This is a genomic window from Variovorax rhizosphaerae (genome assembly GCF_037889975.1).
In the GTDB taxonomy this organism is placed as follows: Bacteria; Pseudomonadota; Gammaproteobacteria; order Burkholderiales; family Burkholderiaceae_C; genus Variovorax; species Variovorax rhizosphaerae.
The window spans coordinates 170,843-227,162 of the sequence record NZ_JBBKZT010000010.1 but is presented as its reverse complement, the minus strand read 5'-3'; the positions used below and the strand labels follow the sequence as shown (position 1 = coordinate 227,162).

General features: G+C 67.5%; 53 protein-coding genes (2 of these 53 cut by a window edge). 30 read left to right on the top strand and 23 right to left on the bottom strand.

The window, feature by feature from the left end; translation table 11 throughout:
* Window positions 1–235 carry the 5' portion of a hypothetical protein gene (locus WKW82_RS22340; protein ID WP_340344536.1) on the bottom strand. 212 nt of this gene lie to the left of the window's left edge, so only the first 235 of its 447 coding nucleotides appear in the window; it begins with the start codon at window positions 233–235; its stop codon lies beyond the left edge, outside the window.
* Between the two features lie 146 nt (window positions 236–381).
* On the opposite strand from WKW82_RS22340, the gene WKW82_RS22335 reads away from it, so the two are divergent.
* The 4 genes from WKW82_RS22335 (at window position 382) to WKW82_RS22320 (ending at window position 5,583) form a co-directional block, all read left to right on the top strand.
* Complete coding sequence (locus tag WKW82_RS22335) at window positions 382–1,575, top strand: ATP-binding protein (protein ID WP_340344535.1); 1,194 nt, start codon at window positions 382–384, stop codon at window positions 1,573–1,575.
* Window positions 1,576–1,895: 320 nt separating this feature from the next.
* Complete coding sequence (locus tag WKW82_RS22330) at window positions 1,896–2,831, top strand: LysR family transcriptional regulator (RefSeq protein WP_340344534.1); 936 nt, start codon at window positions 1,896–1,898, stop codon at window positions 2,829–2,831.
* A gap of 193 nt (window positions 2,832–3,024) precedes the next feature.
* Window positions 3,025–3,477: a DUF2214 family protein gene (locus WKW82_RS22325; protein ID WP_340344533.1), complete on the top strand. Its 453-nt coding sequence runs from the start codon at window positions 3,025–3,027 to the stop codon at window positions 3,475–3,477.
* A gap of 66 nt (window positions 3,478–3,543) precedes the next feature.
* Entirely contained in the window at window positions 3,544–5,583 is a 2,040-nt protein-coding gene (locus tag WKW82_RS22320; RefSeq protein WP_340344532.1) for a fused MFS/spermidine synthase, read from the top strand.
* 286 nt (window positions 5,584–5,869) lie between these two features.
* On the opposite strand, the gene WKW82_RS22315 is transcribed toward WKW82_RS22320, so the two are convergent.
* Window positions 5,870–6,202, bottom strand: a complete 333-nt coding sequence (locus WKW82_RS22315; RefSeq protein WP_340344531.1) for a hypothetical protein — start codon at window positions 6,200–6,202, stop codon at window positions 5,870–5,872.
* Between the two features lie 139 nt (window positions 6,203–6,341).
* Between WKW82_RS22315 and argS the strand changes: the two genes are divergently transcribed.
* The 6 genes from argS to rpoN all read left to right on the top strand — a co-directional run bounded on the left by argS (window position 6,342) and on the right by rpoN (window position 12,896).
* Window positions 6,342–8,039, top strand: coding sequence for an arginine--tRNA ligase (gene argS, locus WKW82_RS22310; protein ID WP_340344530.1), 1,698 nt, complete (start codon window positions 6,342–6,344; stop codon window positions 8,037–8,039).
* 5 nt (window positions 8,040–8,044) lie between these two features.
* Window positions 8,045–8,752, top strand: a complete 708-nt coding sequence (locus WKW82_RS22305) for an SPOR domain-containing protein (RefSeq protein WP_340344529.1) — start codon at window positions 8,045–8,047, stop codon at window positions 8,750–8,752.
* Window positions 8,753–8,982: 230 nt separating this feature from the next.
* On the top strand, window positions 8,983–9,630 hold the full coding sequence (locus WKW82_RS22300; protein ID WP_340344528.1) for a thiol:disulfide interchange protein DsbA/DsbL: 648 nt from the start codon (window positions 8,983–8,985) through the stop codon (window positions 9,628–9,630).
* Between the two features lie 116 nt (window positions 9,631–9,746).
* On the top strand, window positions 9,747–10,454 hold the full coding sequence (gene lptA, locus WKW82_RS22295) for a lipopolysaccharide transport periplasmic protein LptA (protein ID WP_422823550.1): 708 nt from the start codon (window positions 9,747–9,749) through the stop codon (window positions 10,452–10,454).
* Window positions 10,455–10,471: 17 nt separating this feature from the next.
* A complete protein-coding gene (gene lptB, locus WKW82_RS22290; RefSeq protein WP_422823553.1) occupies window positions 10,472–11,293 on the top strand; it encodes an LPS export ABC transporter ATP-binding protein in 822 nt (273 codons plus the stop codon).
* A 10-nt stretch (window positions 11,294–11,303) separates the two neighbouring features.
* Window positions 11,304–12,896, top strand: coding sequence for an RNA polymerase factor sigma-54 (gene rpoN, locus WKW82_RS22285; RefSeq protein ID WP_340344526.1), 1,593 nt, complete (start codon window positions 11,304–11,306; stop codon window positions 12,894–12,896).
* 212 nt (window positions 12,897–13,108) lie between these two features.
* On the opposite strand, the gene WKW82_RS22280 is transcribed toward rpoN, so the two are convergent.
* Window positions 13,109–14,878: an ATP-binding response regulator gene (locus WKW82_RS22280; protein WP_340344525.1), complete on the bottom strand. Its 1,770-nt coding sequence runs from the start codon at window positions 14,876–14,878 to the stop codon at window positions 13,109–13,111.
* A gap of 175 nt (window positions 14,879–15,053) precedes the next feature.
* Between WKW82_RS22280 and WKW82_RS22275 the strand changes: the two genes are divergently transcribed.
* Window positions 15,054–16,280 (top strand): THUMP domain-containing class I SAM-dependent RNA methyltransferase, encoded by a 1,227-nt coding sequence (locus tag WKW82_RS22275; RefSeq protein ID WP_340344524.1) that lies wholly within the window; start codon window positions 15,054–15,056, stop codon window positions 16,278–16,280.
* A gap of 226 nt (window positions 16,281–16,506) precedes the next feature.
* On the top strand, window positions 16,507–16,899 hold the full coding sequence (locus tag WKW82_RS22270) for a putative toxin-antitoxin system toxin component, PIN family (RefSeq protein ID WP_340344523.1): 393 nt from the start codon (window positions 16,507–16,509) through the stop codon (window positions 16,897–16,899).
* A 27-nt stretch (window positions 16,900–16,926) separates the two neighbouring features.
* Here WKW82_RS22270 and WKW82_RS22265 read toward each other — a convergent pair whose 3' ends face one another.
* Both WKW82_RS22265 and WKW82_RS22260 read right to left on the bottom strand, forming a co-directional pair.
* The gene (locus tag WKW82_RS22265) at window positions 16,927–17,865 is read right to left on the bottom strand and encodes a BUD32 family EKC/KEOPS complex subunit (RefSeq protein WP_340344522.1); all 939 of its coding nucleotides are present in this window, start codon (window positions 17,863–17,865) and stop codon (window positions 16,927–16,929) included.
* Window positions 17,866–17,885: 20 nt separating this feature from the next.
* Complete coding sequence (locus tag WKW82_RS22260; protein ID WP_340344521.1) at window positions 17,886–19,562, bottom strand: FMN-binding glutamate synthase family protein; 1,677 nt, start codon at window positions 19,560–19,562, stop codon at window positions 17,886–17,888.
* A 69-nt stretch (window positions 19,563–19,631) separates the two neighbouring features.
* Here WKW82_RS22260 and WKW82_RS22255 point away from each other — a divergent pair, with 69 nt between their 5' ends.
* Together WKW82_RS22255 and WKW82_RS22250 are read left to right on the top strand one after the other, a co-directional pair.
* Window positions 19,632–20,414 carry a UPF0149 family protein gene (locus WKW82_RS22255; protein WP_340344520.1) on the top strand — a complete coding sequence of 261 codons (783 nt, stop codon included), beginning with the start codon at window positions 19,632–19,634 and terminating at the stop codon, window positions 20,412–20,414.
* A gap of 68 nt (window positions 20,415–20,482) precedes the next feature.
* A complete protein-coding gene (locus tag WKW82_RS22250) occupies window positions 20,483–20,905 on the top strand; it encodes a gamma-glutamylcyclotransferase family protein (protein WP_340344519.1) in 423 nt (140 codons plus the stop codon).
* 53 nt (window positions 20,906–20,958) lie between these two features.
* Here the strand turns inward: WKW82_RS22250 and WKW82_RS22245 are convergent, their stop codons facing one another.
* The 9 genes from WKW82_RS22245 to apaG form a co-directional block, all read right to left on the bottom strand.
* Window positions 20,959–21,312, bottom strand: a complete 354-nt coding sequence (locus tag WKW82_RS22245) for a DUF4870 domain-containing protein (protein ID WP_340344518.1) — start codon at window positions 21,310–21,312, stop codon at window positions 20,959–20,961.
* 231 nt (window positions 21,313–21,543) lie between these two features.
* Entirely contained in the window at window positions 21,544–21,852 is a 309-nt protein-coding gene (locus tag WKW82_RS22240) for a GNAT family N-acetyltransferase (protein WP_340344517.1), read from the bottom strand.
* A 29-nt stretch (window positions 21,853–21,881) separates the two neighbouring features.
* Complete coding sequence (locus tag WKW82_RS22235) at window positions 21,882–22,370, bottom strand: nuclear transport factor 2 family protein (protein ID WP_340344516.1); 489 nt, start codon at window positions 22,368–22,370, stop codon at window positions 21,882–21,884.
* Window positions 22,371–22,390: 20 nt separating this feature from the next.
* Entirely contained in the window at window positions 22,391–22,882 is a 492-nt protein-coding gene (locus WKW82_RS22230; protein WP_340344515.1) for a CinA family protein, read from the bottom strand.
* Window positions 22,876–23,439, bottom strand: a complete 564-nt coding sequence (locus WKW82_RS22225) for a phosphatidylglycerophosphatase A family protein (protein WP_340344514.1) — start codon at window positions 23,437–23,439, stop codon at window positions 22,876–22,878. Before WKW82_RS22225 ends, WKW82_RS22230 begins: the two co-directional genes overlap by 7 nt.
* A 42-nt stretch (window positions 23,440–23,481) precedes the next feature.
* The gene (thiL, locus tag WKW82_RS22220) at window positions 23,482–24,456 is read right to left on the bottom strand and encodes a thiamine-phosphate kinase (protein ID WP_340344513.1); all 975 of its coding nucleotides are present in this window, start codon (window positions 24,454–24,456) and stop codon (window positions 23,482–23,484) included.
* Between the two features lie 16 nt (window positions 24,457–24,472).
* Window positions 24,473–25,594 carry a YbdK family carboxylate-amine ligase gene (locus WKW82_RS22215; protein WP_340344630.1) on the bottom strand — a complete coding sequence of 374 codons (1,122 nt, stop codon included), beginning with the start codon at window positions 25,592–25,594 and terminating at the stop codon, window positions 24,473–24,475.
* 157 nt (window positions 25,595–25,751) lie between these two features.
* Complete coding sequence (locus WKW82_RS22210; RefSeq protein WP_422823548.1) at window positions 25,752–27,017, bottom strand: cation:proton antiporter; 1,266 nt, start codon at window positions 27,015–27,017, stop codon at window positions 25,752–25,754.
* A 78-nt stretch (window positions 27,018–27,095) separates the two neighbouring features.
* Window positions 27,096–27,491 carry a Co2+/Mg2+ efflux protein ApaG gene (gene apaG / locus WKW82_RS22205; protein WP_340344512.1) on the bottom strand — a complete coding sequence of 132 codons (396 nt, stop codon included), beginning with the start codon at window positions 27,489–27,491 and terminating at the stop codon, window positions 27,096–27,098.
* 222 nt (window positions 27,492–27,713) lie between these two features.
* Between apaG and rpe the strand changes: the two genes are divergently transcribed.
* On the top strand, window positions 27,714–28,400 hold the full coding sequence (gene rpe, locus WKW82_RS22200) for a ribulose-phosphate 3-epimerase (protein ID WP_340344511.1): 687 nt from the start codon (window positions 27,714–27,716) through the stop codon (window positions 28,398–28,400).
* 21 nt (window positions 28,401–28,421) lie between these two features.
* Window positions 28,422–28,667, top strand: a complete 246-nt coding sequence (locus tag WKW82_RS22195; protein ID WP_340344510.1) for a toxin-antitoxin system HicB family antitoxin — start codon at window positions 28,422–28,424, stop codon at window positions 28,665–28,667.
* Window position 28,668: 1 nt separating this feature from the next.
* Here the strand turns inward: WKW82_RS22195 and WKW82_RS22190 are convergent, their stop codons facing one another.
* Entirely contained in the window at window positions 28,669–29,628 is a 960-nt protein-coding gene (locus WKW82_RS22190; RefSeq protein WP_340344509.1) for a LysR family transcriptional regulator, read from the bottom strand.
* Window positions 29,629–29,753: 125 nt separating this feature from the next.
* Here WKW82_RS22190 and WKW82_RS22185 point away from each other — a divergent pair, with 125 nt between their 5' ends.
* From WKW82_RS22185 to WKW82_RS22175, 3 genes are all read left to right on the top strand, one after another.
* Window positions 29,754–30,629 (top strand): oxidoreductase, encoded by an 876-nt coding sequence (locus tag WKW82_RS22185; RefSeq protein WP_340344508.1) that lies wholly within the window; start codon window positions 29,754–29,756, stop codon window positions 30,627–30,629.
* A 106-nt stretch (window positions 30,630–30,735) separates the two neighbouring features.
* A complete protein-coding gene (locus WKW82_RS22180; RefSeq protein ID WP_340344507.1) occupies window positions 30,736–31,746 on the top strand; it encodes a tripartite tricarboxylate transporter substrate binding protein in 1,011 nt (336 codons plus the stop codon).
* A complete protein-coding gene (locus WKW82_RS22175) occupies window positions 31,743–32,453 on the top strand; it encodes a nitroreductase (protein ID WP_340344506.1) in 711 nt (236 codons plus the stop codon). The genes WKW82_RS22180 and WKW82_RS22175 overlap by 4 nt, the downstream gene beginning before the upstream one ends.
* A 141-nt stretch (window positions 32,454–32,594) precedes the next feature.
* Here WKW82_RS22175 and WKW82_RS22170 read toward each other — a convergent pair whose 3' ends face one another.
* Window positions 32,595–33,815, bottom strand: a complete 1,221-nt coding sequence (locus WKW82_RS22170) for a CaiB/BaiF CoA transferase family protein (RefSeq protein WP_340344505.1) — start codon at window positions 33,813–33,815, stop codon at window positions 32,595–32,597.
* Entirely contained in the window at window positions 33,812–34,267 is a 456-nt protein-coding gene (locus tag WKW82_RS22165) for a PaaI family thioesterase (protein WP_340344504.1), read from the bottom strand. The genes WKW82_RS22170 and WKW82_RS22165 overlap by 4 nt, the downstream gene beginning before the upstream one ends.
* 240 nt (window positions 34,268–34,507) lie before the next feature.
* Here WKW82_RS22165 and WKW82_RS22160 point away from each other — a divergent pair, with 240 nt between their 5' ends.
* The 4 genes from WKW82_RS22160 to WKW82_RS22145 all read left to right on the top strand — a co-directional run bounded on the left by WKW82_RS22160 (window position 34,508) and on the right by WKW82_RS22145 (window position 37,645).
* Complete coding sequence (locus WKW82_RS22160; protein ID WP_340344503.1) at window positions 34,508–34,864, top strand: Zn-ribbon domain-containing OB-fold protein; 357 nt, start codon at window positions 34,508–34,510, stop codon at window positions 34,862–34,864.
* Entirely contained in the window at window positions 34,861–36,009 is a 1,149-nt protein-coding gene (locus tag WKW82_RS22155; RefSeq protein WP_340344502.1) for a thiolase family protein, read from the top strand. The genes WKW82_RS22160 and WKW82_RS22155 overlap by 4 nt, the downstream gene beginning before the upstream one ends.
* A 1-nt stretch (window position 36,010) precedes the next feature.
* Complete coding sequence (locus tag WKW82_RS22150; RefSeq protein ID WP_340344501.1) at window positions 36,011–36,769, top strand: SDR family NAD(P)-dependent oxidoreductase; 759 nt, start codon at window positions 36,011–36,013, stop codon at window positions 36,767–36,769.
* Between the two features lie 69 nt (window positions 36,770–36,838).
* Entirely contained in the window at window positions 36,839–37,645 is an 807-nt protein-coding gene (locus WKW82_RS22145) for an enoyl-CoA hydratase/isomerase family protein (RefSeq protein WP_340344500.1), read from the top strand.
* A gap of 30 nt (window positions 37,646–37,675) precedes the next feature.
* On the opposite strand, the gene WKW82_RS22140 is transcribed toward WKW82_RS22145, so the two are convergent.
* The 4 genes from WKW82_RS22140 to WKW82_RS22125 form a co-directional block, all read right to left on the bottom strand.
* On the bottom strand, window positions 37,676–38,176 hold the full coding sequence (locus WKW82_RS22140; RefSeq protein ID WP_340344499.1) for a hypothetical protein: 501 nt from the start codon (window positions 38,174–38,176) through the stop codon (window positions 37,676–37,678).
* 167 nt (window positions 38,177–38,343) lie between these two features.
* The gene (locus tag WKW82_RS22135; RefSeq protein ID WP_340344498.1) at window positions 38,344–38,544 is read right to left on the bottom strand and encodes a hypothetical protein; all 201 of its coding nucleotides are present in this window, start codon (window positions 38,542–38,544) and stop codon (window positions 38,344–38,346) included.
* Between the two features lie 172 nt (window positions 38,545–38,716).
* Window positions 38,717–39,637, bottom strand: coding sequence for a transcriptional regulator GcvA (gene gcvA / locus WKW82_RS22130; RefSeq protein WP_340344497.1), 921 nt, complete (start codon window positions 39,635–39,637; stop codon window positions 38,717–38,719).
* 128 nt (window positions 39,638–39,765) lie between these two features.
* Entirely contained in the window at window positions 39,766–40,002 is a 237-nt protein-coding gene (locus WKW82_RS22125; protein ID WP_340344496.1) for a hypothetical protein, read from the bottom strand.
* 90 nt (window positions 40,003–40,092) lie between these two features.
* Here WKW82_RS22125 and WKW82_RS22120 point away from each other — a divergent pair, with 90 nt between their 5' ends.
* The gene (locus WKW82_RS22120; RefSeq protein ID WP_340344495.1) at window positions 40,093–41,073 is read left to right on the top strand and encodes a succinylglutamate desuccinylase/aspartoacylase family protein; all 981 of its coding nucleotides are present in this window, start codon (window positions 40,093–40,095) and stop codon (window positions 41,071–41,073) included.
* A 28-nt stretch (window positions 41,074–41,101) separates the two neighbouring features.
* Window positions 41,102–42,136 (top strand): hypothetical protein, encoded by a 1,035-nt coding sequence (locus WKW82_RS22115; RefSeq protein WP_340344494.1) that lies wholly within the window; start codon window positions 41,102–41,104, stop codon window positions 42,134–42,136.
* A gap of 175 nt (window positions 42,137–42,311) precedes the next feature.
* On the opposite strand, the gene WKW82_RS22110 is transcribed toward WKW82_RS22115, so the two are convergent.
* A complete protein-coding gene (locus tag WKW82_RS22110) occupies window positions 42,312–43,142 on the bottom strand; it encodes a transglutaminase-like domain-containing protein (RefSeq protein WP_340344493.1) in 831 nt (276 codons plus the stop codon).
* A 323-nt stretch (window positions 43,143–43,465) separates the two neighbouring features.
* Between WKW82_RS22110 and WKW82_RS22105 the strand changes: the two genes are divergently transcribed.
* From WKW82_RS22105 to WKW82_RS22085, 5 genes are all read left to right on the top strand, one after another.
* Window positions 43,466–43,627, top strand: a complete 162-nt coding sequence (locus WKW82_RS22105; protein ID WP_340344492.1) for a hypothetical protein — start codon at window positions 43,466–43,468, stop codon at window positions 43,625–43,627.
* 60 nt (window positions 43,628–43,687) lie between these two features.
* Window positions 43,688–45,880, top strand: a complete 2,193-nt coding sequence (katE, locus tag WKW82_RS22100) for a catalase HPII (RefSeq protein ID WP_340344491.1) — start codon at window positions 43,688–43,690, stop codon at window positions 45,878–45,880.
* Window positions 45,881–46,151: 271 nt separating this feature from the next.
* Window positions 46,152–48,239, top strand: a complete 2,088-nt coding sequence (locus tag WKW82_RS22095) for a CHAT domain-containing protein (protein WP_340344490.1) — start codon at window positions 46,152–46,154, stop codon at window positions 48,237–48,239.
* A 2-nt stretch (window positions 48,240–48,241) separates the two neighbouring features.
* Window positions 48,242–50,119 carry a ShlB/FhaC/HecB family hemolysin secretion/activation protein gene (locus WKW82_RS22090; protein WP_340344489.1) on the top strand — a complete coding sequence of 626 codons (1,878 nt, stop codon included), beginning with the start codon at window positions 48,242–48,244 and terminating at the stop codon, window positions 50,117–50,119.
* 36 nt (window positions 50,120–50,155) lie between these two features.
* Window positions 50,156–55,648 (top strand): beta strand repeat-containing protein, encoded by a 5,493-nt coding sequence (locus tag WKW82_RS22085; RefSeq protein WP_340344488.1) that lies wholly within the window; start codon window positions 50,156–50,158, stop codon window positions 55,646–55,648.
* A 221-nt stretch (window positions 55,649–55,869) separates the two neighbouring features.
* Here WKW82_RS22085 and WKW82_RS22080 read toward each other — a convergent pair whose 3' ends face one another.
* Window positions 55,870–56,320, bottom strand: partial view of a hypothetical protein gene (locus WKW82_RS22080; RefSeq protein ID WP_340344487.1) — the 3' portion only. It continues 338 nt past the right edge of the window; only the last 451 of its 789 coding nucleotides appear in the window; the start codon falls outside the window, past its right edge — the gene reads right to left on this strand; its stop codon occupies window positions 55,870–55,872.

The window sequence follows — 56,320 nt, the reverse complement described above, 5'->3', positions numbered from 1 at the left end:
CCAGCCAGTCCCGCCAGTCCCGCCAGTCCCGCCAGTCCCGCCAGTCCCGGCGTTGCACCGCCAAGTGGTCTCGGTGGACCCGGCCAAGCCAGTCCAGCCGGAGCAACCGGTGGGCCCGGTGCACCCGGTGCAGGGAGTGCGCCTGCCAGCGCACCAGCCGGGCCGGCCGGCGTGGCGCCGGCACGCGGTCATGGGCCGCCGTCGATCGTGGCGCCACCAGGGCCTTCATCGCCATCTGCACGCTCCACGCCACCAGGCGGCGCAGGCAGTCCGCGCGGCGCGCCTTCACCGTCCGGCCCGGCCGTGTCGCAGGCCGCGCGGCCGCCGTCCATCCCGTCCGGGTCTGTGGCCACGGGTCGGGTCGAGCGCACCCCCACGACCATGGCACAAGAGCCGCCCGCCGCCACTGCCCGCGTGCCCGCCGCCACGCCAGCGGCAACATCAACCGAATCCACTGCCGCCGACAAGCCGTCGGAGCCCTCGGCCCCCGGCGCTGCGCCCCCGTCCCCCACACCCACGGCACGCGCCATCCCACCGCAGGTGAAGGCCGCGCCTGAAGCCAAGCCCACCCCCCTCCCACCGCCAACGCGCGGCTTGTTCGGCCTCGCCCCCGCACCCTTCGTCGAAGGCGACTTCATCGCGGCAGTGCGCCTGCCGGAGTCCGGTGGTTGGGCGACTGTGCAACCCGTGCCGCAGCCCTTCCCCAACGCCTGGCAGCGCCGCGTGCTGCTGTGGTTCCTGGTCGCGGCGCTGCTCGTGGCGCCGGCGGGTTGGTGGTTCTCGCGCCGGCTGGTGCGCCCGCTGGCCGGCTTTGCGCGTGCCGCCGAGCAACTCGGACGCGACCCGAAAGCGTCGGTGCTGGCGCTCCAGGGCCCGGCCGAGGTCGGCCGCGCGGCGCAGGCCTTCAATCGCATGCAGAGCCAGTTGCGCAGCTTCGTGGACGACCGCACCACCATGATCGGCGCCATCAGCCACGACCTGCGCACGCCGCTCACGCGCATGCGTTTCCGCATCGAGGAGGCGCCCGACGAAATCCGCGAAGGCATGCTCAACGACGTCGAGGAAATGGAACGGATGATCAGCTCCGTGCTGGCCTTCATCCGCAATGCCTCCGAGCCGGGCGCGCGCGAGCGGCTGGACCTGTCCAGCATCGTGGAGGACGTGGTGGAAGACGCGGTGTTCGTCGGCAAGGACGTGCGCCTGGAGCGCAACGCGAACGCGGCTGTCGATGTGGACGCGATCGGGATGCGCCGCGTGCTCGACAACCTGATCGAGAACGCCGTCAAGTACGGCGACCAGGCCCGCGTGCGGCTTTTCATCGACCATGAGGACGCCGTGGCCGAGGTCAGCGACAGCGGCCCCGGCCTGCCTGAAGACGAGCTCGATCGCGTGTTCCAGCCCTTCTACCGTGCCGGTGCGGCGCGGCGCTCGGGCAAGCAGGGCAGCGGCCTCGGCCTGGCGGTGTGCCGCTCCATCGCGCGCGCCCACGGCGGAGATGTGCATCTCAAGCGGGGTGCGCGAGGACTCGTTGCACAGCTCCGCGTGCCGCTGGCCACGCGCTTCGCGAACGCCTGAAATGAAACCCCACCCCCGAATGCGCCTGCGGCGCTCCCCCTCAAGGGGGCGCACCCAGCGGCCCGGCAAAGCCGGTTCCGCGGGTGCCCACGAACAGGCATTGCTCGCCCGGGTTTCATGCGTCATGGGTCATGCGATAGCGTGGTGGAAAACTGATATGAACGGGTGAGCACTGCTGCGGCCACCGATCTCGCACCTGCGATGCTCGCAGTACGGGCGTACGGCTGCGCTCCTCGACGCGAACTCGGCGCCCTCGCTACGAAAACTTCTCACCCTCAAAGGCCGTTCGAGCGGGCCGCGCGGTTCGGATAATCCCCGCGATGGACCGTCTCAAGCAACTCGAATCCTTCGTCTCCGTCGCCACCCGTGGCAGCCTCACCGCCGCGGCCAAGGCGGAAAACGTGGCGCCCGCGATCATGGGCCGCCGCATCGACGCGCTGGAGGAACGCCTTGGCGTCAAGCTGTTCGTGCGCACCACGCGGCGCATCACGCTCACGCACGAAGGCAGCGCCTTCCTCGAGGACTGCCAGCGCCTGCTGGTCGAGTTCGCCAATGCCGAGGCCAGCGTCAGCGCCGGCGGCGTCAAGGCCAGCGGCCACTTGCGTGTGACGGCACCTGCGGGCTTCGGCCGTCGCCATGTCGCGCCGCTGGTGCCGCGCTTCCATGCGCTGCATCCGGAGGTGCGCATCTCCCTGAACCTCAGCGACCGCGTGATCGACGTGGCCGGCGAAGGCTATGACTGCGCCGTGCGCGTGGGTGACCTGCCCGACTCCTCGCTGGTGAGCCTGCGCCTGGCCGACAACCGCCGCCGCTGCGTCGCCACACCCCAATTCATTCGAAGGCATGGCGCGCCGCGGCACCCTGCGGACCTGGTGCGTTTCGCCTGCCTCACGCTCTCGAGCGACGCGTCGCAAACCCGCGGCTGGGCCTTTCGCCTGCCGGCGGCGCCCGGCGCGGAAGGCGGCGACGAGGTGATCCACCTGCGCCCCAGCGGCCCGCTCGACTGCACCGACGGCCAGGTTCTTCACGACTGGTGCCTGGCCGGCCACGGCATCGCCTGGCGCAGCAACTGGGAGGTCGAGGCCGAGATCGATGCCGGCCTGCTGATCCCGTTGCTCGACGACTTCGCTGCGCCGCCGAACGGCGTGTACGCGGTGTTCCCGCAGCGCAAGCACCTGCCCCTGCGCGTGCGGCTGTGGCTCGACTTCCTCAAGGCGCAATACGAGATGCCGGAGTACTGGGGCCGCCGCGCATAGCAAAGCGTGCTGTCCCGCAAATGCCTGCGCTGAATGAAATCGATGCATTTCGTGTCAGGGCAAGGCGCAAACCGCAGCGATGCCCGCAGGTATCGCGAGGATTTGCAACGCCGCCATGGCGCGAAAGGCGCGATTTCATGAGCAGCTACTTGCGGGATAGCGCGCCAAGGCACGTTGCTTGCACAATGGCCGGATGACCCTCGAAGCCATCCTTGCGTACCTGCATCTGCTGGCCATCCTCACGATGGTGGTCTTCATCGCGAGCGAAGCGGCGCTCTGTCGCATCGAGTGGCTCAATCCGGCCGTGGTCGAGCGATTGGCGCGCGTCGACATGATCTACGGCATCGCGGCCGTGCTGGTGCTGCTGACCGGCGTGCTGCGCACCTGGCTCGGCGTCAAGGGTACGAGCTGGTATTGGACCAACCCGTTGCTGCACATCAAGCTCACGCTGTTCATCATCGTGGGTATCCTCTCCGCCTTCCCGACCATCACCTACATCCGCTGGCGCAAGACGCTGCGTGCCACCGGCGCGCTGCCTGCCGAAGCCGAGGTCCGCAAGACGCGCAAGCTCGTGATGATCCAGGCCCACCTGATCGCGCTCATCCCGCTGTTCGCCGTGTTCCTGGCGCGGGGCTTCGGCAAGTAGGTCGTCGCAGCGGCGGGCCGGCGGGCGCACAGACGCAAGAATCAACAACACATGGGAGGAGGACACGTGAGTCCTGGGTACATCAAGCTTCTGTTTGCCGGCACGATCTTCACCAGTGCCTTCCTGCTGTTCCTGGTCCAGCCCCTGATTGCCAAGCAGATCCTGCCCTGGTTCGGCGGCTCGGCCGCGGTGTGGTCGATCTGCATGGTGTTCTTCCAGGTCGTGCTGCTGGCGGGCTATGCGTACTCCGATGCGGTCACGCGGCGGCTCGGCGTGAAGGCGCAGGCGCGGCTGCACGTCGCGCTGCTGCTCGTGAGCCTGGCCTTCCTGCCGATCGTGACCAGCGCGCGCTGGAAGCCCGTGGGTTCCGAAGATCCGACGCTGTGGATCCTCGGCCTGCTGCTGGGCACCATCGGCCTGCCGTATTTCCTGCTGTCGACCACCGGGCCGCTGGTGCAGTCCTGGCTCTCGCGCACGCCCTGGGGTTCGCAGGTCTACCGCTACTTCTCGCTGTCGAACCTTGCCTCGCTGGCCTCGCTGCTGAGCTACCCGGTGCTGATCGAGCCGCACAGCTCGCTGTTGCGGCAGGCGCAGGGCTGGTCGTGGGCCTATGCGGCGTTCGTGCTGCTGTGCATCGGCACGACCTTGTACGCGGCAAGGCAGGGCACGGCGCAGAACGCGAACGTCGCCGAGACCGCGTCCGCGCCAACCACTCCGAAGCGGGTTCCCGGCGCCGCCGACTACCTGCTCTGGCTCGGCCTGCCCGCGCTCGGCTCCTGGCTGTTGCTCGCCATCACCAACCACATCACCCAGAATGTCGCGGCCATCCCTTTCCTGTGGGTGCTGCCGCTGTCGGTCTACCTGCTGACCTTCGTGCTGTGCTTCGAAAGCGACCGCTGGTATCGCCGTGCCTTCTTCCTGCCGGCGACGGCGGTGATGCTGGTGCTGTGCGCGTTCGGGCTGCAGGCGGACCTCGGCTTCAACGTGAAGACCGCGCTGCCCCTTTACGTGGTCGGCCTGTTCGTGCTGTGCATGTTCTTTCACGGTGAGATGGCGCGCATGCGGCCGGCGCCGCAGTACCTCACGCGCTTCTACCTGATGCTGTCGCTGGGTGGCGCCATCGGTGGCATCTCCGTCGGGTTGGTCGCCCCGCATGTGCTGCCGGCGTACTACGAACTGGGCGTCGGCCTGGTGCTGAGCGCACTCGCCGGCGCAGCGGTGCTGCGCGATCGGCGCCTGGGATGGGCCGGTGGCATGGCGCTCGCGGCCTGCTGCGCCTGGTTCCTCGCCCTGCAGGTGCGCAACGAAAGCACCGACACGCGCGAGATGTCGCGCAACTTCTACGGCACCCTGATCACGCTCGACACGCGACGCGAAAAGCCCGAGGACAACGTGCGCCAGATGTACCACGGCTCGGTCAAGCATGGCGAACAGTTCCTGGCGCCGGCTCGGCGCCGTGAACCGACCAGCTATTACGGCGCCACCTCAGGCGTCGGGCTGGCGATTGCGGAAGCGCCGCAGGGTCCGCGCCGCGTCGGGCTGATCGGGCTGGGCGCCGGCACGCTCGCGGTCTATGGCCGGAAGGGCGATGTCTACCGCGTCTACGAAATCAACCCGCAGGTGTTCGAACTGGCGGACACCGAATTCACCTTCCTGCATGACAGCCCCGCGAAGATCGAACGCGTGCTCGGCGATGCCCGCCTGGCGCTGGAGCGCGAAGAACCACAGCAGTTCGACGTGCTGGCCGTCGATGCCTTCTCGGGCGATTCGGTGCCGATCCATCTCATCACCGAGGAGGCGATGAAGGTCTACCTGCGCCACGTCAAGCCCGACGGCGTGATCGCCTTTCACGTGACCAACCGATTCCTCGCACTGGCCCCCGTCGTCGTCGAGATCGCCAAGGCGCAGGGGCTGCACGCGGTGCTGGTCCACGACGAAGCCGAGCACAACGACGCACTGCGCCGCACCGACTGGGTGCTCGTCTCGCGCAACCCCGCCAGCCTTGCGCGCGAATCGATCACCCGCGCCAGCGTGCCGGTGACGCCCATCGAGGGCCTGCAAGCCTGGACCGATGACTTCAACAACCTGTTTGGTGTATTGAAGTAGGGCGCGGCATCGCCCGGAAACGAGAAAGCCTCGCCAGGCATGTACCTTGGCGAGGGCTTCGCGGCCTGTTCGTGAGCACGCGCCGTACCGGCGCTCTGAGAAACCTTTGAGACTCATCGATTCAGCCCGGGTGCTGGACAGAAACCGTAGAACCTTTGCCTCTGGGCGCGCCCTCTCATAAAGCCGGGGACCGCGGCACCAAGCCTGCGCAGGCTTGGACGGTTCGCAAGCGCAGCCGCCTCCGGCAGCCGCCCCGGAGTCGCAGGCGCATTTCGACGGGGCTAGGTCATCCCTTGGCCGCTTCAGCCTCGCACTTCTTCATGAAGCTGTTCTTGGCGGCGCCGGCCAGCGCCTTGCCGTTCTTGTCGACCGCCTTGGCCGCGCAGGCGGGCGTGGCCGCTGCCTTGGTGTCCTTTTCGCACTTCTTGACGAAGCTGTTCTTGGCGGCACCGGCGAGCTTTTTCTCGGTCGCCTGCATGTCACAGCTTGCGCCCGCCGCTGCGGCGGCCGGGGCGGCGGCTGCAGGCGCCGCGGCCTTGTCTTGCGCCTGTGCGACGCCGAAAGAGAGGCAGGCGCCCAAGGCGACGGTGGAGGCGACCAGGGAAAGGAGCTTCTTCATGATGGTGTATGTCCTTGCAGGTTTGGTTGTGACAGTTGCCCCGCGCCGGGGTCGACCATCCTAACGGTCGACACTGACCGCAGGATGACCGGAGGAACGTTCGGCAAGGCCTCGGAATTCGCCCCGGTAAAATTCACAAATGCTATTGGTCAAACAAGAGTTGCTCGCAGCACTCGCGAGCACGCTCGAATCCTTCCTGCCCGGCGCCAGCGCCAAGGCCATCTTCGAATCGCCCAAGGTGGCAGCGCATGGCGATTTCGCCAGCACCGCCGCCATGCAACTTACCAAGCCGCTGCAGCGCAAGCCGCGCGAACTGGCGGAGCAACTGAGCGCCGCCCTCATGGCCACGCCGGCCTTTGCCCAGTGGGTCGACGCGGTCGAGATCGCCGGTCCCGGCTTCCTCAACATCCGCCTGAAGCTGGCGGCCAAGCAGCAGGTCGTGCGCGAGGTGCTGAGCGACCGCGCCGCTTTCGGGCAACAGCCTGCCAACGACGAGCGCGTGCTGGTCGAGTTCGTCTCGGCCAACCCGACCGGTCCGCTGCACGTCGGCCACGGCCGCCAGGCCGCGCTCGGCGACGCCATCTGCAACCTGCTCGCCACCCAGGGCGACAAGGTCTGGCGCGAGTTCTATTACAACGATGCCGGCGTCCAGATCCAGACGCTGGCCAACAGCACACAGCTGCGCGCCAAGGGCTTCAAGCCCGGCGACGCCTGCTGGCCGACCGACCCCGACAACCCGGCCAGCAAGGCCTTCTACAACGGCGACTACATCGCGGACATCGCCGCCGATTTCCTCGCGAAGAAGACCGTCAAGTCCGACGACCGCGAGTTCACCGCAAGCGGCGACGTGGACGACATCGACTCGATCCGCGAATTCGCCGTCGCCTACCTGCGCCGCGAGCAGGACCTGGACCTGAAGGCCTTCCAGGTGCAGTTCGACCACTACTACCTGGAGTCCAGCCTGTACACCAGCGGACGCGTCGAGTCGACGGTGAACCGCCTGGTTGGCAACGGCAAGACCTATGAGCAGGACGGCGCGCTGTGGCTCAAGTCCACCGACTACGGTGACGACAAGGACCGCGTCATGCGCAAGAAGGACGGCACGTACACCTACTTCGTGCCCGACGTGGCCTATCACATCGCCAAGTGGGAGCGCGGTTTCCACAAGGTCGTGAACATCCAGGGCACCGACCACCACGGCACCATCGCCCGCGTGCGCGCCGGCCTGCAGGCGGCGGGCGAGGGCATCCCCCAGGGCTTCCCCGACTACGTCCTCCACACGATGGTGCGCGTCGTGCGCGGCGGCGAAGAGGTCAAGATCAGCAAGCGCGCCGGCAGCTACGTCACGCTGCGCGACCTGATCGAATGGACCAGCACCGACGCGGTGCGCTTCTTCCTGCTGAGCCGCAAGCCCGATACCGAATACACCTTCGACATCGACCTGGCCCTCTCCCAGAACAACGACAACCCCGTCTACTACGTGCAATATGCCCATGCCCGCATCCGCAAGATGCTGCGCGACTGGGGCGGCGATGTGGCCTCGCTGCAAGGCGTCGACCTGTCGCCGCTGCAGGTGCCGCAGGCGCAAACGCTGATGCTGCAACTGGCCAAATACCCCGAGATGCTCACGGCGGCGGCGCGCGATTTTGCCCCTCACGATGTCACCTTTTACCTCCGTGAACTGGCCGCCAACCTGCACAGCTACTACGATGCCGAGCGCGTGCTGGTGGACGATGAAACGCTGAAGAACGCCCGACTGGCGCTGGTCGCGGCGTGTGCGCAGGTGCTGCACAATGGCCTCGCGGTGCTCGGCGTCAGCGCGCCGGAAAAAATGTGACATTCATGAAAAAACGACAAAGCGGCAACGTGGTTATCGGCCTGATCATCGGCCTTGTCATCGGGCTGGGCGTGGCCCTGGGCATCGCGGTCTATGTGACCAAGGTGCCGATCCCGTTCATGAGCAAGACGCAGCGCGGCGGCGCCGAGCAGGACGAGGCCGAGGCCCGCAAGAACCGCGACTGGGACCCGAACGCGCCGCTGGCCGGCAAGGCCGGTGCCAAGCCACCGGCGGCGGCACCGGTCGCCGTGGCGCCCGCGACAGCGTCCCAGCCTGCCACGGTGGGGCCGCTCAATCCTCCGAGCGCCCCGCCCGTGCCTGTGGTGGTTGCACCCGCCAAGCCCGCCACCAAGCCGGTGACGCCGGCTGAAGCCAACGCCCTGCCGCCTTCCTCCAGCGACCCGATCGGCGACCTGGCCCGTTCGCGGACCGGCGGCACGCAGGTTGCGGCCGCAGCGCCTTCTTCCGGCGCGGACCCCTTCATGTACTTCGTGCAGGCCGGCGCCTACCGCTCGACCGAAGACGCCGAAGCGCAACGCGCCAAGCTGTCGCTGATGGGTGTCGAGACCAAGGTCACCGAGCGCGAGCAGGCCGGACGCACGGTCTACCGTGTGCGCGCCGGCCCGTTCGGCAAGAAGGACGATGCCGACCGCCTGAAGGATCGACTCGACAGCGGCGGCCTCGACACCGCCCTGGTCCGGGTTCAAAAGTAAACCGCCGACCAGGCTCCGCGCACTGCGTGCGCCCCACCCGTCCTCACAGGAAGCACCCCAGTGGCCCCGCAAGGCCCGTTCCGCGGTGTTCCACAAAAGGCCAGGCCATGCGGGGTAGAGCGCAGTGTCGGAAACTGATTGAAACTTGCAGGGAGAATGGGCAAGGCCGGATCGCGAGGAACTTCGCGTTGCATGGCAAGCTCTGTCAGCCGCACTGGAGAATTTGTTCAATGAATCGTCGTGATTTTTCGCTGGCAGCCACTTCGCTCGGGCTGCTTCCCCTCGCAAGCCCTTCGCATGCGCAGGCCCCCATGTTTGCGGCTGGCAAGGACTACATCAAGCTCGGCAAGCCCGCGCCTGTGGATTCGCCGGCCGGCAAGGTCGAGGTGGTCGAGTTCTTTTCCTACAACTGCCCGCACTGCGCGCAGTTCGAGCCCGATCTTGAGAAGTGGGTCAAGAAACTGCCGCCGCAGGTCGCTTTCCGGCGTGTGCCGGTGGCTTTCGTCGGCAACGACGTCGAGAGCAAGCAGCGCCTGTACTACACGCTCGAAGCCATGGGCAAGGTCGACGAGATGCAGATGAAGATCTTCGACGCCCTCCACCGCCAGCGCCAGCCCGTCATGGGTGACGACGCCATCCTGGCCTGGGTCGCCAAGCAGCCGGAACTCGACGCCAAGAAATTCGCCGAGATGTTCAAGTCCTTCTCGGTCGCAGGCAAGGTCAAGCGCGCCACCCAGTTGCAGAACGAGTACCAGGTCACCGGCGTCCCCGCTTTCGGCGTGGCCGGGCGCTGGTATGTGGATGGCGAACTGGCCGGCAACATGGCGCGAGTGCTGCAGATCACCGACTACCTGGTCGCCGAAGCACGCAAGGGCTGAGCCCCAGCCTCTGGGCGAAAGTCATCCGACAGAAATATCGACCTCTGACACTGGGCCTTTCGTCAAGGTCGCGTCAGGCTGCCGCATACAATGGGCGCAGCAAGTTCCGTGCCTTTATGACCACGCGCTCCATCCTCCTCACTCCGCTCCATTCCGCACGCAAGGCAACCCTGGGTCTGCTCACGCTGGCGGCCATGGCGGGCGCGCCGCTTGCGCACGCTGAAAAAGCCGACCGCGCCAAGCCCATGAACATCGAGTCCGACTCGATGCGCTACGACGACCTGAAGCAGACCACCGTGTTCACCGGCGCCGTGGTCGTCACCAAGGGCACCATCATCATTCGCGGCGCGCGCATCGACGTGCGGCAGGACCCCGAGGGCTACCAGTACGGCGTGGTCACCGCCGCGCCCGGCAAGCTGGCCTACTACAAGCAGAAGCGCGACGCACCCGGCGGCGACGAGTGGATCGAGGGCGAATCCGACCGCATCGAATACGACAGCCGCGCCGACAACGTCAAGTTCATCGGCCATGCCGTGATGCGGCGCCTCATCGGCAGCAAGGTCAACGACGAAAGCAGCGGCCCGCTGATCGTCTACGACCAGAGCAACGACACCTTCACCGTCAACGGCTCCACCGTGCCGCCCGACGCGGCCGTGTCGTCCGGCTCGCAAGGCGCGCGTGTGCGCGCCGTGCTCACGCCGCGGCCGCCGACCAATGCGTTGCCGGGCAGTCCCAGGGCTGGGTCCGTGCCTCCGCCGCCAGCGCCGGCCCCGGGCGCCGGCCTGCGCTCCACCACCACGCTCGGTGGGGAAGCGCGTCCGTGATGCGCAACGACAACGCCATGATCGACGGCGGCGGCGAGACTTCGCTCGGGGCCGGCGGGCGCTCCGTCGCGGCGGTCACTGGCAACGGCAGCCGCCTGGAAGCGCGCGGCCTGCAGAAGTCCTATGGCAGCCGCATGGTGGTGAAGGATGTGTCGCTCGGCGTGCAGAAGGGCGAAGTGGTCGGGCTGCTCGGCCCCAACGGCGCCGGCAAGACTACATCGTTCTACATGATCGTGGGACTGGTCCGGGCCGATGCCGGCGACATCACCATCGACGGCGAGCCGATCGCGCACATGCCGATCCACCGCCGCGCGCGCATGGGCCTGTCGTACCTGCCGCAGGAGGCCTCGATCTTCCGCAAGCTCACGGTCGAGCAGAACGTCCGCGCCGTGCTCGAACTGCAATTCGAAACCAATCCAGGCGGAAAGCGCGTGCCACTGGGCAAGGCCCGGATCGAGGAGCGCCTGAGCGAGCTGCTGACCGACTTGCGCGTCGAACATCTGCGTGATTCCCCGGCACTGTCACTGTCGGGCGGCGAGCGCAGGCGCGTGGAAATCGCGCGGGCGCTGGCGACGCAGCCGCGCTTCATCCTGCTGGACGAGCCCTTCGCGGGGATCGACCCGATCGCGGTGATCGAGATCCAGCGGATCATCAGCTTCCTGAAGGGGCGCGGCATCGGCGTGCTCATCACGGACCACAACGTGCGGGAGACGCTGGGCATCTGCGATCACGCTTTCATCATCAGCGACGGGCAAGTGCTGGCACAAGGCACGCCTTCGGAGATCGTCGACAACGCGGAGGTACGCAGGGTGTACCTCGGCGAGCATTTCAGAATGTAGGGGCCTCGGCATGAAGCAAGGCCTGTCGCTGCGCGTATCGCAGCACCTGGCACTGACGCCCCAATTGCAGCAGTCGATCCGGCTGCTGCAACTGTCGACGCTGGAACTGAGCCAGGAAGTCGAGCAGATGCTCGACGACAACCCGTTCCTCGAGCGCACCGCGGAGGAGGCCGTGCGGGAAGAGTTCGGTCTCGAGACCGCCGACGCGCCACCGCCGCGTGACGACGATTTCGCCACCCCGCCTGCCGCCAATGGGGCGGACGGCCCGGCGACCGCAGCGGCCACGGTATCGAACGACGCGGATTCAGCCACTGCTGATGCGGCCGCCGACGGCGTCTCCGACGGCGAGCCCGACTGGGGTGGCGACGGCACCGTCGACATGGTGCCCGACGACAGCGAATGGGGCGGCGACGCCCCCGCGCGTGCCAACAACCTCGGCGGTGACGAGCGCGCCGACGCCACCGAGCTGGCGCGCAGCCAGGAGTCGCTGCAGGCCTTCCTGCACCGACAGGCGCTGGGCCTGCGCCTGGACGAAACCGACCGCGCCGCGCTGAGCTTCCTGATCGAGTCGCTCAACGACGACGGCTACCTGGAGGACTCGCTGCCCGCGCTGGCCTCCGGCCTGGCCGGCAACGACAACGACGAATTCGACGAACTGGTGCATCGCTTCCAGATGGCGTTGGGCCTGCTGCAAAGCCTGGAGCCGGTCGGCGTGGGTGCGCGCGACCTGGGCGAATGCCTGGCGATCCAGCTGCGTGCCCTGGCCGATGAAGATGAATGCGAGGACGAGGCGCAAGTGCGCAAGGTCGCCATCGCCATCTGCAAGCTGCCGATGGAGCTGCTGGCCCGCCGCGACTTCAAGCGCCTGGCCACGCTGACCAAGAGCAACGAAGACCTGGTGCGCGGCGCGATGCAGCTCATCGCGCGGCTGGAGCCCAAGCCGGGCCGGCGTTTTGTCGACGTCGAGCGCAACGTGGTCGTGCCGGACGTGATCGTCACCCGCACCGGCCGTGGCGCCTCGCTCAAGTTCCGCGTGATGCTCAACCCGGACGTGATGCCGCGCCTGCGCGTGCACGACATCTATGCCGGCGCGCTGAAGGCGCACAAGGGCGAGGGCAGCCAGGCGCTGTCGCAGCGGCTGCAGGAGGCGCGCTGGTTCATCAAGAACATCCAGCAGCGCTTCGACACCATCCTGCGCGTGAGCAATGCCATCGTCGAGCGGCAGAAGAACTTCTTCGTGCACGGCGAACTGGCGATGCGTCCGCTGGTGCTGCGCGAGATCGCCGACGAACTCGGCCTGCATGAATCGACCATCAGCCGCGTGACGACCGCCAAGTACATGGCGACGCCCTACGGCACGGTGGAGCTCAAGTACTTCTTTGGCTCGGCCTTGGGCACGGAGACGGGCGGCAACGCATCGAGCACGGCGGTGCGGGCGCTGATCAAGCAGTTCGTGACCAGCGAGAACATCAAGAAGCCGCTGTCGGACAGCCAGATCTCGGACATGCTGAAGGAGCAGGGGATCGAGTGCGCGCGCCGAACGGTGGCGAAGTACCGCGAGGCGCTGCGGATTGCGCCTGCGAATTTGCGCAAGGCGCTGTAGGACTCGCTGGCGCTGGCGCCGGTACGGGTGCTGGCGTTGGCGTTGGCGTTGGCGCCCGACCGGCTTGGCGGATGCGGTTGCCTGCCTGAAGTCAGTCGAGGCGGTCGACCTAACGCAAATGGACGGTCGGCGGCGCCCCTTGGGCCGTCAATCCTGTGGCCCCTCAGGAGCGGGTGTCAGGAGTTCGCATGCACATTGCCATTGCATGGGAGTCAAGGGTGAACTCCCGCCTGTGCAGCCGCCAACACCGCCCGAAGTTCCGCCGCCTGCACCGGTTTCCGCAACGCATGCCACCCCCGCTGCCTTGCCATCCGCTGCGTCACCGGCTCGATGTCCGCCGACACCAGCGCGATCGTCAGGTCCGGCCGCTGGTTCTGCAGCAGGTCCGCAAGTGCGACGCCGTCCAGGTCGCCTGGCAGCCGGATGTCGCACAGTGCCACGTCGATCGAATCCAAGTCCGCCAGCGCCAGCGCTTCCGATGCATTGGCATACACGCGCGGTTCCGCGAGCCAGTGGCGCAGCAGCGCGGCGATGCTGTCGGCGACCACGGTGTTGTCCTCCACCACCAGCACGGCCAGGCCGGGGCGCAGCGGCTGCACGTGGACGGCGTTCGATTCGGCGCCGGTGCTTTCCGGCAGCACCAGGTCGGCTGGCGCCGCCTCCAGTTCGAAGCCGAACACCGAGCCACGCCCCGGCGCCGAGCGTAGCGTGACCTGGAAGCCCAGACGATCGGCCAGTCGGCGCACGATGGCCAGGCCCAGCCCGTGCCCGCGCTGCAGGTTGCGCTCCACGTTGCCGATCTGCTCGAAGTCGCCGAACACGCGCTGCTGCATGTCCGGCGCAATGCCGATGCCGTTGTCGCGCACCTCCACGCGCCACGTCGCGCCGGTGTGGCCGCGCCGCACCGCCAGCAGCACGCGGCCTTGCGGCGCAAACTTGAGCGCGTTGTCGGTCAGGTTGCCGAGCACGCGGCGCAGCGCCACGGCATCGGTCCAGGCCAGCGCGCTGGCGGGGCAGCGCACCCGCACGCGCGTGGAGTGGCGGGCCAGTTCGCGCAGCATCGGCCCCAGCGCGACCGGGCCGGGCTTCAGCGGGTCAGCGGCGGCCTCGATGCGGCCGATCTCGAGGAGCTGGTTGGTCAAGCCTTCCAGCGCCTGCTGGGCTTGCGAGAGCGCGATCACGGTCTGCTGCACAAGGTGCGTGGGCGTGTGGGCGTCGAGTTGCTGGCGCAGCACTTCGGCCTGCAGGCCGATCGCCATCACGGGTTGGCGCAGGTCGTGATTGGCCGCCGAGAAGAAGCGCAGCCGTTCGGCTTGTGCCTGCTCCGATTCGCGCAGGCCGGTCTGGGCTTGCACGCGAAGTGCGCTCTCCTCGTGGCGGCGCCGGATGTTCTCTTCCAGATGACGCGAGCGGTCCGTGACCAGCTTCCACACCATCACCATCAAGCCGACGCCAAGCAGCGCCGCCGTCCGCATCACCGGGGAGCCGAACACCAGACCCATCACGATGATGGGCAAAAGCAGCAACGTGATGGCCAGGCGCATCGCCGGCGTGTAGAACGACACCGAGAACGCCGAAGACAGCGTCATGGCCATGATGACGGTGGCCAGCAGAAGCTGCTCCACCGGCTCGTCCGGGTTGAACAGCAGCACGCCGGCGGCGCCGTGCGCGGCCTCGTGCATCGCGATGCGCAAGGTGTGGGCCCGCAGCGCGCCCGGCAGGTTCTCCGGCGTGAGCGGGTCCGGAGGATGCTGCGGGAAGAAGCCGCGCATTCCCGTCGTGAAGGCGACCAGCGCCAGCCACATCAGCGCGGGCGCCCGCGCGTATTGCCAGGCGAACAGCAGGGCCACGCCGCAGTCCAGCAGCAACTGCACGATCAGCGTGGGGGCGGTGGGCTGCGCGCTGAGCCGCAGCACCTCGCACTGGACGGCGAAGCGTGAAGCGGCGGGCGCGGCGTTGTCGGGCGCGGACGTGGAACTCATGAAAGGGACGACTATAGAGCCCCCAGGGCCGGGCCAAGCCCAGCCCGCCCCGGCGGGGGATCGAGTCGAGATGGCAAAGCCGCATCGACTCGAGAGCCCCCGGGGCCGGGCGATCCCGGATCACCAAGCGCGGTACACCTTCTGTCTGACTTGCGGCGGGGGCGACAATCGGAGGGTGAACGACCTATCCCTATTCCTGCCCTGCGCCGCCGGCGTGGAAGACTTCCTGGCGCAGGAGGTGCATGCGCTGACCGGCCGCGTCGGCCAGGACCTGCTCACCCTGCGCGGCGGCGTGCGCGTGCGTGCCGCCTGGCGCGACGCGATGCTGCTCAACCTGCACAGCCGCCTCGCGCAGCGCGTGCTGGTGGAGTTGGCCCACGCGCCCTACGGCAACGAGAACGATCTCTACGGCATCGCCAGCGGCGTGGCCTGGGAGATCTGGTTCACGCCGAAGCAGACCTTCAAGATCGAGACGACGGCGCAGCACAGTCCGCTGCAGAGCCTGAACTTTGCGACGCTGCGCATCAAGGACGCGATCGCCGATCGCTTCCGCGCGAAGGCGAACGGCGTGCGGCCGAGCATCGAGACGCAATGGCCCGACGTGCGCGTGTTCGCCCACCTGACCACCGACGCCTGCACGCTCTACATCGACACCAGCGGGGAGCCCCTGTTCAAGCGCGGCTGGCGGCAGGACAAGGGGGACGCACCGCTGAAGGAAACGCTGGCTGCTGCGATGCTGGCTGCGAGTGGATGGTGGAATCCGGAGACGGGGGCGGTGTCCGATGCGGCGCTCTATGACCCGTGTTGCGGCAGCGGGACCATCGCGATCGAGGCGGCGCAGATCGCGCGCGGCATTCCGGCGGGGTCGTTGCGGCGCTTCGGGTTCGAGAAGTTGTTGCCGTTCCAGGCGCATGTGTGGAATGCGGTCAAGGAACAGGTGGCTGCGCCGGGGGCAGTGGATGGCGTGACGGTGTACGGCAGCGATGTGTCGCACCGGATGGTGGACTTTGCCGAGCGCAATGCGGAGCGAGCTGGTGTGGCGGACGCGGTCGAGTTTCGTGGCGGGGATGCCTTGCAGCGCATGCCGCCGGCGGGTGGCGGCGTGATCGTGCTCAACCCGCCGTATGGGGAGCGCATCGAGGTCGGCGGCGTGGCGCGCATCGGCGCACGCGAGCAGGCGGCCACGGAAGATGGCGGCGAGTTCTTCTCGCAACTTGCCACGCACTGGAAGAAGAACTACGCCGGCTGGACCGCCTGGGTGCTGACGCCCGACCTCAAGCTGCCGCAACGCATGCGGCTGAAGGAATCGCGCCGCGTGCCGATGTGGAACGGGCCGATCGAGTGCCGGCTGTTCCGGTTCGACATGGTGGCGGGGTCGGCTCGGGCGAAGCCTGTTGCGTGAGTCGAAGTGCGGGAGCGGGCGTCGAACGCAGGGTCGCAAAAGGAACGCAAGAGTTTTCATGGGTTCTACGTCACTCTTGAAGGATCTGAGGCTGCCTTGCAGGTGGCCCTGTCGAGTTCGAAGTTGACCGTACGCAACGGTCGCGAAGCGCGAAGGACGCGAGAGAAATGCAGAAAGTTGAACCTTCGTCATACCGTTTCTCTTGCCTGCTACTGATCTCGAGCCAATGACCATCGTCCTGGACACCAACATCGCGCTGGACCTGCTGGTCTTCAATGACCCGGCTTGCGCCGGATTGCAGGCCGCGCTGGAGGCGGGTGAACTGCGCTGGCTGGCCACGGTCGCGATGCGTGACGAACTGGCGCGTGTGCTGGGGTATCCGCAGATCGTTCCGCGGCTGGCTTGGTATCAACGCACGCCGGAGGCCGTGCTGGCGGACTTCGACCGGCTCTCGCGGCGCGTGGAACCTGCGCCGCGTGCCACCGTGGTCTGCAAGGATCCGGACGACCAGATGTTCATTGACCTGGCGGTGGCGCATCGTGCGCCACTGCGCAGCAAGGACCGGCTGGTGCTGGCGTTGCGCAAGCGCCTGGCCACCCTGGGCGTCGAGGTGTCGTAGGTGTCGTAGGTGGCGCTGTACGCGGCGCTACCGTTTTGACAATGGCGCCGACAGCGTGCCCGACGGGTCGAAGTTGGGTGAATACCACTTTGCCATCAGACGGGCGACGGCGCGAACACGCTGGGTGTCGCGGCCCCAGCGCCGGTCGGCGGGCAGATGCCGCAGCCAGCGCATGCGTTGGGCAGCGATGGCAAGGCGTTCACGCACCTCGTCGCTCGCGTCCGCCAGCACGGCATGCCACTGTCCGCCGGCGCCGTGCGGAGAGGCCGCGTGCAGCAGCGCGGCGGTGGAGTGGAGGTAGCTGAGCCAGTCGCGCACCTGGCATTCGGCCAGCCCCAGTGTTGCGCCGGGGTCATCCTCGAAATCGATGTAGCCGATGGTGCCGTCGGGGCAGTGCATCAGGTTGCGGGCGAAGGCCTGGCTCAGGTAGGCGCCGCGCGCATGCACCAGCGCGATCGCGTCGAGTCCCTCGCGCCAGACGTTGAGCAGCGCGACGGGGCCCACGGCAGCGGCCTGGTCGAGCCGCTCGTTCAGCACGATCGGCGCCTGGTTGCCCTCGCCGAGGTCGGAGATCAGCACGCCGTCGGCTTGCAGCGCCAGCACCGCGGGCACGCGCAAGCCCAGTTCGCCAAGTGAACCGAGGCGGCGCGCCTCGATTTCGATCGCCGCCTCGCCTCCGGGGTTGGGCACGGGCGTCAGCACGTCGAGCCGGAACGCCTTCGCCACGGCGGCCAGCAGGTGGTAGCGCCACATCGCATGGCGCGGGCCGGCCTTCTTCAGCCACACGCGCTGCGTGCCGAAGCGGTGCCGCGCCACGCCGGTGGCCTGCAGAGGCAGCGTGGCGGCCAGGAAGGCGGCGTAGTCGCCGGGAGGGGGCGGGGGCGCCGTCGCGTCGAGCGGCGCGGGCGCGGAGGCGTCGCCCTTGCGGGTCTGGACTTGATTGGCGCGGCTTCGCAACGGATTCATCGTCGGGGTGAAAGCACCAATCAGGCCGCCAGTGCGGGCGCCATCTCGTTCGCGCTGTCCACCAGCGGCAGCCTGGTGGTGCTGGTCAGCGGCTGGAAGCTGGTGGCACTGGCCAGCGGCCAGTAGATGCGGAAGACGTTGTGCTGGTGGTCCAGCGGGCCGAGCAGGGCGCCGGGCTGGACTTGCAGGACCAGGTTCGACAGCAGCCGCACCTCGGTGTCGGAAATGCGCCGCACGATGTGGTGCGCGGTGATCTGTTGCGGATGCTCGAGCCCCGCGGCCTGCACCAGTTCCTGCAACGCGTGCAGCGTCGAGCGATGGAAGTTGCGCACGCGATCGGCCTTGGTGTCGACGACCAGCGCCTTCTGCCGCTGCGGGTCCTGCGTGGTCACGCCGGTCGGGCAATGGCCGGTGTGGCAGGTCTGCGCCTGGATGCAGCCCAGCGTCATCATGAAGCCGCGCGCCGCGTTGCACCAGTCGGCGCCCAGCGCCATCATCCGGGCCAGGTCGAAGGCCGAGATCACCTTGCCGGCGCAGCCGATCTTGATGCGATGGCGCAGGTTCACGCCGACGAGCGTGTTGTGCACCAGCAGCAGGCCCTCCTGCAGCGGCGTGCCGACGTGGTCGGTGAACTCCACCGGCGCAGCGCCGGTGCCGCCCTCGGCGCCGTCGACGACGATGAAGTCGGGCGTGATGCCGGTCTGCAGCATGGCCTTGACGATGCCGAACCATTCCCACGGGTGGCCCAGGCAGAACTTGAAGCCGGTCGGCTTGCCACCCGACAACTCGCGCAACCGGGCGATGAAATGCATCATCTCGACCGGCGTGCCGAAGGCGCTGTGCGACGAGGGCGAGATGCAGTCCACGCCCTCCGGCACGCCGCGTGCGGCCGCGATCTCCGCCGTGACCTTGGGGCCGGGCAGCACGCCGCCGTGGCCAGGCTTGGCGCCTTGGCTCAGCTTGATCTCGATCATGCGCACTTGCGGGTCGGTCGCGGCCTTCGCGAAGCGCTCCTCGCTGAAGCTGCCATCCACGTTGCGACAGCCGAAGTAGCCCGAGCCGATCTCCCAGATCAGGTCGCCGCCGTGCAGGCGATGGTGGCGCGAGATCGAGCCTTCGCCGGTGTCGTGCGCGAAGCCGCCCATCTTCGCGCCCAGGTTCAACGCCATGATCGCGTTGGCCGACAGCGAGCCGAAGCTCATTGCCGAGATGTTGAACACGCTGGCGCTGTAGGGCTGCGCGCAGTCGGGGCCGATGAGGATGCGGAAGTCGTGGTTGGCCAGGCGGGTCGGCTGCATCGAGTGGTTGATCCACTCGTAGCCCGAGATGGTGACGTTGAGTTGCGTGCCGAAGGGGCGGTTGTCGGGCTCGCCCTTGGCCCGCTGGTACACGAGCGAGCGTTGTGCGCGCGAGAACGGTGCGGCTTCGGCGTCGCTTTCGATGAAGTACTGGCGGATCTCCGGCCGGATGAACTCGAAGAAAAAACGGAAGTGACCCATGAGCGGGTAGTTGCGCAGGATGGCATGGCGCTTCTGTCGCATGTCCTGCACGCCGATGAAGACGAGCGCGGCGAAAGTGACGGTCCCGATCGGGCCGCGCCACAGCCACGGCCACAACAGCCAGGTGACCATGCTGACCAGCAGGCCGACGACGCTCAGTGCGAATGCGGAGTATCGGATCGGGAACGGTGATGTCATGGGAATTGCAATGATCGCCTCGGCCGGTCGACGCGTGTTGCATCATAGAGGGCTCTTTTTTGCGCCACCATGACTTCAAGCCCTGATACACCCTCCACCGGCGCTCCGGCAGCCCCGCTCACCCCTGAAGATTTCGACGTGCTGGACCGCGAACTCGACCTCATGCGCGAGGCCGACGACGAGATTCCGCAATGGGAATTCTGCGAGGGTTTCATGGCCGCGCTGATCTGCTCTCGCCGCCCGATTCCGCCGGAGGAATACTGGCCCGTGCTGCTCGGCGACGAGTTCAGGCCGGCCAAGTACATGGAATTCGTCTGGCATTGGAAGCGCCGCTGGACAGAGATCCAGCAAGGCCTGGACGCGCCGGTCGAGACGCTGGAGGACGAGCGCACCTACCAGCCCGAGGTGCTGGACGTGCGCGGCGCCATCGCATCGCTGCCTGAGGAAGAGCGTGCCGAGGCGGCTGGCGAGGCGACGCCGTCCTTCGCGCAGGTGTGGGCGCTCGGCTTCATGTTCGCGGTGGAGACGTGGCCCGAGGACTGGGCTGCGCCGCGCGACAAGGAAGCCGCCGGCATGCTCGACGACGCGCTCGACTGCATCGTCGAACTCACCGAGGACGACAAGGGCACGCCCACCATCTCGATGTTCAGCGAGAGCGGCCCGCCCAGCCTGAGCCAGCAGCGCCTGGACGATTTCGGCGCCGCGATCTGGGCGGTGTACGACCTGCGACAGCTCTGGAGAAGCATGGGGCCGCGCGTGGAAACCGTTCGCAAGGAGGCGACGCCGGGGCGCAATGATCCGTGTCCGTGTGGCAGTGGGAAGAAATACAAGAAGTGCCACGGGGCGGGATGAGTTGGTGACAGCTTGTCGCCGACTGGCGCTGCCTGGAACGGCGGAAAGGCGTTGAGGAGGGCGGTAGTTTGGAGCGCTTTCTCCTATTCGTCTTCGGCACCCTGAAGGAAGGATTCCCGAACGCCGCCACCAACGAGGGCCGACGCATCGAGGGCGAGTTCGTCACGCTGGAGCGCTATCCGCTCTACCTGGTGGGCGACCGGCATTCGCCCTGGATGATCGACTTGCCGGGGCAGGGCCACCGCGTTGCAGGGCAGTTGTTCGAGGTCGACGAAGCTGCATTGGCGCGCATGGATGCGCTGGAGCGCATCACCGAGCCGGACGGCTATCGGCGGGAGCGGATCCAAGTGGTGGGCCCGCAAGATGCTGTCCCTGTCGAGGCTCACGTGTACCTGCGGCCCCAACTGCCAGGTTGCGCGGATATTCGATCAGGCCCCCTGGAGGCCTATCTGCCGGAGCATGCACGCATGTACCGAAGTCGCTTGGCTTGAAGTCGCGACTTCGCATCTCGGAAGCACCGCGCCAGCGGGGCGCAATTGGACGCTTACTTCACGAGCCGGAGGGTCAGGGGGTAGCGATAGCTGGTCCCGTCACTGGCCTTCACGGCAGCGAGGATGCAAAGGACCAGGTTCGCCATCATCACGATCCAGAACAGGAAAATGCCGATGAAGACGAACGACAAGATGAAGCATGCGAAGTACGCAATGATCACGGTGATCTGGAAGTTGAGGGCTTCGCGTGCGTTGTCGGTCGTGAACGCATCGTTGGGATCCGGCTTGTGGATCAGATAGATGACCAGTGGGGCAAGCCAGCTCGTCAGCAGGCCACCGATATGCGCGAGGATCGCCATCGTCTTGCTGGTGTTGGCGCTCGACGCGCCGGGAATTGCATCGGTCATTCATGGGCTCCGGTTGAAGAGAAAAGCGAGAACACAAGCAGGGCTGACGACAACTGTCGCACAGGCTTGATCGGCCAGATGGAATGAGTGCGCATTGAAAGCGGACGCCCAGCCCCGGACAGCGCTTTCTGCCCATCGGTGAAGGTGATCGACACTGGACGCACCAAGGTTCATGCGGCTCTCCGAAGGTTCGGCGCGGTCAGGCAGCCTATTCCCCGATTCGACAGATCTTCAGATCTTGAACGCCCTGCGCATGTCCCCTCGCACCAGGTCGGCTTGGTCGGGATGCTTGCGGATGTAGCCCGCGATGAACTGGCACACCGGGATCACGTGCAGGCCTTGCGCCCGCGCGTCGTCCAGCACGTGGCGTGCGATGGCCGAGCCCACGCCCTTGCCTTCAAAAGCCCCCAGCACCTCGGTATGCGTGAACATGATGGCGTCGCGCAGCAGGTTGTATTCGCAATAGCCCGCCAGTTGGCCCTCGATCCTGGCCTCGTAGCGGTGTTGCGCGGTGTCGTTCGTGATGGCGATGTCGGTCATGGTCGTGCGTCTGTTTTTCGGGGAATCGGTCAGCCGTTGCGTGCGAGGTGCAGCGCGAGGTTGGCGGCAGCAGTTGCGCGCACTTTCTTGCGCAGCATCGGCGACCACCCCATCAGCAGGCCGGGCAGCCCGAGCGCCTGGCGCGCCCAGGTCCAGAACGGGAAGCTGTCGGTGTGCGTGGCGATCCTGCCATCGGGCGTGAAGGTCATGCGGGCGTCGATGCTGTTGTCCACGGTGCGGCCGGTGGCGCTGAAGAGGTAGTGCGCGTCCCAGTGAGCGCGGCCGGTGTTGCCGTCGACGGCCACGTCGCGGTACGTCAGGCGCCACACGTGCGCGCCCTTGGCCTGGGTGGCGCTGCACAGCATCTTCCACATGCCGCCGATCTCGCGTGCGCCGTTCAGCGAGAACACTTCGTCGTTGAACGCGGCATCGGGCGTATAGCAGGCGGCCATGGTGTCGGCGTCGAGCTTCGCGAAGGCGTCGTAGAAGCGGCGGATGGTTTGCTCGTTGCGTGTCATCGGTTCGCTCCGTCCAGGAATCAACGTGGGGGTTGCAGCAGCGTCACCAGGTTCTCGATGGCATGTTGCACGGTGGCCGCGCGGATCGCGGCGCGGTCGCCATCGAACAGGCGCCGTTCGGTATGCACGATGCCGTCCACCGACCAGCCGAACCACACGGTGCCCACCGGCTTGGCCTCGGTGCCGCCGGTCGGTCCCGCGACGCCGGTGACCGCCATCGATACCTGCGCATGCGAGCGCGCCACCGCGCCCGCGGCCATCGCGCCGGCCACGGGCTCGCTGACCGCGCCATGCGCGACGATGAGCGCCAGGTCGACACCCAGCAGTTCGATCTTCGCGTCGTTGGAATAGCAGACGAAGCCGCGCTCGAACCACGCGCTGGAGCCCGAGAGGTCGGTGCAGGCGCCCGCGATCAGGCCGCCGGTGCAGCTTTCCGCGGTGGCCAGCATCAGGCCCCGGGCCGCCATCAGGTCGGCCAGCTTTGGCAGCAATTCTTCGGTGCGGCTCACCATGCGCGCACCGCCGCAATCACCAGCAGGGTGCAGAAGGCGGCCACAAGGTCGTCCAGGATGATGCCGAAGCCGGCGCGCCACCAGTCGGGCTCGGCCGCGCCCTTCTGCTTGAACAGACCGTCGGCCCAGGCCACGGGGCCGGGCTTGGCCGCATCGAAGACGCGGAACAGCGCGAAGGCGGCCAGTTGCCCGATGAAGCCGATCGGTATCACCACCCACAGGATGATCCAGAAAGCGATCACCTCGTCCCACACGATGCTGCCGGGGTCGGCGATATTCATGTGCCGCGCCGTCACGGTGCAGGCCCACCAGCCGATCGGCAGCGATGCCAGGATCACCCAGCCGATGGCAGCCTCGCTCAGCCAGCGCTGCATCACCAGGTACGCGGCCCAGGCCCACAGGGTGCCGAAGGTGCCGGGCGCGACGCGCGGCAGCCCGGAGCCGAAGCCGAGCGCGATCCAGTGCGCGGGATGGGACAGCATGAAGCGCAGCGTCGGGCGGCGCAGCGCGGGTTGGACGGAGGGGCTGGAAGCGATCGGAGCCGGAGGATCGATCATGAAAGGACGATTGGACGCAATGGAGAGAAGTGTGCCCGAAGGTCAACCAAAGTGGTCGAAGCTGGGGAATCGCTGGGTCAGCGGCGTGCCGTGGGCGTCCACGACACGCACGCCGGGCTCCGCCTCGACGGTGCCGATGCGCGTCACGACAGTGTGGCTGGCGAGGCTGACCTGCTCGACCGCATCGCGCGCGGTGGGGCGTGCGGTGAAGGCCAGCTCGTAGTCGTCGCCGCCCGAGAGCGCACAGGTGCGAAAGGTTTCCAGTGCCAGCCCGGATTCCGCGTTCGACGGCATGCGCCGCGCCGCCACCAGGTCGGTGACAGCATCGGCGTCGATGCGCGCGCCGACGCGGCTGGCCAGCAGCACGTGGACCAGGTCGCCGAGCAAGCCGTCGCTGACATCGATTGCCGCGGTGGCCACGCCGCGCAGCGCCAGGCCCAGCGCCACGCGGGGTGTCGGCTGTTCCATGCGCAGGCGCGCCTGCTTCAGCATGGGCGCGGGCAGCGACAGCGTGCCGCGAAACGCTTCCAGCGCCAGCCGCGCGTCGCCCAGCGTGCCGCTGACCCAGATGTCGTCCCCGACCCTGGCGCCCGAGCGCAGCAGGGCCGCGCCGGCCGGCACCTCGCCGAACACGGTGATGCAGATGTTGAGCGGCCCGCGCGTGGTGTCGCCACCGATGAGTTCGCAAGCGTATTCATCGGCCAGCGCCAGCAGCCCGCGCGAGAAGCCGGCCAGCCATGGCTCGTCCACCGAAGGCATCGACAGCGCCAGCGTGAAGGCCAGCGGCTTGGCGCCGCACGCAGCCAGGTCGCTGAGGTTCACGGCCAGCGCCTTGTGGCCCAGGCGCGCGGGCTCGACGGTCGATAGGAAGTGGCGGCCCTCCACCAGCATGTCGGAGGACACGGCCAGTTGCATGCCGGGCGCTGGCGCCAGCAGCGCGCAGTCGTCGCCCACGCCCAGCGCCGCGCGCTTGGCGGGCCGCGTGAAGTACCTGGCAATGAGGTCGAATTCGCCCATGTGTCTCGCCTGCTTGCTACGCCGCGCCGCGGAAGCGCCGCGCGCCTTGGCGCACAACCTCGGCCAGCAGGCGTTCCTTGCCCTGCCGCTCGCGCAGCCAGCGCGCATCGTTCTGGCCCGCGTCGACGTCACGGCGCAGGCGCGCCAGCGATTCGGTCGCGTTCAAGGCCTCGCAGTGCCATTCGAGCTGCGTCATGGTCATGAGGATATGTTCTCGCAGCGGCATGTGCTCGCCGCTGGCCGGGTCCACGTACACCGCATCGAGCCCGAAGCGGCAGGCTTGGAAGCGGTTGTAGGTGTAGACGAGGTAGTCGTCCTCCGTCGGCGTGAAGGGCTGCTCCTGCAGGAACCATGCCGCCAGCGACTGCACGTAGCCGGCCAGGTCGGCCGCGCGCTCGACGGTGAGCGGCGTATCGAACACGCGGATCTCGATGGTGCCGAACTCGGGCTTGGGGCGGATGTCCCAGTAGAAGTCCTTCATGCTGCGCACCACGCCGGTCCGCGTCATGCGTTCGAAGTAGGCCTCGAACTCCTTCCAGGTCAGCGCAAAGGGTGCGCGGCCCGACAGCGGAAAGGCGAACACCGAATTCAGCCGCGCCGAGTCGAACTGCGTGTCCTGCCCCTGCACGAAGGGCGAGGACGCCGACAGCGCGATGAAGTGCGGGATGTAGCGCGACATGCGGTGCAGCATCAGCAGCGCCGAATCGGCATCGGGGCAGCCGACGTGAACGTGCTGGCCGAAGATGGTGAACTGCTTGCTCAGGTAGCCGTACAGCTCCGACAACTCGCGGAAGCGCGGCTTGTCGTAGATGCGGCGCTCATGCCATTGCTGGAAGGCATGCGTGCCGCCGCCGACCACGGCGATGTTGAGCTTGTCGGCGCTCTTGACCAGCGCATCGCGGATCGGCGTGAGCTGCGCGATCACGTCCTTGGCCGAGTGGCAGATGTCGGTCGAGATCTCGATCATGCTCGAGGTCATCTCGGGCACCACGCTGCCCGGCAAAGGCGTCTGCGCCATCAGTCGCAGCATGTCCGCGGCATAGGGTGCGAGGTCGTAGTCGTGGGTGTTGACCAGTTGCAGTTCCAGCTCGACCCCCAGCGACAGGGCCTGCGACTTGTTGAACGGCTCCAGCGGCATGACGCGCGACATCGGCATCACGGTGGCATTGTTCTGCTTGATGCTCATGAGAGGTTTCTTGAGTGCAGGATCGGTGACGGACAGCCGAACGCAGATGCGAGACAAGGACTACGCAGCAGTCGCAAGAGTAGATTCAATTTTTTTCTCGATGCAGCACTCACGATGCGTTGTCCTCCGTGGTGCTGAAGGCCTCGGGGGTCCAGGGCACGGAGCTTTCGCCGGCGAGGTGGATGGCGATCGTGACGATCACCGCGCCGGCGATTTCCATCAGCAGGATGGCGGGCAGCGCGGTCTGCGTGATCAGCACACCGAGCAGCGGCGATGCGGTGACGAAATTCGATGCGATCAGCAGCGCGATGGACGACAGCGGCGCCATTGCGCCACCCACCCACAGGGCCTGCTTCCAGTCGGTGCCGCTGCCCGGATTGCCCAGCGACACGCCGACCACCTTGGCCACTCCGCGCGCCGCGATCAACGCAAACACCAGGCTGGCCACCGGCAGGTTCCAGTCTGCCTGCGCGGCCACGATCGACACCAGCACGAACATCAGCATCGTCAGCAGCGAGGCGGCGGTGCCCAGCTGGCTCGGCCAGGACCACGGCCGCGGATTGAGTTGCTTGAGCATGATGCCGCCGATCAGCGCGGCGAGCGGTGCCGAGCCGCCCATGTGCGCCGACACGGCCGCACCGGCGGCGATCAGCGCCAGCATCAGGATCGAAGTGTTCTCGCTGGTCGGGCTCATCACGCGCAAGGCCGAGCGCATGGTCAACGCCATCGCCGCGCCCACGGCCAGGGACATGCCCAGCACCACCAGCACCGGGTAGATGCGCTCGGTGATGGCGCTCGGTGCGCGCTCGATCAGTCCGGCCTGCGCATAGCCCAGCGTGATGGCGTAGAAGGTGTTCAGCGTGGAGAGCGTGAGCGCGCGATCGGTCACGGGACCGGAGGCGCGCGTGTCCATCACCACGCGCGAGAGCACGGCGGGCGAGGCCACGATGGCCATCAACGCCAGCGCATTCGCGACCGGGCCCGGCACGTCGAGCCAGACCAGCACCCAGTACACCGCGAAGTAGGTCAGCGTCGACTCGACCACGCTCTGCACCAGCACCATCGGGTTGTGGCGGAACCAGCGCAGCGGCAGCCTGCCACCGGCCTCGAACAGCACGATGGCCACGCCCAGCTCGACCATGAACAGCCCCACGCCCTGCAGCGGCCACACCGCGCCTTCGAAACCGGCCAGACCGACCAGCGTGCCGACGATCGAATAGCCCACCACCTTCGGCATGCCGATGTAGCGTTGCACCAGGTGGCCGGCCGCAGCGGTCACTGCGATCAGCAACGCCCACAGCACCGTCGGCAAGCCGGCCGAAGGGCGGACCCAGTCGGCCCAGAAACTCGTCAATTCATTGATGAAGGAGGACATGCGCGAATCAACTACAGGAACCATGAGGTCGCGCGAGGCGACGAATACTGGAAAGAGACCGGGGCCCGGAGGCAGGCCCTAATGCAATACGCGGGAGACCGGTCTGCCGCCGAAGTCGGCTTCGAGCATGACCATGGCGATCGGAGCGTCGAAGCGGTCACCGTGCTCGGTCACCATGAAGAAGCTGCCATGCATGGTGCCGCTGGGTGTCTTCAGGCGGCAGCCGCTGGAATACTGGAAAGAGGTGCCGGGAGCGATCAGCGGCTGCTGGCCGATCACGCCGAGGCCCTTGACCTCTTGCACGTTGCCGGCGGAATCGCTGAAGAACCAGTGGCGCGCCACCAGTTGCGTGGCGACCTTGCTGTTGTTGGTGACCGTCACCGCGTAGGAGAAGGTGTAGACGTTTTCTTCCGGCGAAGACTGGTCGGACAGGTAGCGAGGTTCGATCTCGACGGTGATCGGGTGGGTTGGCATGGGGCGGATGGTACCGGACGGGGCACGAGCCCCCAGGTCCGGGCTGCGCCCCGGCCCGCCCCCCGAGGGGGATCAAGTCGAGATGGCAAAGCCACATCGACTTGAGAGCCCCCAGGTCCGGGCTGTGCCCGGCCCGCCCCCGAGGGGGATCAAGTCGAGATGGCAAAGCCACATCGACTTGAGCCTCACACACTCGCGAAAGGCTTTGCGACAATCGAGCCCATGAGCCAAACCTACCGCATCGCGCCCTCGATCCTCTCCGCCGACTTCGCGCGGCTCGGCGAGGAAGTCCGCAACGTCGTGGCCGCCGGCGCCGACTGGATCCATTTCGACGTGATGGACAACCATTACGTGCCCAACCTGACCTTCGGCCCGATGATCTGCCAGGCGCTCAAGCCGCACGCGAAGACGCCAGACGGCACGCCAGTCCCCATCGACGTGCACCTGATGATCCAGCCGGTCGACGCGCTGGCGGCGTCTTTCGCGCAAGCGGGCGCCGACTACATCAGCTTCCACCCGGACGCGTCGCCGCACATGCATCGCAGCATCCAGGCCATCAAGGCGGCGGGCTGCAAGGCCGGGCTGGTGTTCAACCCGGGCCTGGGACTGGAAGCGCTGGAATACGCCATCGACGACATCGACCTGGTGCTGATCATGAGCGTCAACCCGGGCTTCGGCGGCCAGAGCTTCATCGACTCGGCGCTGCGCAAGATCGAGCAGGCGCGCAAACTGATCGACCAGACCGGGCGGGACATCCGGCTGGAAGTCGACGGCGGCGTCAAGACCGACAACATCGCCCGGGTGGCGAGCGCGGGGGCGGACACCTTCGTGGCGGGGAGTGCGATCTTCGGGGCGAAGGATTACAAGGGTGTGATTTCGGCGATGCGGGGCGAGTTGGCGAAGGGTTGATTTGCTGATTGAGCCTGCGAAATGGGCGCTTTCACCGTCCGTCTGCTTGACGACAAACACAATCGACTGCGTGCGTTGGCGCAGGCGCGGGGGACGACCGTCAATCGCCTGATCGATGAAATGGCCACGCTGATGTTGGCCGAGTTCGATGCAGAGACGCGTTTCCTGATGCGTGCTGCACAAGGTGCCGGGAAGATTGATCGAGGAATGGAGTTGCTGCGCAAGGGGGCGGGCTCGAAGGCGTCTTCCTCGACCCGACGGGCCTGACTCAGCGCCGCTTGCGCCGCGCCCCGGCCGGCGCAAGCTCCTCCGGCCGCAGGAAGAACTGGTCGTTGCCGGCGAGCCGCTCCACCGCAAGATCGATGAAGGCGCGTACGCGCGCCGGCTGCGCGACGCGGCTGCCGTAGTACACATAGAGCCCGAGGTGATCGGCCACGTGCGCCGGCAGCAGCGGCACGAGCTGGCTTGAGCGCACCAGCGGCGCGGCGGTCGCGCCCATCAGCTGGCCCACCGCTTGGCCCGCGAGCACGGCTCGGGCTTCCACATCGATGTCGTTGGTGCACAGCGCCGGCGCCATGTTGCGCGACACGATGTCCTGGCCGACCTTGAATTCCCACGGCATGAGCTTGCCGCTCGCCGGGTGCCGGAAGCAGCTGCAGCGATGTTGCGCCAGGTCGTCGATGCTCGTTGGGGTCCCGTGCTTTGCCAGGTAGGCGGGCGATGCGCAGACCACGAGCTGGATGTCCACCAGCCGGCGCGCGATGAGGCCTTCTTGCGGCGCCGCGCCCACGCGAAAGCCCACGTCGACGCGCTCGTCCACCCAGTTGCCGATGCGGTCGTCGAGCTGCACATCGGGCTCGATGCGCGGGTGCATTCGGCAGAACGCCTCGACCACGGGCCAGAGCATCTGCAGCATGGTCGCGCGCGGCGCCACGATGCGCAGCGGCCCGGCGATCTCCTCCCGGCCGCGCCGCGCGCCCTGCAAGGCGCGCTGCAGGGTCGCGAGGCCCGGTTGCGCCGTCTCGAGGAACTGGCTGCCTTCCTCGGTAAGGCTCAAGTGCCGCGTCGTGCGATGGAACAGCCGAACGCCCAGGTGCGACTCCAGCTGGGCCACCGCCAGGCTGGCTGCTTGCGGCGTGATCGCCTGCGCCGCGGCAGCCTTGCGCAGGCTGCCCAGTTCAGCAGCCTGGATGAAGGTGGAAATGGCGCGGAGTTCGTTGAAGGCCATGGCCGAATTATCACGATTTGCTTGCGGATGAACACAGCGATCCCTGGCTATTCGGATGGCACTGGCAAACCTACATTTCCCTCACCGCAAGGCACTTTCCCATCACCCAACCCAAGGAAACCATCATGACTTCATCCCGCGATTTCAAGCGCGTCTGGTTCATCACGGGCACATCGCGCGGCATCGGTGCACGCATCACCGAGGCCGCGCTCGCCCATGGCGACGCCGTGGTCGCAACGGCACGCGATGCGGCTTCGGTCGCGCAACGCTTCGGCAACGCCGCCGGGCTGCTCGCGGTGTCGCTCGACGTCACCGACGAGGCCCAGGCCGCACGCGCGGCCGAGGCGGCCATCGAACGCTTCGGCCGCATCGACGTGCTGGTCAACAACGCCGGCTTCGGCCTGCTCGGCGCGGTCGAGGAGGCCACGGCCGACGAGGTCCGCAAGTTCTTCGAGACCAACGTCTTCGGCCTGCTCAACGTCACGCGCGCGGTGCTGCCGTCGATGCGTGCGCGGCGCAGCGGCCATGTGATCAACATCTCGTCGGTCGGTGGCTACCGGTCGGGGGCGGGTTTCGCCGTGTACTGCTCGACCAAGTTCGCGGTCGAGGGCCTGACCGAGGGATTGCATGCGGAACTGGCGCCGCTCGGCATCCATGCGACGGTGGTCGAGCCGGGCTACTTCCGCACCGATTTCCTCGACAGCGCCTCGTTGACCGTGTCGCCGCGCATCATCGATGACTACGCGACGACCGCCGGCCAGGTGCGTGCGGCTGCGAAGCGCATCAACCACAACCAGCCGGGCGACCCGGAACGCCTGGCGCAGGCCCTCATCGCACTGGTGGAAGCCGAGGTTCCGCCGCTGCGCCTGCCGCTGGGCACCGACACGCTGGCCGCCATTCGCGAGAAGAATGCATCGGTTGCGCAGGAGACGGATGCATGGGAGGCGCTGGCCGCCTCGACCGACTTCCCGAAGGAGGAAGCAGTCGCTGCCGTGGCGTGAAACACGGTTGATTTTTCTGCAAGCGAAGGTGGGCGAAAAGTCGTTTTACGCGAGGCGGCGGATCGACAACGATCACCTCACTTCACAACGACGAGAGACGACGATCATGACTCCCACCCTCACGCAAACCAGGCCCGTACGCTTCTTCTCGCGCATCGCCACCGCGGCGGCCCTGGCCGTCGCGGCGGTGTGCGCGCCGGCGCATGCACAAAGCGACTACCCGACGAAGAAGCCCATCACTTTGGTGGTGCCCTTCGCGCCGGGCGGCGGCAACGACATCCTCGCGCGGGTCATCGCGCCGAGGCTGTCGCAGATCCTCAAGCAGACCGTGATCATCGAGAACAAGCCGGGCGCCGGCGGCAACCTCGGCACGGAACACGTTGCGCGCGCCGCAGCGGACGGCTACACGCTGTTGATCGCCTCCAACCAGGTGACGATCGATCCGGCGCTGGGCGTCAAGGCCGGCTACCGCATCGACCGCGACTTCGCGCCCGTGGGCCGCATCGCCTCGGTGCCGATGGTGCTGGTGTCGCACAACGGCGAGCCCTACAAGTCGCTGCCGGCGTTCATCAGCTACGTCAAGGCGAATCCGGGCAAGGTGGCCTATGGCAGCCCGGGCAACGGCACGCCGCAGCATCTCGCGGGCGAGGTGTTCGCGGCGACGATCGATTCGCGCATGACGCACGTGCCGTACAAGGGCACGGCGCCGGCCATCACCGACCTGATCGGCGGACAGACGCAGGTGGCATTTGCCACGCTGGCGTCGGTGCTGCAGTACATCGAGGGCGGCAAGCTCACGGCGCTGGGCATTGCCGGGCAGGAGAAGTCGGCCGCGCTACCCAAGGTGCCGACCTTCGGCGAAGCCGGCCTGAAGAACTACGAGGCCTCGCTCTGGTACAGCCTGGTGGTGCCGGCCAACACGCCGCAGCCGATCGTCGCCACGCTGAACAAGGCGCTGGTCGAGACGATGGCCAACCCGGCCGTGGACCAGCAACTCGTCAAGCAGGGCTTCGTGCCCAAGCCGACCTCGCCGGAGGAACTCAAGGGCCTCATCACGGCCGACCTGGCGCGCTGGGCGCGGGTGGTGAAGGACAACAACATCAAGGTCGAGCAGTGAGCGAAGCCGGTGTGGGCGTGATCGAGGCGCTGCACCGGCGGCGCAGCGTGCGCGGGTTCAAGCCGGATGCCGTGCCGCGCGAGACGGTGGAGCGCATCCTGCAGGACGCCGCGCGCAGTCCCAGTGCGTCGAACACGCAGCCCTGGCGGGTGCATGTTTGCGCGGGCGAGGTGCAACGCGGCTTGTCGCAGCGCTTGCTGGCGCTTCACTTGGCTGGTGGACAAGGCCACGGCGAGGAATACACCTACTACCCACCGGCCTGGCGCGAGCCTTACCTGCAGCGCCGCCGTGAAGTCGGCAAGGCGCTCTACGGGTTGCTCGGCATCCCGAAAGGCGACGATGCGTCGATGGCGCGGCAATATGCGCGCAATTACGAGTTCTTCGGCGCGCCGGTGGGGTTGTTCTTCACGCTCGAACGCGACATGGGCCAGGCGGCATGGATCGACCTCGGGATGTTCCTGCACGCGGTGATGCTGGCGGCGATCGGACACGGGCTCGATACCTGCGCGCAGCAGGCGTTTGCGCGCTATCACCGGGTGATTCGCGAGCAGTTGCGGATACCCGAGTCGGAGATCGTGGTGTGCGGCATGTCGCTGGGGGTGGCGGATGAGGCTGAGCCTGCGAATGGTTTGACGACTGCACGGGAGCCGCTGGATCGTTTCGCGACGTTTGCGGGATTTCGCGGAGCGCACGTCCGATGCGAATAAGGCGACGCGTGGCTTCGCAGGCGCGCTTCCGCGCCATCAGCGATCCGTGACACCTTCGGTATTTCCGCATTCGACTCGCATGACAAGGGGGCCAAATGGCCCCCTTGTCGCTTCATCTCATTGCGCCACCGAGGCGCCTTCTCAAGCCTCCGCGCCTGTCACTGTCTCCGCGGGTGAACGCACCGCGCCGGACTGGATGAGTTCTTCGATCTCGTCATCCTTCAGTCCAAGCTCGCGCAGGAGCAATGCCGAGTCCTGCCCGCACGCAGGGGCGGGAGTGAAGCCCGCCGTATTCGCACTCGCGCTGTTGATCGGAAACCCCGGCATCCTTAGCGTCCCGAAGCCCGGCACATCCACCGCCGGCAGCATGGCATTGGCGGCCACCTGCGGATGCGCCGCGATGTCCGCATAGCGGGCGACCTTGGCGCAGAGGATGTCGGCGGACTGCAGCGGTGCGATCCATTCATCGGCGCTGCGGCGCATGAAGGCGACGGTCAGCTCGTGCGTCATTGCAGCGCGGTTCGCCACGCGCAACGGCGAGGTCGCGAATCGCGGGTCCTTTTCAAGGTGCCGCAGGTCGAGCACGCTGCAAAGACTGGCCCAACGCTCGGCGCTGTAGGCCGCCACCATGAGCCAACCGTCTTTCGTCTCGAAGGCCTGGTTGGGCGCGGAGTAGGGCGCCGCGCTGCCGCTCGGCACGGGCGGCTCGCCATCGGCGAAGTAGCTCGTGAGCGACGACTGCTGCAAGGCCAGCGCCGAATTCAACAGGCTCACGTCGAGATGCCCGCCGCGGCCATCGCGGCTGCGCTGCTGCAGCTTGGCCAGGATGCCGATGCAGGCCAGGTAGCCGGTGGTCACGTCGACGATGGGGGCCTGCACCTTGCAAGGCTCGCCGCCGGGTGTGCCGATCAGGCTCATCAGGCCGGAGTCGGCCTGCAGCACGCCGTCCACGCCGGCACGTTGCGAATACGGACCCTGCTGGCCATAGGCGGAGATCGAGCAATAGATGAGCGACGGATGCTGCGCCTCCAGTTGCGCATGGGCGAGGCCGGCGCGCTGCATCACGCCGGGGCGCATGCTCTCGACGACGATGTCGGCCGTGGCGATGAGGCGCCGCGCGATGTCAAGGCCCTCGGGCTTCTTGAAGTCCAGCGCCATGCCGAGCTTGTTGCGGTTGAAGCCGTGATAGAGCGCCGCGTCTTCGCCGACCCAGCCGGGCCCGAGCGTGCGGCCGATGTCGCCGGCGGGGGACTCGACCTTGATGACGCGTGCGCCCATGTCGGCGAGCAGCATGGTGCAGCTGGGGCCGGCGCCGATCTGGGTGAAGTCGATGACGGTCAGGCCGTCCAGTGCGTTTCTCATTGGCTTGTCTCCTGGGGGATGTGGGTGATGCGCTTGAAACTGCCCTGCGCGGTGGCAATGACGTCGCCGGTGTCGGACAGCAGTTCGCCGGCGCAAAAGAAGATGCTTCGACCTGAGCGGACGACGCGGCCGGTCGCATGCACGCGGCCGTTGCTCGCGCGTCCGAGGTAGCACACCGACAGCATCACCGTGACGCCCTGGCTCAAGGGCGTGTCGGCGCCGGTCATCAGGCCCGCATAGCCGCAAGCGGCGTCGAGCAGCGTGGCCGAGACGCCGCCTTGCAGGCTACCCGAACGGTTCAGGTGGCGCGCGCCGAGGTCCAGCGTGAGCGTGCATTCGCCGGGGCGGATGTGGCCGAGGCGCACGTCGAGGTCGTCCAGCAGCGGGTTGCCGCGCACGCGGCCGTCTGGGGCGAAGTCGTCGTGCAGTGCGGTCGGGATCGTTGTCTCCATCGCGTTCCTTTCAGGTGGCCGTGGGGCCACGGATGCATCGATGGTTGCGGGGACGCGCCGCTGGGACAACCGATATTTCAGGCGCTTCGATTGAGAAAAGCTGAGGCATGGCGGTCCTCGTTGTTTGCTTGAGATTTGTTCAAGCGAAAGGCCGGATTTGTCGGTTGAGCGCAGGGCGTCGTTGCCCGAACATTTCTCCAACCCCGGCTGTATCGCCGGTCAATCCTCGGAGACCCTGCCATGCCATTGCCATCCATCTGGAGCCCCAGCGCATCGAGTGCGCTGCTGGCTTCGCGCCACAAGAACACGGGTGCCATCGTGTTCCCGCCCTACGTCGAAAACTCGCCGCTCGACGATGCGCACGAGCTCGTCGAAATCGACGGCGAAGGTGCCGTCTACAGCTTCACCGTGATCCACCCGAGTCCCAAGAGCGGCGAGCCGCCCTTCGCACTGGGCTATGTCGACCTGCCCGGTCCGGTGCGGATCTTCGGACGCCTCCAGGGCGCGCAACGACCTGCCATCGGCGACCGCTACCGCGCGGTGCCGGACGCGGCTTTCGGCTATGTGTTCGACCGCATCGAAGGGAGCGCGCAATGAGCAAGGATGTCTACATCACCGGCGCCGCGATGACGCCCTTCGGCCGCCACACCGGCACGCTGGCCCCGGAGTTGGCGCAGGCCGCGATCCTGCGCGCCATGGACGACGCCGGCGTGCAGCCGAAGGACATCCAGGCCATCTACTGCGCGAACGTGCTCGGCGGGATGATCCTGGGACAGGTGATCGTGCGTGACCTGGGCTTTAACGGCATCCCCGTCTACAACGTCGAGAACGCCTGCGCGAGCGGCGCCACCGCCGTGCACTTGGCGCGCCATGCGATGCTGGCCGAGCAGTACGAGACGGTGCTGGTGTTCGGCATCGAGCAGCTGACCGCGCTCGGCGGCGGCACCATTCCGCTGCAGCGCAATGATGCGATGACGGACCTCTATGCCACGGCCGGCATGGTGCTGCCTGCTGTCTACGCGATGCGCGGCACGCGCTTCATCGCGGAACGCGGCGCAACTCCGCGCGACCTGGCCGCGGTGGCGGTGAAGAACCGCAAGCACGGCGCGCTCAACGAGTATGCGCAGCAGCGCAGGGAGACCACGCTCGATGAGGTGCTGAACTCGCGAATGATCGCCGATCCGCTGACCCTGTTGCAGTGCTGCCCTTCGCAGGTCGATGGCTCGGCCGCTGTCGTGCTGAGCACGAAGCGCGGCAATGCCAACAAGCCGGTGAAAGTCCTCTCGTCCGCCGTCGTCTCGGGCCTGCGCGAGAGTGCGCGCGACGACATCCTCGATGCCGAGATCACGGCACGCGCCGCGCGTGTGTCGTACGAGCAAGCCGGTCTCTCGCCAAAGGACGTGGACGTGGTCGAGCTGCATGACGCCTTCACGATCGCCGAGCTGCTGTACTACGAGGCGCTGGGTCTGGCAGCACATGGCGAGGCAGTGTCGTTGCTGCATTCGGGCGCGACGGCGTTGGGCGGCAGGCAGCCGGTGAACCCGAGCGGCGGCTTGCTCGCGAAGGGCCATCCACTCGGCGCCACCGGCGTTGCGCAGATGGTCGAGCTGGTCTGGCAACTGCAGGGCCGTGCAGGCGCGCGGCAGGTCGAGGGCGCGAAAGTCGGCTTGGCCCAATGCACCGGCGGCGGCATCGCGGGTGTGGACCATGCGGCGTCCTCCGTTCACTTGCTGGGGGTGTGACATGGCCCGATTCGACATAAATCATGTGGCCGTGGTGACCGGCGCTGCACGCGGCATCGGCCTGGGCATCGCCGAACGCCTTGCGCGACAGGGCATGAAAGTGGCGCTGTTCGATCGCGACCAAGCCGGGCTGGATGGCGCAGTGGCGCAACTGCGCGGTGACGGCCTCGACGTCATCGGCGTGCAGGTCGACCTGACGAACTCTGCCGAGGTCAACGCCGCAGTGGCGACGGTCGCAACGAACTTCGGCAAGGTCGACTTCCTCGTCAACAACGCCGGGGCGGTGCGCGACACGCGCTTCCTCAAGATGACGGACGACGACTGGGACCTGGTCGTCAACACCAACCTGCGCTCGCAATTCCTCTGCTGCCGCGCAGTGCTCGGCGGCATGGTGGAGCGCGGCTTCGGGCGCATCGTCAACATCTCGTCGCGGGCCTGGCTGGGCGGCTTCGGGCAGGCCAATTATTCGGCGGCCAAGGGTGGCGTGGTCAGCCTCACGCGCAGCCTGGCGATCGAGTTCGCGGCCAAGGGCGTCACGGTGAATACGGTGGCGCCGGGGATCGTCGACACGCCGCTGTTTCGCACCTTCACCGACGAGGTGCAGACGAACCTGAAGAACACGGTGCCGGTCAAGCGCATCGGCACGCCGGACGACATTGCGCTGGCGATCGAGTTCTTCCTCGACCCCGCGGCCTCCTATGTCACGGGACAGACGCTGTATGTCTGCGGCGGGCGCAGCCTGTCGTCGGCGAGCGTGTGAGGCGGCCATGAGTGCCGCCCGGCCGCCCGAAGGCGCTCGCACCGAAGCGTGCAGCGCGGAGGTATCGAAATGAGCAACGTCCTTTACGAAACGCACGACGGCGTGGCACGGCTCACGCTGAACAGAGCGCAAGCGCACAACGCGCTGAGCATCGATGCGTTGCGCGAACTGCGCGCGCGCATCGCCGAGGCGCGCGACGACGACGCGGTGCGCGTGCTTGTCATCACCGGCGCGGGGGAGAAAGCCTTTTGTGCCGGCGCCGACCTGAAGGGCGCACCCACAACGCAGGCGAGCTATGCGCAGGGTCTGTTCGCATCGACGGAGATCGCGACCCAGCTCGGCGTCTATGTTCGCCTGATGGACCTGGCCGAACTCCAGCTCCACAAGCCGGTGATCGCCGCCATCAACGGCTACTGCCTGGGCGGCGGGCTGGAACTGGCCCTGCAATGCGACATGCGAATCGCGTCGACGACGGCGAGCTTCGGCTTGCCGGAGGCGGCGGTCGGCTCGATACCCGGCGTGTCGGGCGTGCATCGCCTGATGCGTGCGGTGCCGGCCGCGCATGCGATGCAGATGGCACTGACCGGGGAACGCATCGACGCGGCGCAGGCGCAGCAGATGGGACTGGTGTCGGAGCTGTGCGCGCCGGCTGAACTGGTGGATCGCGCGACGGCGCTGGCCTTGCGCATCGCTGGCAACGCGCCGCTGGCGGTGCAGGCCGTCAAGCGGCTGGCCAGGAGCACCGCGCACCTCAGCGATGCGGATGCGCAGCAACTGACTGAGCTCTATTGGGGCACGTTGCGCGATTCCGCAGATCGCCGCGAAGGCAAGGAGGCGTTCGCGCAACGGCGCGTGCCGCGCTTCGTGGGGGCCTGAAATGTCGCCGGTCCTTGAGGGCGCACCACGTTAGCTGCGCGTACCAGGTACCTTGAGTTCCGGAATGCTCGTCTTACTTTCATCGAAGCTCAACGACAACGCCCCGATCTCGCTCAGCTTCGCCGGCAACCCGCTCACGAAGCGCCCGCTGTCCAGCCACTTGCCTTCGCCATCGAGGCTGCCTGCGCGCACCGCGCGCAACTGCCATAGCGTTCCTGTGGCCAGTGAGTAGCCCTTGAGCGCAACGACCTGGTTTTGCGAGTAGCGGTAGACCTGCGGCGTGGCGACCCAGAACGCCGCCGAGGCACTGCACACCACGAACACTGCCTTCATCCACAGCTGCGCCTGCGGGAGCCCCTGCAGCGCGATGACCAGCAGGGACGCAGCGGTCAAGGCGCCGGCCACGAGTCCTGACAGCGTCGCCAGGAACTGCCACTTGAACAGGTCGCGCGCCACTTCGAGATGGAAGTTGCCGACGGTGACCAGCCATTTCTCGGCTTGCTCGAGGAAGTTGCGTTCGACGGTCGTCAATGTGCGGCACCCCGGATTGGCAACGGGCGGCGCTGCCACCGGCGCAGCAGCGGGAACTGCGGCGGCAGCAACAGCGCGGGCCCCCCGCTGCGGTGCACGGGTGGCCGCCCGCGGCGCTGCCACCGGCGCCTTTACAACGTCCGCAGGGCACTCGTAGGACGCGCTCGCTACAGGCTCGGGCAATACCAGCCGCCATGCCCATGCGTTGCCCCGGTCAACTCCGACGAAGCAATACATGGCCACAGGCGCCCGTACAGCAGTACCAGCGCCAGCGCCACCGCCCACTTTGCGTACTTGAACTGCACGGCCCGCTCCACCGATTCCTTTTCGCTCTTCTCGCGCGCCTTGCGCTCTTCCTCTGTCTCCATGACGGTCTCCGGTGTTGCTCTGAATGGCGCTACCGTAAGCGTGCGCGGACCAACTGCCATCCACAACAATGTGGACCGGCCGTGTCACTGCCCGTGCCGCGCCGGCACGTTGATCAACAGTGCTTTTTCGGCTGGGAAATGGGACCGCGTGGCCGCGGTCCTGCAGACTCCCTCACCGCAGATTGGGGTGGTTTTGGCCCGCGCCAGCCTCCAGCTGCGCCATCAACCACTCGCGAAACAGCTTCATGTTCTTGCCTTCCTCCCGATGCGCAGGCGTCAGCAGGTAGTAGGTGTAATCGCCCATGTCCACGCTCTGCTTGAACGGCGCCACCAGCCGGCCCTCGCGAAGATCGCCTTCGATCAAGAAGCGCTGCGCGATCGCCACGCCCTGGCCCTCGGCCGCGGCCATGTACGACATCGCCGAACTCTGGTAGGTCATACCCGAGCGTGCATCGATGCCGGCGCGGGCCGCATGCGCATCCAGCCAATGCGCCCAGTCGTCGGGCCGCGCGATCGAGTGCAGCAGCGTGTGGGCCTTCAGGTCGGCCGGCTTCCTGAGCTTCGGCCCGCTCTTCAGCAAAGAAGGCCCGGCCACCGGCAGCAGGATGTTGTCCACCAGCCTGTGCGTGTGCGCGCCGGGCCACTGGCCGTCGCCCAGCCGGATCGCCCCGTCGATGTCTTCCTTCTTGAAGTCCACCTCGTCCAGCGACGCGGTCAGCAGCACCTCGATGCCCGGGTTGGCCGTCTGGAATCCCGACAGCCGCGGGATCAGCCAGCGCATCGCGAAGGTGGTGTAAGCGCGGATCTTCAGTTGCTTGCGCGGGCTGCGACGTTGCAGCTTGCGCGTGGCCTCCTTGAGATCATCGAAGGCCTGGGTCACGGCCTTGAAGTACTCGCCGCCCTGGCGCGTCAGCGAGATCTGCCGGTGCCCGCGCACCAGCAGCTTCATGCCGAGCGATTCCTCCAGCGACTTGATCTGACGGCTGACCGCCCCCGGCGTGACGCTCAGTTCGTCTGCTGCGAGGGTGATGCTCAGGTGCCGCGCGGCGGCTTCGAAGGCCTTGATGCCATTCAGCGGGGGAAGTCGTTCCATCGCCGCGAGCCTATGCGGCGATGGCCAAATCTTCAATCGATGGGCGGGAGCGTTTTCCCTGAGGCCACTGCGGTGGATGGACTCGCATTCATCTCACCGCCCCGCCTGCATGCACGGTTGTCAGGCCGTCAGCGCTTGACCTTCTCGTTGTAGACCTTGTCCGTGACCGGCCCGCGGTCGGTGTCCACCTTGCCGCTCTCGATGTCTTCCAGCGCCTGGCGACCGATCTCCGGCGCCGAACCGTCCTGGTTCTGCTGGCTGTCGGAGGACTGGTCGTGCTCGTGCGGCAACTTGGGCACCGCTTCTCCCTCTTGTTCGACGTGCGTCTTGCCGCGTTCTCTGTCCTTGGGTTTCGTGGTGGCCATCGTTTGCTCCTGGGTTTGTCCAAGGGTGTCGCACATGGCGCGTCGGTGGGGGGTAGGAGCCGCGGGCGCTCGGTTGTAGGATGCCCTGCGATGCCAACGCCCCAACCAGAACCCACCCCCGAGCCCGACACCCTGCGCATCCACGCCTTCGCCGCGCTCGAACCCGGGCCGCGCTTCATGGTGATGGGCGGCGTGCATGGCGACGAGACCTGCGGCACCGTCGGCATCGAGCGCCTGCGCGCGGAGCTGGACGAGGGCAGCGTGACATTGCTGCGGGGCACGCTGACGATGGTGCCGGTGGCCAACCCGCTGGCACGCCGGCTGCTGCGGCGCGAGGGCGAGCGCAACCTCAACCGCCTGTTCCAGCCCACGCCCGAGGGCGAGGAGCCCGCCGACTACGAAGCCCGCCTCACCGACGTGCTGTGCCCGCTGCTCGACCAGAACGACGTGCTGCTCGACCTGCATTCCTTCCAGAGCGCCGGTGATGCCTTCGCGATGATCGGCCCGCGCAACAACGACGGCACGCTGGAGCCCTTTTCGCGTGCGCAGGAAGAAGGCCGGCTGGCGCTGCAACTCGGGACCACGCGAGTGGTCGAGGGCTGGCTCGACATCTATGCGGCCGGCCTGCAGCAGCGCAACCCCGGCGAGCCGCTGGACGAATCGGCACTGGCCTACGGCTGGGGCACCAACGAATACATGCGCAGTCGCGGCGGCTACGGCGTCACGCTGGAATGCGGCCAGCATGAGGACCCGAACGCACCCGAGGTCGCCTACCAGGCCATCCACGCGGCCCTACGCTTGCTGGGCATGGTGTCGGAGCCCGCGCCTGAACGCGAGCCGCCGGTGCTGCTGCGCCTGGTCAGCGTCACCGACCGCCTCGACGACGAAGACCAGTTTTCGCGCGAATGGGCCACCTTCGACCCGGTGGCCGCCGGCGAGGTCATTGGCATGCGCGCCGATGGCACTGTCCTGAAAGCCGATCGCGACGGCTTCATCGTGTTCCCCAACCCGGAGGCCACCGCTGGCACCGAGTGGTTCTACTTCGCGGTGACGAGCGACCGCAAGCTGTAGCTGGTTTTTTCATCCAAGGAGCGAGGCAGTGACATCTCTTGCAACCTTCAACAACTTGGGCGCCCTGGCCTTCCTCCAACGCTATCCGGTGACGAGATTGGGCTCCCAGGCGAACCCCACACCCGCACCTTTGGGTGCGCCGCTGCCCAGGGCGTACGAGAAGGGCAACGCCGCGACGGGCCGCGCCACGGTCGACTCGTCGCTCCGCCTGCTGCACTTCGACGTCGCCGCCGACGCCACAGCCAATGCCGGGGTGGTCTCGGCCAACTGCCTCGCGCCGTGCAAGATCAGCATCGGCAGCAGCCACGGCGGGGGCAATCCGGTCTACTACCTCCCCTACAACAACGACGAGCACCACCGGATCACGCTGACCAACAAGCAGGCGCTGGCCAACGACGACTTCTTCCTGACTGCGCTGGTGGACGGGTGCTCGATCTACGTCGAAGGCACGGCGGCCAACCCGTCGGTGACCCACCTGAACGCCGTCGGAACCAACGCGGGTGCGGCTGGCGCCTTGACGCCCGACCAGAAGCGCCGGCTCGACTGGCTCATGAAGTACGCAGAGATGGACCGGCGTTTCGCGAACGACGGCACGAAGCCGAAGCGGATCCTCGCCGCGGCCGGGCTCACCCCCTCCCGAAAGCTGGAAGCCCAGGATTACATGATCACGCCCGGCTCGGCGGACGAAGCCAATTTCGAACTGAGCCTGCCGGCGCTGCAAGTCGCGGGCAAGGCGCCGGCGCAGGTCGGCGTCCTGTCGGTCGATGCGATGCGGCTGATGAGCACGCAGGGCACGGTGTTCGGTTATCGCGGCGGCGGGGGGAACTGGCACTTCCACGTGCAGCGCCGCGCGCTGGTCGAGTATTTCCACCAGACCATGGTCCCGCTGCCGCTGCCGGGCGCGACCATCGGCGACAAGATCCGCTACTTCGGACGCGGCGGGCCGCCGCCGCGCTTCGGTCCGGCGCAGGCCCAGATCAACCTGCAGTCTCTCGGTCGGCAGTGGGTCATCCGGGACACGCCCGAGTTCTGGCCGGGCGTCGCGACCGGCCGCGCGGCTTGACCCACCCCCGCAGCGCCTGCGGCGCACCCCCTCAAGGGGGCGCACCCAGCGGCCCGGCAAAGCCGGTTCCGCGGGTGCCCACGAACAGGCATCGCCCTGGTTTCATGCGACACGGGTCACGCGCCAGCGTCATGGAAAACTGACCTGAAGGTTTGTCCGAGCCCGTCGCCGTCGTTCAGGCCGCCATCTCCAGGAACACTTCCTCGGTGGTGACTTCAAAGCGCTGCAACGAGTTTGCCCCGAACACCATCGTGATCGGCACGTCCGCCGCGTCGCGTCCGCGTGCGATCACCACGCGCCCGATGCGCGGCGTGTTGTGGCGCGCATCGAAGGTGTGCCAGCGGTCGCCCAGCCACACCTCGAACCATGCGCTGAAATCCATCGGGTAGGGCACCGCCGGCACGCCGATGTCGCCGAGGTAGCCCGTCACATAGCGCGCCGGGATGTTCATGCACCGGCACAGGGTGATGGCCAGGTGCGTGAAGTCGCGGCACACGCCGTAGCCTTCACGGTAGCCGTCCAATGCGGTGCGCGTGGCGCGGGCGCGCTGGTAGTCGAACTGCAGGTGGTTGTGCACCCAGTCGCAGATCGCCTGCACCCGGTGCCAGCCCAGCGGCGTGTTGCCGAACTGGTTCCAGGCAAAGGGCAGCAGTTCGCTGTCGACCTCGCAGTAGCGGCTGGGCAGCACGTACATGAGCGTTGGCACCGGAAGATCGGCTGCGGCGCACTGTTGCGCACCGTAGTCGACCGGATCGGCCCAACCGGTGTCGTACACCACCGCCCGGTTGCGCAAGCGCACGCTGTTGACGCCCTGCGGCACCTGCACGCGGGCGCAGTGGTTGTCGAAGGCGTCCAGGTAGTGGTCGGTGCGCAGCGGCGGGCTGAGCGTGATGTTCTCGCGGCCCACGAGGTCGCCCTCGCGCGAGGGGTGGACCTGCAGCATGTAGATCAATGCCGTGGGGGCGCTGACGCCGATCTCGATGTCGTAGCCGATCTGGATGTGCATGACGCGCTTCCCTGGTTGTTGGTGGGGTGGGAGGGACGCACGCACGATTGATGCCGGCCCCGAAGATGCGACCCATCGTAGTCCGCCGAGGGCATGGCGTGGGAGCTTCTCGGCGCGAGTTCGCGTAGGCGACCGCGCATGTGCGTCGGCCATCTCCTACTCACTTCGGCCTTGGGTGCTGACAGGGCGCGACGCCGGGCCACTACGAACTTTTGACCTGCTCGCCGTGAATATTGCTGCCCTGCTTGCTCGCAGGGCATGCCGGCTGCGGCGGTGTGCGAATCCTTCCTGATCGATTGTTCAACTTTCCAATGGAGCATTTCATGGAGCTTTCTGTATGGCTGGACGGTCTGGGTGGCTTGGGTGGCGCATGGGTCGACGACGCGCTGGTGTGGGCGGTGGCCCTGTTGGCCGCACTTGTCGGCGCCGCGGCCTTTGTGAACGGGGTTGCCCTGCTCATGGATTCCGACACCGAAGCCGGTTGATTCGCATCTTTCGCACGTGCCCTGGGGCACGCTGTTTCTCTCCAAAAAAGAAGGTCTCTCATGACGCCACAAAACAAGGCCGCCAGCGGTCGTCGCCCCAAGGCATCCTCCGCCGCCGCCGATGCGGCCAATGGAAAGCAGGAGCAGTTGGCGGGCTACACGGTCGATCCCGTGCCGCAGCTCACCACCAACCAGGGCCTGCAGATCCCCGACAACCACAACTCGCTGAGAGCGGGCGTGCGCGGCCCTACGCTGCTGGAAGACTTCATCCTGCGCGAGAAGATCACGCACTTCGACCATGAGCGCATCCCGGAGCGTGCGGTGCATGCGCGTGGCTCCGCGGCACACGGCTACTTCCAGGTCTACAAGTCGATGTCGCAGTTCACCTGCGCCGACTTCCTGCAGGACCCGCAGCAGAAAACGCCCGTCTTCGTGCGCTTCTCGACCGTGGCCGGTGGCGCCGGTTCGGCCGACACGGTGCGCGACGTGCGCGGCTTTGCCGTCAAGTTCTACACCCGCGAAGGCAACTACGACCTGGTCGGCAACAACATCCCCGTGTTCTTCATCCAGGACGCGATGAAGTTCCCCGACCTGGTCCACTCGGTGAAGATGGAGCCGCACCACGGCATGCCGCAGGCCGCCAGCGCGCACGACACCTTCTGGGACTTCGCTTCCCTCATGCCCGAAACCACCCACATGCTGATGTGGGCCATGAGCGATCGGGCCATTCCGCGCAGCCTGCGCATGATGGAAGGCTTCGGCGTGCACACCTTCCGCTTCGTCAACGCGAGCGGCGAGTCGCACTTCGTCAAGTTCCACTGGAAGCCCAAGCTCGGCATCCACGGCCTGGCCTGGGACGAGGCGCAGAAGATCGCCGGCAAGGACGCGGACTTCCATCGCCGCGACCTGTGGGAATCGATCGAGAACGGCGACTTCCCCGAATGGGAACTGGGTGTGCAGATGATCCCGCAGGAAAAGGAACACACGCTCGGCTTCGACCTGCTCGACCCGACCAAGCTCATCCCCGAGGAACTGGTGCCGGTGCAGAAGATCGGCAAGCTGGTGCTCAACCGCAATCCCGACAACTTCTTTGCCGAGACCGAACAGGTCGCGTTCCATCCGGGCCACGTCGTGCCGGGCATCGACTTCACCAACGACCCATTGCTGCAGGGCCGCCTGTTCTCGTACACCGACACGCAGATCTCCCGCTTGGGCGGCGCCAACTTCCACGAGCTGCCGATCAACAAGGGCGTGTGTCCCTTCCACAACTTCCAGCGCGACGGCATGCACCGCCAGACCATCGCGCGCGGCCAGGTCGCCTATGAGCCCAACTCGCTGGCCAGCGGCCAGGAGTTCCGCGTCGACGGCGGCAGCAAGGGCTTCCAGTCCTTCCCCGAGGAGATTGATCCGCCCAAGGTGCGCCGCCGCAGCCCCTCCTTCGACGATCACTTCACGCAGGCGCGCCTGTTCTTCAACAGCCAGAGCGCGCCTGAGAAGGAGCACATCATCGCGGCCTTTCGCTTCGAACTGTCCAAGCTGGAAGTGCCGGCCATCCGACAGCGCATGGTCGACAACCTGGCGCACGTCGACGAGAAACTCGCGCGCCGCGTGGCCGAGCCGCTGGGCATCGGCGCGCCCGATGCCAAGGCCGCAGCGGGCCGTGCGGGTTTCCGCGACTTCAAGATCCACATGGCCGTCGAGGAGTCGCCCGCGCTCAGCATGGCCGGCACGGGCGATGGCTCGGTGCGCACCCGAAAGGTCGCGATCCTCGTGGCCGATGGCATCGACTCCGCTTCGCTGAAGCCGATCCGCGAAGCCATCGAGCATGCGGGCGCGCAATGCAAGGTGGTCGGGCCGCGCCTGGGCAGCGTGACCAGCGCATCGAAGCGGCAGATCGACGTCGATGCGACCTTCATCAACAGCCCGTCGGTGATGTTCGACGCGGTGCTGGTGCCGGCCGGCAAGGAAGGCGCCGAGGCGATGGCGCGCAACGGCGATGCGGTGCACTTCGTGCTGGAGGCGTACAAGCATTGCAAGGCGATCTGCACGGTGGGCGAGGGCGTCGCCTTGCTCGCGTCGCTGGGCATCGGGCCTGGCACGGAAGCGGCGCCCGCAGGCGTGGTGGTGGCCGCCACGCCGGTCAACAACCTCGGCGACAACACGGCGGCGCAGGAGGTGGCGCAGGCCTTCATTGCGGCGATTGCCAGGCACCGCCATTGGGACCGGGCGAACGTGGATGCAGTGCCGGCGTAGAGGGCAGGGCATAGCCCCTCCCCGCTCTGCCGCCCGTGATTTCCTCCCGATTGATTAAGCCATATGCCGTATGGCTTCTTGCGAATAGCCGGGTCGTCGACCCCCTCCTAGACTTTCCCCATAAGGTCTGAGAGGCGCGCACTTCTGCGGCGACGGAGGCGCCTGAACTTGCGCGGATGCAGATCGCGCCGGGGGTCCAATGACGTGGTTCTCTAGACTCTTGCGGCGGCGCACGCCGCGTGCACAGCGCCGTTGCTGGTGGGCCGCGCCCATGGTGGCCACCGCGTTGCTCGGCATGCCCTGGGCCACGGCCCAGACCCCGCGCCAGCAACCTGCGCGCGACGCCGAGGCCATCGCCGCCCAGCAGGAGAAGGCCCGCCTCGCCGACACCGACACCATCCTTGCGCTGAGCAACGACGGTGCCGTGCTCTACGCGAACGACAACATCAAGCTCTCCGGTTACCAGTACTGCAGCCAGGCGGTGGCGCTGGCCGACAAGGGCGAGTTCCGCCAGAGCGTGCGCGCGGCCAGCAAGGCGCTGCACCTGGCGCAGGCCACCAACAACCCCGACCTCCAGGCCATGGCCAACCGCGACCTGGCCATCGTCTACAGCTACTCCGGCCAGCTCGACAAGGCCGAGGAATTCGCGCGCGAATCCCTGCGCTACGAATCCAGGGACCCCAAGCTCGTCGTCGGCCCGGCCCACAAGGTGATCGGCGACGTGCAGACGCGCCGCGGCAGCTATTCCGCCGCCGTCGGCAGCTACGAGACCGCGCTGGCCAACAGCTCCGAGCGCTATGCGCCGCTGGTGCAATCCTCGCTGGTCAACGCGCTGATCGAATCCGGCGACACAGCCCGTGCCCGGCAGCTCTTCGACCAACTCACGCCGCCGGCGGACCCGCAACTCGCGGCCCAGGTCGAGCGCACCCGCGCGCGCCTGCTGCTGGCCGAGAAGAAGCCCGACGAAGCCGTGGCGCTGTACCGCCAGCTCACCACCCGCCCGGTCGGCACCGACTCCGGCTACTACCAGCTCTGGGCCTGGGACGGCGTGGCGCGCGCCGAGCAGGCACGCGGCGACAAGGCGGCGGCCTCCGTGGCCGTGGGCAAGGCGCTCGCCAGCGTCGACGGCGTGCGCTCCAAGTTCCGCAGCGAGGAATTCAAGATGGGCCTGTTCTCCGACCTGCAGCAGGTGTTCGAGCGCGGCGTGAACATCTACAGTGATGTCGGCGACACCCGGGCGGCCTTCGAGGTCAGCGAGCGCAGCCGGTCACGGGCGCTGCTCGACGCGGTGCGCGGACGGGCCCGTGTCAGCGACGAGGCCACCGCCACCGCCGACCTGCCCACGCTGCAGCGCGCACTCAAGCCCGATGAACGCGTGGTCGAGTTCCATTCGCTGCGCGACCGGCTGCAGGTGTGGGTGGTCGGCCCGAACGAAATCAAGTCCTTCAGCGTGGCCGTCACGCGCGACGAACTGAACGAACTGGTGGACGGCTTCCGCAACCAGGTGCTGCGCGCGCGCCGCAACACCGTCGTCAATGCCGAGAAGCTGGGCACCGCGCTGCTGGCCCCGCTGAACCTGCCGCCGGGCGTGCGGCTGATCTTCGTGCCGCACGGTCCGCTGCACTACCTGCCGTTCCAGGCGCTGCGGCTCAACAACCAGTACGTGATCGAGACGCATCCGGTGTCGGTGGCGCCCTCGATGAGCATCGCCGTGCAACTGGCGCAGAGCACGCCGCCGCGCGTCGACGCGCAACTCACCGCTTTCGGCAATCCGCGCATCGACGACCAGCACGAGTTGCCGGGCGCCGCCGCCGAGGTCAAGGTGATCGCCGCCGCGTTCCCCCGCAACAACGTCTACATGGGCTCGGCCGCCACCAAGACGCAGTTCCGCGAGGCGGCCGGCCGCTCGCCCTTGATCCACGTCGCCGCGCATGCCGAGGCCGACCAGATCGACCCGCTGTACTCGCGCATCCTGCTGGCCAACGAGGGCGGCAAGCAGAACTTCCTGGAAGCGCACGAGATCCTCGATCTGCCGTTGCAGCGCAGCGCGCTGGTCACGCTGTCGGCCTGCGAGTCGGGCCTGGGCCGCGTGGCCACCGGCGACGAGGTGCTGGGCTTCACGCGCTCCTTCCTCTCGGCCGGCACCTCGAGCCTGATCTCCTCGCTGTGGTCGGTGTCCGATGACGCGACCGAGGTGCTGATGACCGCGCTGTATGCCGAGCTGGCCAAGGGCCGCGACATCCAGCACGCGATGCAGGCCGGCCAGCTGGCCGTGCTGAAGAACCCCAGCATGTCGCACCCCTTCTTCTGGGCCCCGTTCAACCTCATCGGCAATTGGCGCCTGACCGTCGGAAGCTGAGCATGCAAGTCCAGGACAACAACAAGATCGCCGCTTCGCCTGCTTCGCTCCCCTTGCGCGCAAAGCGCCGGCAGGTGGCCGTGGCCTGCAGCCTGGTCATCGGCGCCGCACTGGTGTTCGTGGCGCAACGCGTGCATGCCGAGGAGGCGACCACCGTGGCGGCCGCGGGCACGGCGAACACCGAACTGCTGCCCACCAGCGATCCCTGCGGGAGCTGTGGCAACAGCGGCAGCAGCGGAAACAGCGACAGCAGCGGCAGCAGCGGCAACGGCGGCAACAACGGCAACAACGGCAACAACGGCAACAACAGCACCCAGGTCGCGCAGGCCGCGCGCCCCCCGGCTGGCGCGGCGATACCGCAGAACCTGCCGCGCACCCCCGCCCCGGCGCCGACCTTCCGCCTCAACGACATCCACTTCAACGGCGCGAACGCGCTGTCGGCCGATGAGCTCAAGTCCGCCACCCAGCCCTACATCGGCCGCGACGTGGCGCTGGCCGACCTGGAGGCGCTCGCCAAGACCATCACCGACCTGTACCGCGCGCGCGGCTACTTCCTGGCGACCGCCGTGGTGCCGGTGCAGACGGTGCGGGAAGGCGTGGTCGAGATCAGCGTCATCGAAGGCAAGCTGGGCACGGTCGACGTGCTGGTCGCCCCCGATGCGCCGATCAGCGAGGCGCGCGTGCGCGGCTTCCTGGCGGGACTGGTGCCCGGCCAGGCCGTCAATGCGCAAAGCTACGAGCGCGCGATGCTGCTGCTGTCGGACCAGCCCGGCTCGCGCGTGGGCTCGGGCCTGCAGGAAGGCCTCACGCCCGGCACCAGCGACCTGACGGTGGAGGTCACGCCGGCGCGGCGCTGGGCCTTCCAGGCCGAGGCCGACAACCACGGCACCGAGGAGTCGGGCCGCTACCGCATCGGGGGCACGGTGCGCTGGCTCAGCCCCTTGGGCATCGGCGACAACCTGGATGCGCGCGTGCTGCTGTCCAACAGCAACGAGCTGCAGTTCGGCCGGCTGTCGTACGAGGCGCCGATCGGCACCAGCGGCGTGCGTGCCGGCCTGGGCATCGCGCGGGTGAACTACGAGCTCGGCGGGCAGTTCGAGCCGCTGGACGCGCATGGCGTGGCCAACGTGTACGACTTCTCGCTGAGCTATCCGCTGATCCGGCAGCGCCAGCAGAACCTGTTCCTGCGCCTGTCGGTGGACCGCAAGGACCTGACCGACGAGTACCGCGCCGTGGACGTCACCTCGCACAAGCACATCGAGGGCTTCGGGCTGGGCTGGACCTGGGAGCGGCGCGACGAACTGTTCGGCGGCGGCTACACGGCCAGCTCCGGCAACCTCTACATGGGCGACCTGAGCCTGCGCGATCCGACCAGCAAGCTCAACGACAGCCTGGAGGCCGGGCATCGCACCGAGGGCAATTTCACGAAGCTGACGGCGCAGATCTCGCGGCTGCAGGCGATCATCCCGCGGCATTCGTTCTACATCTCCGTGGGCGGCCAGTTCGCCAGCAAGAACCTGGACGCCTCGGAGAAGCTGGCGCTCGGCGGCGCCCGCGCGGTGCGGGCCTATCCCTCGGGCGAGGTGCTGGTCGACCAGGGGCTGATCGGCACGGCCGAATGGCGCTGGTCCTACAACGACGAGATCACGCCCTTCCTGTTCTACGACGCGGCGCGCGGCAAGACGGTCAAGGGCCCGACCCTCTTCGACGGCCGCACCTGGCACAGCCTGCGCGGCGCCGGCTTCGGCGTGTCGTGGTCACGGCCCGGCAACTTCTCGATCAACGCCACCCTCGCATGGCGCGACGGCACGCCGCGCGCCACCACCGACGGCGGCAGAAGCGACCCGCGCTTCTATGTGCAGGCGCAAAAAAGTTTCTGACCGCGGTCGGACCAGGAAAAGGGAAGAAGGCCAGACATGAAGCAACGCAAGAACAATTTGCACCTGCGACCGCTCGCACTGTCGATGGCATGCATCGGGATGGTGTCGGCTCATGCGCAGAGCCTGCCCACCGGGCTGGCCGTGCCACACGGCAGCGTCTGCATTCTTGCGGGTATTGCCTGCAACGCTGCCCTGACGCAGGCACCCGTGGGCGCGACATCGATGACGATCAGGACGTCGGACCGTGCCGTCGCCGAATGGCAGACCTTCAGCATCGCCAAGAACTTCGGCGTCACGATCGAGCAACCGGGCATCAACAGCGTGATGCTCAACCGCGTGACCGGGAAGCAGGCATCCGACATCAGTGGCTCACTCACGGCCAATGGCCATGTGTTCCTGGTGAACCCGAACGGCGTGACCTTCTCGGCCGGCTCGCAGATCAGCGTCGGCGGCCTCGTTGCGTCGACACTGGACGTGGCCGACGGCGACATCATCAACGGCAAGAACACGCTTTTCACGTTCTCGGGCGGCGCTGTGGCGGGCGCCACGGTGATCAACAAGTCCGTCGATTTCAAGACCACCGGCCCGGGCACCATCGCCTTGGTCGGCGCCGAAGTCAGCAATGAAGGCCAGATCAGCGTGGCGCAGGGCAGCAGCATTGGCCTGCTGGCGGGAAGCAGCGTCAGCATCGATTTCCAGGGCGACGGGCTGACCCGTTTCACTGTCGCGGCGGATTCCACGACGGCCAAGGCCCTGGCGACCAACACCGGCATCCTGGAAGCGCCTGGTGGCCGCGTCACGATGCTGGCTGCGCTGAGCCCCTCGCAGGTGACGCCGACCGTGGTCAACCAGAGTGGAACCATCCGCGCGCAATCGATGCAGTTGCGCAACGGCGAAATCGTTCTGGAGGGCGTCGGACAAGGGGCCGCTGTACTGGTCGGCGGAGTACTGGATGCCAGCGCGGCCGATGCGGAGAGCAGCGGCGGCACCATCACCACCAAGGGCTATACGGTCACCGTGGATCCGGCCGTCAGCATCAATGCCCGTGGCGGCGCGAACGGCGCCAACGGAAGCTGGACCCTGAGCGCCGACACCGACCTGCGCGTGCGCTCGCCCGACGACATCATCGGCTTCAAGCAACGCAGCACCGTCGACACGAAGACCATCGGCGACACGCTCGGCAAGGGGACCAACGTGGTCCTCGAAAGCAAGGCGGCCGTCGACGACGATTCACCGGGCGCGGGCGTGATCTTCGTGGAGAACAGCCAGGTGCTCAAGGACGCGGGCGGCGCGGCCACCCTCACTGTCAATTCGCAGCGCAATGTCGTCATGGATAACGGCGCCAGCATCGTGTCGAAGTCGGGCGCCCTCAATGTCAATTTCAATTCCGACTCCGCCGGATCCGATGCCCCACCGGCAGTCACTCAATTCGGCGAGCAACGCGGCGGCATCGTACTGGGCTCGTCGAACATGCCGACCGACGAAGGCGGCAATCCCGTGATGGGCGCCACCATCCAGACCAACGGCGGTGACATCAGCTTCTATGGGCAAAGCAAGCCGGGGACGGGGCGCGCGATCGGCTCGGCGATCCCGGTTTCGGGCGAGGAGCCTGCACTGCAGGCCCACGGCTCGGGCATCGAATTGAACCGCAGCACGGTATCGACATGCGGCATGGGCCAGGACACTTGCAATGCCGGCGGCAACATCAACATGCGCGGCGAAGGCCAATCGTTTGCAGTGGGGCTGGGCAATGTGGCGCTCGGCTTTGGTCTCGAGGGCGTCTTCATCAGCGGCAGCACCGTGACCGCCGGGTCGGGCAACATTGCGATGGAAGGACGCGGCGGCCTCGGCGCTTCGGGCATCCTCGTGGGTGCCGCCACGCTCGACGGTGAAGGCGCCAACATCTCCATCCCCTCGGGAATCAGCGCCTCGACGGGCGACATCTCGCTCCTGGGCAGTTCGCGCAACGCTGCGGGGGACAGTGCGCGTCCCACGGCGGCCGGCAACGGCATCACGATCAGCGCGACCCCGATTGCCACCGGCGGCAATGTGACGCTCGACGGGACGGCCGCGGACATCGGCGGTGTCACCGCGACCACGGCGAACCTGGGCCAAACCTTCGGGGCCGGCACCGGCGTGCGCCTGACCGATACCAACATCGCGGCAGGCAGCGGCAAGGCGCTCAAGATCCTGGGCACCACAGGCAGCCAGGAGTTCCAGATCATCGACGCAGACGGGCCGGTGGTGCAGACCAACTTCGGCAACGCCTGGTCCGTCGACATCAACGGCGGGCAGATGACGACGCCAGGCGGCAAGCTCACGGTCGACGGCCAGGGCGGCAACGTGAGGATGGATGCCTGCTGCACCCCGCTCGGCGGGCCGCCGCTCTTGGTGGCAGGGTTCACCGAGCAAGACATCGGCGTGCTCCTGAGCACGGCCAGCACCACCGAGCCGGGCGGCAGCATCGTGGTCGAGGGCCGCAACATCCTGATCCGCAACGGCGACGGTGATGAAGTCGTTGCGCTCGACAGCAGCGGCGCAGGCAAGGCCGGCACCATCAACGTCCACGCGATCGGGGCTGCCGGCCCGGAGAGCAGCGGCGTGCTGGAGCTCGATAACACCGCGGTCATGGTGGCCAGTGCCTCCCGGCTCACGGGTGATGGCGGCAGCATCACCGCCAAGGGCGACAACACGATCAAGGCCTTTGGCGTGTTCGAGGCAAAGGGCGGGGTCAACGGGGGCAACGGCGGCCAGATCGAAACGTCCGGCGGTGCATTCAACGTCCAGGGGATTGCGGTGGACGCCTCGGCGCCGGCGGGCAAGGCGGGCACGTGGCTGATCGACCCTTTCAACGTGACCATCGACCACGGCGAAGGCGGCGGCGGCCTGGGTGGCGACGTGTTCACGCCACTGATCGATTCGGTCATCCAGGACGGCGACATCAACAGCGCACTGGTCACCAGCAACGTGACCATCAACACCGGCACCGGCGGTCCGGCGGCCGGTGGGGCGATCACGATGAACAACGTGCAGATCGTCTACGCGGGCGACAAGGGCCCGCGCACGTTCACGCTCAATGCCAACCGCGGCATCTCGATGTTCGGGGGCACCATCGCCGGCTACGGCGCCGATCCGCTCAACGTCGCGCTCAATGCGGATGCCAACAACTCCGCCGCGGCCACCGGCGCAGCCGGAGCGGTCAGCATCTTCAACGGCGCCGCGATCTACAGCAACGGCGGCACCATCAGCATGAAGGGCGCGCTGGGCCAGCAGGACTTCGGCGGCTGCGCCGTCTGCATCGCCGGTGCGACCATCGACTCGCGCGGCGGCAACACGGTGACGGGCACCGACGAAGGGGGCATCAATACCTACTCCGGCGGCATCGATGCCAACCCGGGTGGCAACGTCTCGCTGACCGGGCGTGACAGCCGGACCCCGACCGCCTTCCTGCAGACCTCGGGCGCTGTGCTCATCAATGCCTCCACCATCACTGCCTCGACCGGCAACGTCGACGTGCTCGGCACCAGCACGGTCGGTGCCGGCATCGTGGTGACGACCAACCAGGCCCCCACCGGCATCTCCACGACCAGCGGCGGGATCACGCTCACCGGTGTTGGCAGCTATGCCGCCAACACTTTTTCCACGCCGGGGCATGGCGTGCTGATCGACGCCGGCGCGTTCTCCGGCGCGACGGCGACCGTGCAAAGCGTGGACGGCAACATCACGGTGAATGGCCTGCGGCTGGCCAATCCGGTCGGTATTGCGGCCGACAACAACAATGGCGTGATGCTGGGCGCCCGCTCGCTGGTCGCCTCCACCGGCACCGGCAACATCGCCATCACCGGTGAAACACGAGGCACCGCAGCCGGCGTGCTGCTCACGGCGGCAACGGAGCCCCTGCCCGAACAGGAGATCCCGGGCGACCCCGGTGCGCTCGTGACGGGCAACAACGTCGTGGTGCTGCGCGCCGCGAACGCCGGCACCGTCGATGCGTTGTCGGTTGGCGCGCGCGATGAGGGACCGAGCGTCATCGCGGGCACGGTGCTGAACCTGCGCCCAGGCGGCGTCGATGTGGCGGGCACGGCGGACGCGTTGGTGGTCACGCCGGTCGATCGCACCGCCAACCCGATCACGCTGGGCGGCACGGCGGCCACCGGCTTCGCCATCTCGGCCGACACACTCACCCGCATGCAGGCACCGACCCTCGTGGTCGGCAGCAATGCGCATGCCGGCAACATCGACGTGGTCGGCGCGCTGAACATCGCCAACCTCACGCTGCAGAACGGCGGCGGCGGCAACATCACGTTGGATGCGCCGGTGTCGGGCACGCAGATCGGCCTCATCAGCGGCGGCAACATCACGCAGGCCGCGGGCGCGCCGATCACCGCGGGCAAGCTGCTGGCGCTGTCGACCGGCGGCAATGTGCTGCTCGACAACCCGGCCAACAACGTCAGCGCCGACACGGTCGGTGGCGGCGCGGCCGGCATCTTCAGGTACTTCGATGCCGACAGCGTCGCGATCGGCTCGGTCTCGGTCACGGGATTCGATGCCGCGGGCAACCTGCCGCAGCCCGTCACAACCGCCTCGATGGCGGCCGACCAGGTGCTGGTGCGCACCCTGACCGGCGACCTGGTGCTGGCCGGCAACGTGAGCAGCACCACCTCGGCCGACCTGGTCGCGGCGGCCACCTTCCAGAACCCGGGCAACTTCACCATCACCGGCGCCCCGTGGCGCGTGTGGGCGAACACCTGGGTTGGCGAGACGCGCGGCGGGCTGGCCGGCTCGGGACCGCTGCCCAACTACTACAGCTGCGCCTTCCTCGGCCTGTGCGCGGTGAGCGTGTCGCCCACCGACAACCACTTCATCTACGCGCAGCAACCGACGGCCGGCGTCGCCATCGCCGATGCGTCACGCGTGGAAGGCACCGACAACCCGCCCTTCGTCTTCAGCGTGAGCGGCCTGATCCTCGGCGACACGAATGCCGCATTCAGCGGCAACCCCTCGTCGACGGCCGACCGCAACAGCCCGCCCGGTGTCTACACGATCGATGGCGTCAACTTTGTGTCGCCGGCGGGCTATGCGTTCAGTGTCACGCCCGGGCGCTTGACGGTGACGCAGGCGCCGGTGCCGCCGCCACCTCCTCCGCCGCCCCCGCCGCCGCCCCCACCACCGCCGCCACCACCGCCGCCGCCACCACCGCCGCCGCCGATCATCGATCCGCCCGTCGTCGAGCCGCCGATCTCGGAGCCGCCGATCATCCGGCCGCCGATCGTCGAACCGCCCCGCCCCCCCCGCACGGACTTCTCGGGCCTGCCCAAGCCCGACGTGCTGCGCGAGGAGCCCACCACCTATGTCTACGACCGCAACCTCGGCCAGGCGCCGATCTGCCTGGCCACGGGCGCGCTCGACGGCGACCGCGCGGGACAGAGCGGCGACGTGCTCGCCCGCGAATGGTCACGCGTGCGCTCGCGGCCGAACCTGTTGAATTGCGTCAATACGGATCGGCGCAATGGGTGTGCGGATTTCTAGCGGTCTGTCACAGCGCCGGCGCGTTGCCGGCTTCCTGGCCGTCGCGTCGTTGCTCGCGGCATTGTTTATGAAAGCGACATCAAATCGGCAGGCCAGCCCCATTTCCTGGAAGTGTTGATACGGGTAGCCTCGCTGCCCGTCTTGCAAGTGCATCAGTTGGGCTCTACCCGCCTTGGCAACAGGCAAATCAAATCTAACTGGACGAACTTCCAGCTCGAACGCTATGGCCGCCCCGCCCGCACCGCCAACGCCCGCTGCAAGTCCCCCGTATAAGTCCGCAGCCCCTGGTGCTCCAGCCGCGATTGCGCATCCGCGAACACGCGGCCGCCGATGGACTGCCAGCGCCGGCAGAACGCATAGTCCTCGGTCAGGTAGCGCCCATTGCCGGGCTCCGCCAACACGTCGAAGAAGCGGTAGTGCGGCCAATCGGCGGCGCGCGTGTCCAGCGAGCTGTCGGGCGTGTAGCGCAGTTCCGGCATGGCCTCGGCCAGCCGCGTGAAGACGGAGCGCTCGATCAGCATGAAGCCTGTGGGCGCATCCAGCACTTCGACGAACCCGTCCGCATCGACCGTGCGCGCCTCTCGCAATGCATTGAACGGAAACTGCGCGTGCCGGGCTTCGAAGTCGGCGCGCGTGCTGCCCACCGGCATCGGCGAGCGCAGCCCTTCGGCA

Excerpts from the sequence above, each read along its gene's own strand:
- WKW82_RS22335 (WP_340344535.1), top strand. The coding sequence starts at position 382 with ATGGCACAAGAGCCGCCCGCCGCCACTGCCCGCGTGCCCGCCGCCACG.
- WKW82_RS22330 (WP_340344534.1), top strand. The coding sequence starts at position 1,896 with ATGGACCGTCTCAAGCAACTCGAATCCTTCGTCTCCGTCGCCACCCGT.
- WKW82_RS22325 (WP_340344533.1), top strand. The coding sequence starts at position 3,025 with ATGACCCTCGAAGCCATCCTTGCGTACCTGCATCTGCTGGCCATCCTC.
- WKW82_RS22315 (WP_340344531.1), bottom strand. The coding sequence starts at position 6,202 with ATGAAGAAGCTCCTTTCCCTGGTCGCCTCCACCGTCGCCTTGGGCGCC.
- argS (WP_340344530.1), top strand. The coding sequence starts at position 6,342 with ATGCTATTGGTCAAACAAGAGTTGCTCGCAGCACTCGCGAGCACGCTC.
- WKW82_RS22305 (WP_340344529.1), top strand. The coding sequence starts at position 8,045 with ATGAAAAAACGACAAAGCGGCAACGTGGTTATCGGCCTGATCATCGGC.
- WKW82_RS22300 (WP_340344528.1), top strand. The coding sequence starts at position 8,983 with ATGAATCGTCGTGATTTTTCGCTGGCAGCCACTTCGCTCGGGCTGCTT.
- lptA (WP_422823550.1), top strand. The coding sequence starts at position 9,747 with ATGACCACGCGCTCCATCCTCCTCACTCCGCTCCATTCCGCACGCAAG.
- lptB (WP_422823553.1), top strand. The coding sequence starts at position 10,472 with ATGATCGACGGCGGCGGCGAGACTTCGCTCGGGGCCGGCGGGCGCTCC.
- rpoN (WP_340344526.1), top strand. The coding sequence starts at position 11,304 with ATGAAGCAAGGCCTGTCGCTGCGCGTATCGCAGCACCTGGCACTGACG.
- WKW82_RS22280 (WP_340344525.1), bottom strand. The coding sequence starts at position 14,878 with ATGAGTTCCACGTCCGCGCCCGACAACGCCGCGCCCGCCGCTTCACGC.
- WKW82_RS22270 (WP_340344523.1), top strand. The coding sequence starts at position 16,507 with ATGACCATCGTCCTGGACACCAACATCGCGCTGGACCTGCTGGTCTTC.
- WKW82_RS22265 (WP_340344522.1), bottom strand. The coding sequence starts at position 17,865 with ATGAATCCGTTGCGAAGCCGCGCCAATCAAGTCCAGACCCGCAAGGGC.
- WKW82_RS22260 (WP_340344521.1), bottom strand. The coding sequence starts at position 19,562 with ATGACATCACCGTTCCCGATCCGATACTCCGCATTCGCACTGAGCGTC.
- WKW82_RS22255 (WP_340344520.1), top strand. The coding sequence starts at position 19,632 with ATGACTTCAAGCCCTGATACACCCTCCACCGGCGCTCCGGCAGCCCCG.
- WKW82_RS22245 (WP_340344518.1), bottom strand. The coding sequence starts at position 21,312 with ATGACCGATGCAATTCCCGGCGCGTCGAGCGCCAACACCAGCAAGACG.
- WKW82_RS22240 (WP_340344517.1), bottom strand. The coding sequence starts at position 21,852 with ATGACCGACATCGCCATCACGAACGACACCGCGCAACACCGCTACGAG.
- WKW82_RS22235 (WP_340344516.1), bottom strand. The coding sequence starts at position 22,370 with ATGACACGCAACGAGCAAACCATCCGCCGCTTCTACGACGCCTTCGCG.
- WKW82_RS22230 (WP_340344515.1), bottom strand. The coding sequence starts at position 22,882 with ATGGTGAGCCGCACCGAAGAATTGCTGCCAAAGCTGGCCGACCTGATG.
- WKW82_RS22225 (WP_340344514.1), bottom strand. The coding sequence starts at position 23,439 with ATGATCGATCCTCCGGCTCCGATCGCTTCCAGCCCCTCCGTCCAACCC.
- thiL (WP_340344513.1), bottom strand. The coding sequence starts at position 24,456 with ATGGGCGAATTCGACCTCATTGCCAGGTACTTCACGCGGCCCGCCAAG.
- WKW82_RS22215 (WP_340344630.1), bottom strand. The coding sequence starts at position 25,594 with ATGCCGCTGGAGCCGTTCAACAAGTCGCAGGCCCTGTCGCTGGGGGTC.
- WKW82_RS22210 (WP_422823548.1), bottom strand. The coding sequence starts at position 27,017 with ATGTCCTCCTTCATCAATGAATTGACGAGTTTCTGGGCCGACTGGGTC.
- apaG (WP_340344512.1), bottom strand. The coding sequence starts at position 27,491 with ATGCCAACCCACCCGATCACCGTCGAGATCGAACCTCGCTACCTGTCC.
- rpe (WP_340344511.1), top strand. The coding sequence starts at position 27,714 with ATGAGCCAAACCTACCGCATCGCGCCCTCGATCCTCTCCGCCGACTTC.
- WKW82_RS22195 (WP_340344510.1), top strand. The coding sequence starts at position 28,422 with ATGGGCGCTTTCACCGTCCGTCTGCTTGACGACAAACACAATCGACTG.
- WKW82_RS22190 (WP_340344509.1), bottom strand. The coding sequence starts at position 29,628 with ATGGCCTTCAACGAACTCCGCGCCATTTCCACCTTCATCCAGGCTGCT.
- WKW82_RS22185 (WP_340344508.1), top strand. The coding sequence starts at position 29,754 with ATGACTTCATCCCGCGATTTCAAGCGCGTCTGGTTCATCACGGGCACA.
- WKW82_RS22180 (WP_340344507.1), top strand. The coding sequence starts at position 30,736 with ATGACTCCCACCCTCACGCAAACCAGGCCCGTACGCTTCTTCTCGCGC.
- WKW82_RS22170 (WP_340344505.1), bottom strand. The coding sequence starts at position 33,815 with ATGAGAAACGCACTGGACGGCCTGACCGTCATCGACTTCACCCAGATC.
- WKW82_RS22165 (WP_340344504.1), bottom strand. The coding sequence starts at position 34,267 with ATGGAGACAACGATCCCGACCGCACTGCACGACGACTTCGCCCCAGAC.
- WKW82_RS22160 (WP_340344503.1), top strand. The coding sequence starts at position 34,508 with ATGCCATTGCCATCCATCTGGAGCCCCAGCGCATCGAGTGCGCTGCTG.
- WKW82_RS22155 (WP_340344502.1), top strand. The coding sequence starts at position 34,861 with ATGAGCAAGGATGTCTACATCACCGGCGCCGCGATGACGCCCTTCGGC.
- WKW82_RS22150 (WP_340344501.1), top strand. The coding sequence starts at position 36,011 with ATGGCCCGATTCGACATAAATCATGTGGCCGTGGTGACCGGCGCTGCA.
- WKW82_RS22145 (WP_340344500.1), top strand. The coding sequence starts at position 36,839 with ATGAGCAACGTCCTTTACGAAACGCACGACGGCGTGGCACGGCTCACG.
- WKW82_RS22135 (WP_340344498.1), bottom strand. The coding sequence starts at position 38,544 with ATGGAGACAGAGGAAGAGCGCAAGGCGCGCGAGAAGAGCGAAAAGGAA.
- gcvA (WP_340344497.1), bottom strand. The coding sequence starts at position 39,637 with ATGGAACGACTTCCCCCGCTGAATGGCATCAAGGCCTTCGAAGCCGCC.
- WKW82_RS22125 (WP_340344496.1), bottom strand. The coding sequence starts at position 40,002 with ATGGCCACCACGAAACCCAAGGACAGAGAACGCGGCAAGACGCACGTC.
- WKW82_RS22120 (WP_340344495.1), top strand. The coding sequence starts at position 40,093 with ATGCCAACGCCCCAACCAGAACCCACCCCCGAGCCCGACACCCTGCGC.
- WKW82_RS22110 (WP_340344493.1), bottom strand. The coding sequence starts at position 43,142 with ATGCACATCCAGATCGGCTACGACATCGAGATCGGCGTCAGCGCCCCC.
- WKW82_RS22105 (WP_340344492.1), top strand. The coding sequence starts at position 43,466 with ATGGAGCTTTCTGTATGGCTGGACGGTCTGGGTGGCTTGGGTGGCGCA.
- katE (WP_340344491.1), top strand. The coding sequence starts at position 43,688 with ATGACGCCACAAAACAAGGCCGCCAGCGGTCGTCGCCCCAAGGCATCC.
- WKW82_RS22095 (WP_340344490.1), top strand. The coding sequence starts at position 46,152 with ATGGTGGCCACCGCGTTGCTCGGCATGCCCTGGGCCACGGCCCAGACC.
- WKW82_RS22090 (WP_340344489.1), top strand. The coding sequence starts at position 48,242 with ATGCAAGTCCAGGACAACAACAAGATCGCCGCTTCGCCTGCTTCGCTC.
- WKW82_RS22085 (WP_340344488.1), top strand. The coding sequence starts at position 50,156 with ATGAAGCAACGCAAGAACAATTTGCACCTGCGACCGCTCGCACTGTCG.